The organism is Paracoccus onchidii (genome assembly GCF_028294535.1).
GTDB lineage: Bacteria > Pseudomonadota > Alphaproteobacteria > Rhodobacterales > Rhodobacteraceae > Paracoccus > Paracoccus onchidii.
Genome location: NZ_JAQBIE010000010.1, coordinates 114055 through 170395, shown reverse-complemented (window position 1 = coordinate 170395; position 56341 = coordinate 114055). Strand labels below are relative to the sequence as shown.

Annotated in this window: 54 protein-coding genes and 11 pseudogenes (2 of these 65 running past the window's edge); 18 read left to right on the top strand and 47 right to left on the bottom strand. The window is 61.8% G+C overall.

Annotation, left to right across the window (positions count from 1 at the left end; translation table 11 throughout):
• From PAF17_RS09725 to phhA, 6 genes are all read right to left on the bottom strand, one after another.
• On the bottom strand, positions 1–209 hold the 5' end (the start) of the coding sequence (locus PAF17_RS09725) for a saccharopine dehydrogenase family protein (RefSeq protein WP_271888899.1). 1018 nt of this gene lie to the left of the window's left edge; 209 of the gene's 1227 nt are visible here — the first part of the coding sequence; its start codon is at positions 207–209; its stop codon lies off the left edge, out of view.
• 33 nt (positions 210–242) lie between these two features.
• Complete coding sequence (gene nspC, locus PAF17_RS09720) at positions 243–1349, bottom strand: carboxynorspermidine decarboxylase (protein ID WP_271888898.1); 1107 nt, start codon at positions 1347–1349, stop codon at positions 243–245.
• 93 nt (positions 1350–1442) lie between these two features.
• Positions 1443–1814, bottom strand: a complete 372-nt coding sequence (locus PAF17_RS09715; protein WP_271888897.1) for a hypothetical protein — start codon at positions 1812–1814, stop codon at positions 1443–1445.
• Positions 1815–1823: 9 nt separating this feature from the next.
• Positions 1824–2609, bottom strand: coding sequence for a DUF6478 family protein (locus PAF17_RS09710; protein ID WP_271888896.1), 786 nt, complete (start codon positions 2607–2609; stop codon positions 1824–1826).
• Between the two features lie 122 nt (positions 2610–2731).
• Entirely contained in the window at positions 2732–3070 is a 339-nt protein-coding gene (locus tag PAF17_RS09705; protein ID WP_271888895.1) for a 4a-hydroxytetrahydrobiopterin dehydratase, read from the bottom strand.
• 10 nt (positions 3071–3080) lie between these two features.
• A complete protein-coding gene (gene phhA, locus PAF17_RS09700) occupies positions 3081–3872 on the bottom strand; it encodes a phenylalanine 4-monooxygenase (protein ID WP_271888894.1) in 792 nt (263 codons plus the stop codon).
• Positions 3873–3990: 118 nt separating this feature from the next.
• Between phhA and PAF17_RS09695 the strand changes: the two genes are divergently transcribed.
• Positions 3991–4452 (top strand): Lrp/AsnC family transcriptional regulator, encoded by a 462-nt coding sequence (locus PAF17_RS09695; protein WP_271888893.1) that lies wholly within the window; start codon positions 3991–3993, stop codon positions 4450–4452.
• On the opposite strand, the gene cls is transcribed toward PAF17_RS09695, so the two are convergent.
• A complete protein-coding gene (gene cls / locus PAF17_RS09690) occupies positions 4447–5874 on the bottom strand; it encodes a cardiolipin synthase (protein ID WP_334223664.1) in 1428 nt (475 codons plus the stop codon). The two genes, PAF17_RS09695 and cls, sit on opposite strands and share 6 nt — an antisense overlap.
• A gap of 87 nt (positions 5875–5961) precedes the next feature.
• Here cls and accD point away from each other — a divergent pair, with 87 nt between their 5' ends.
• The 3 genes from accD to PAF17_RS09675 all read left to right on the top strand — a co-directional run bounded on the left by accD (position 5962) and on the right by PAF17_RS09675 (position 9155).
• Positions 5962–6927 (top strand): acetyl-CoA carboxylase, carboxyltransferase subunit beta, encoded by a 966-nt coding sequence (accD, locus tag PAF17_RS09685; RefSeq protein ID WP_271888891.1) that lies wholly within the window; start codon positions 5962–5964, stop codon positions 6925–6927.
• A 42-nt stretch (positions 6928–6969) separates the two neighbouring features.
• Complete coding sequence (locus PAF17_RS09680; protein ID WP_271888890.1) at positions 6970–8241, top strand: bifunctional folylpolyglutamate synthase/dihydrofolate synthase; 1272 nt, start codon at positions 6970–6972, stop codon at positions 8239–8241.
• 266 nt (positions 8242–8507) lie between these two features.
• The gene (locus PAF17_RS09675) at positions 8508–9155 is read left to right on the top strand and encodes a Hint domain-containing protein (RefSeq protein WP_271888889.1); all 648 of its coding nucleotides are present in this window, start codon (positions 8508–8510) and stop codon (positions 9153–9155) included.
• 22 nt (positions 9156–9177) lie between these two features.
• Here PAF17_RS09675 and zapE read toward each other — a convergent pair whose 3' ends face one another.
• The gene (zapE, locus tag PAF17_RS09670; protein WP_408636397.1) at positions 9178–10320 is read right to left on the bottom strand and encodes a cell division protein ZapE; all 1143 of its coding nucleotides are present in this window, start codon (positions 10318–10320) and stop codon (positions 9178–9180) included.
• 85 nt (positions 10321–10405) lie between these two features.
• On the opposite strand from zapE, the gene PAF17_RS09665 reads away from it, so the two are divergent.
• Positions 10406–11014, top strand: a complete 609-nt coding sequence (locus tag PAF17_RS09665; protein ID WP_271888888.1) for a 5'-methylthioadenosine/S-adenosylhomocysteine nucleosidase — start codon at positions 10406–10408, stop codon at positions 11012–11014.
• Positions 11015–11103: 89 nt separating this feature from the next.
• Entirely contained in the window at positions 11104–12906 is a 1803-nt protein-coding gene (locus tag PAF17_RS09660) for an ABC transporter transmembrane domain-containing protein (RefSeq protein ID WP_271888887.1), read from the top strand.
• Here PAF17_RS09660 and PAF17_RS09655 read toward each other — a convergent pair.
• Positions 12903–13445, bottom strand: coding sequence for a CAP domain-containing protein (locus PAF17_RS09655; RefSeq protein WP_271888886.1), 543 nt, complete (start codon positions 13443–13445; stop codon positions 12903–12905). The two genes, PAF17_RS09660 and PAF17_RS09655, sit on opposite strands and share 4 nt — an antisense overlap.
• A gap of 176 nt (positions 13446–13621) precedes the next feature.
• Here PAF17_RS09655 and lysM point away from each other — a divergent pair, with 176 nt between their 5' ends.
• Positions 13622–14116 carry a peptidoglycan-binding protein LysM gene (lysM, locus tag PAF17_RS09650; RefSeq protein WP_271888885.1) on the top strand — a complete coding sequence of 165 codons (495 nt, stop codon included), beginning with the start codon at positions 13622–13624 and terminating at the stop codon, positions 14114–14116.
• Between the two features lie 123 nt (positions 14117–14239).
• Complete coding sequence (locus PAF17_RS09645; RefSeq protein WP_271888884.1) at positions 14240–16123, top strand: acyl-CoA synthetase; 1884 nt, start codon at positions 14240–14242, stop codon at positions 16121–16123.
• Positions 16124–16147: 24 nt separating this feature from the next.
• Here PAF17_RS09645 and PAF17_RS09640 read toward each other — a convergent pair whose 3' ends face one another.
• Positions 16148–16777: a DsbA family protein gene (locus PAF17_RS09640; protein WP_271888883.1), complete on the bottom strand. Its 630-nt coding sequence runs from the start codon at positions 16775–16777 to the stop codon at positions 16148–16150.
• Between the two features lie 429 nt (positions 16778–17206).
• Here PAF17_RS09640 and PAF17_RS09635 point away from each other — a divergent pair, with 429 nt between their 5' ends.
• The gene (locus PAF17_RS09635) at positions 17207–17800 is read left to right on the top strand and encodes an outer membrane protein (RefSeq protein ID WP_271888882.1); all 594 of its coding nucleotides are present in this window, start codon (positions 17207–17209) and stop codon (positions 17798–17800) included.
• A gap of 87 nt (positions 17801–17887) precedes the next feature.
• Here the strand turns inward: PAF17_RS09635 and PAF17_RS09630 are convergent, their stop codons facing one another.
• Positions 17888–18088, bottom strand: coding sequence for a hypothetical protein (locus PAF17_RS09630; RefSeq protein ID WP_271888881.1), 201 nt, complete (start codon positions 18086–18088; stop codon positions 17888–17890).
• 90 nt (positions 18089–18178) lie between these two features.
• On the opposite strand from PAF17_RS09630, the pseudogene PAF17_RS09625 reads away from it, so the two are divergent.
• The 3 pseudogenes from PAF17_RS09625 to PAF17_RS09610 all read left to right on the top strand — a co-directional run.
• Positions 18179–18789: pseudogene (locus tag PAF17_RS09625) on the top strand (hypothetical protein); the annotation flags it as partial.
• A 130-nt stretch (positions 18790–18919) separates the two neighbouring features.
• A pseudogene (locus PAF17_RS09615) lies at positions 18920–19837 on the top strand (IS3 family transposase); the annotation flags it as partial.
• Between the two features lie 1038 nt (positions 19838–20875).
• Positions 20876–22036 (top strand): annotated as a pseudogene (locus PAF17_RS09610) (IS3 family transposase).
• A 63-nt stretch (positions 22037–22099) separates the two neighbouring features.
• On the opposite strand, the pseudogene PAF17_RS09605 reads toward PAF17_RS09610, so the two are convergent.
• A pseudogene (locus PAF17_RS09605) lies at positions 22100–22243 on the bottom strand (IS6 family transposase); the annotation flags it as partial.
• Positions 22244–22261: 18 nt separating this feature from the next.
• Between PAF17_RS09605 and PAF17_RS09600 the strand changes: the two are divergent.
• A pseudogene (locus PAF17_RS09600) lies at positions 22262–22795 on the top strand (IS6 family transposase); the annotation flags it as partial.
• Positions 22796–22816: 21 nt separating this feature from the next.
• On the opposite strand, the gene PAF17_RS09595 reads toward PAF17_RS09600, so the two are convergent.
• From PAF17_RS09595 to PAF17_RS09565, 7 genes and pseudogenes are all read right to left on the bottom strand, one after another.
• Positions 22817–23869 carry a glycosyltransferase family 4 protein gene (locus PAF17_RS09595; protein WP_271888880.1) on the bottom strand — a complete coding sequence of 351 codons (1053 nt, stop codon included), beginning with the start codon at positions 23867–23869 and terminating at the stop codon, positions 22817–22819.
• Positions 23866–25419 carry an ABC transporter permease gene (locus PAF17_RS09590; RefSeq protein WP_334223663.1) on the bottom strand — a complete coding sequence of 518 codons (1554 nt, stop codon included), beginning with the start codon at positions 25417–25419 and terminating at the stop codon, positions 23866–23868. The genes PAF17_RS09595 and PAF17_RS09590 overlap by 4 nt, the downstream gene beginning before the upstream one ends.
• Positions 25419–26099, bottom strand: a pseudogene (locus tag PAF17_RS09585) (ABC transporter ATP-binding protein); the annotation flags it as partial. The gene PAF17_RS09590 and the pseudogene PAF17_RS09585, both read right to left, overlap by 1 nt.
• 97 nt (positions 26100–26196) lie before the next feature.
• A complete protein-coding gene (locus tag PAF17_RS09580; RefSeq protein ID WP_408636396.1) occupies positions 26197–27183 on the bottom strand; it encodes an ABC transporter substrate-binding protein in 987 nt (328 codons plus the stop codon).
• Positions 27183–28133, bottom strand: coding sequence for a lysylphosphatidylglycerol synthase transmembrane domain-containing protein (locus PAF17_RS09575; RefSeq protein WP_271888877.1), 951 nt, complete (start codon positions 28131–28133; stop codon positions 27183–27185). Before PAF17_RS09575 ends, PAF17_RS09580 begins: the two co-directional genes overlap by 1 nt.
• Entirely contained in the window at positions 28130–29671 is a 1542-nt protein-coding gene (locus PAF17_RS09570; protein WP_271888876.1) for a sulfatase-like hydrolase/transferase, read from the bottom strand. Before PAF17_RS09570 ends, PAF17_RS09575 begins: the two co-directional genes overlap by 4 nt.
• On the bottom strand, positions 29668–30408 hold the full coding sequence (locus PAF17_RS09565; protein WP_271888875.1) for a CDP-alcohol phosphatidyltransferase family protein: 741 nt from the start codon (positions 30406–30408) through the stop codon (positions 29668–29670). The genes PAF17_RS09570 and PAF17_RS09565 overlap by 4 nt, the downstream gene beginning before the upstream one ends.
• A gap of 102 nt (positions 30409–30510) precedes the next feature.
• Between PAF17_RS09565 and PAF17_RS09560 the strand changes: the two genes are divergently transcribed.
• Complete coding sequence (locus tag PAF17_RS09560) at positions 30511–31065, top strand: cytochrome b (RefSeq protein ID WP_271888874.1); 555 nt, start codon at positions 30511–30513, stop codon at positions 31063–31065.
• 191 nt (positions 31066–31256) lie between these two features.
• Here PAF17_RS09560 and PAF17_RS20235 read toward each other — a convergent pair.
• Both PAF17_RS20235 and PAF17_RS09550 read right to left on the bottom strand, forming a co-directional pair.
• Positions 31257–31493: pseudogene (locus tag PAF17_RS20235) on the bottom strand (DDE-type integrase/transposase/recombinase); the annotation flags it as partial.
• A pseudogene (locus PAF17_RS09550) lies at positions 31418–32120 on the bottom strand (IS5 family transposase); the annotation flags it as partial. The pseudogenes PAF17_RS09550 and PAF17_RS20235, both read right to left, overlap by 76 nt.
• Before the next feature lie 21 nt (positions 32121–32141).
• Here PAF17_RS09550 and PAF17_RS09545 point away from each other — a divergent pair.
• A pseudogene (locus tag PAF17_RS09545) lies at positions 32142–32360 on the top strand (ISKra4 family transposase); the annotation flags it as partial.
• Here the strand turns inward: PAF17_RS09545 and PAF17_RS09540 are convergent.
• The 25 genes and pseudogenes from PAF17_RS09540 to PAF17_RS09420 all read right to left on the bottom strand — a co-directional run bounded on the left by PAF17_RS09540 (position 32357) and on the right by PAF17_RS09420 (position 54073).
• The gene (locus tag PAF17_RS09540) at positions 32357–32998 is read right to left on the bottom strand and encodes a CDP-alcohol phosphatidyltransferase family protein (protein WP_271888873.1); all 642 of its coding nucleotides are present in this window, start codon (positions 32996–32998) and stop codon (positions 32357–32359) included. The pseudogene PAF17_RS09545 and the gene PAF17_RS09540 overlap by 4 nt on opposite strands.
• Entirely contained in the window at positions 32991–33368 is a 378-nt protein-coding gene (locus PAF17_RS09535) for a hypothetical protein (protein ID WP_271888872.1), read from the bottom strand. Before PAF17_RS09535 ends, PAF17_RS09540 begins: the two co-directional genes overlap by 8 nt.
• The gene (locus tag PAF17_RS09530) at positions 33368–34318 is read right to left on the bottom strand and encodes a phosphatidate cytidylyltransferase (RefSeq protein ID WP_271888871.1); all 951 of its coding nucleotides are present in this window, start codon (positions 34316–34318) and stop codon (positions 33368–33370) included. The genes PAF17_RS09535 and PAF17_RS09530 overlap by 1 nt, the downstream gene beginning before the upstream one ends.
• Positions 34319–34329: 11 nt before the next feature.
• Positions 34330–34947: a lysophospholipid acyltransferase family protein gene (locus PAF17_RS09525; protein ID WP_271888870.1), complete on the bottom strand. Its 618-nt coding sequence runs from the start codon at positions 34945–34947 to the stop codon at positions 34330–34332.
• 434 nt (positions 34948–35381) lie between these two features.
• The gene (locus tag PAF17_RS09520; RefSeq protein ID WP_271888869.1) at positions 35382–35885 is read right to left on the bottom strand and encodes an aspartate/glutamate racemase family protein; all 504 of its coding nucleotides are present in this window, start codon (positions 35883–35885) and stop codon (positions 35382–35384) included.
• Between the two features lie 16 nt (positions 35886–35901).
• The gene (locus PAF17_RS09515) at positions 35902–36261 is read right to left on the bottom strand and encodes an ATP-binding cassette domain-containing protein (protein WP_271888868.1); all 360 of its coding nucleotides are present in this window, start codon (positions 36259–36261) and stop codon (positions 35902–35904) included.
• 58 nt (positions 36262–36319) lie between these two features.
• Positions 36320–36478 (bottom strand): hypothetical protein, encoded by a 159-nt coding sequence (locus PAF17_RS09510; protein WP_271888867.1) that lies wholly within the window; start codon positions 36476–36478, stop codon positions 36320–36322.
• A 3-nt stretch (positions 36479–36481) separates the two neighbouring features.
• A pseudogene (locus PAF17_RS09505) lies at positions 36482–36649 on the bottom strand (hypothetical protein); the annotation flags it as partial.
• A 124-nt stretch (positions 36650–36773) separates the two neighbouring features.
• Positions 36774–37063: pseudogene (locus tag PAF17_RS09500) on the bottom strand (transposase); the annotation flags it as partial.
• Between the two features lie 82 nt (positions 37064–37145).
• A complete protein-coding gene (locus PAF17_RS09495; protein WP_271888866.1) occupies positions 37146–38255 on the bottom strand; it encodes a nucleoside hydrolase in 1110 nt (369 codons plus the stop codon).
• An 11-nt stretch (positions 38256–38266) separates the two neighbouring features.
• Positions 38267–39127, bottom strand: a complete 861-nt coding sequence (locus PAF17_RS09490; RefSeq protein ID WP_271888865.1) for an ABC transporter permease — start codon at positions 39125–39127, stop codon at positions 38267–38269.
• A gap of 1 nt (position 39128) precedes the next feature.
• Entirely contained in the window at positions 39129–40052 is a 924-nt protein-coding gene (locus PAF17_RS09485; protein WP_089345177.1) for an ABC transporter permease, read from the bottom strand.
• 79 nt (positions 40053–40131) lie between these two features.
• Entirely contained in the window at positions 40132–41466 is a 1335-nt protein-coding gene (locus PAF17_RS09480) for an ABC transporter substrate-binding protein (protein WP_271888864.1), read from the bottom strand.
• Between the two features lie 45 nt (positions 41467–41511).
• The gene (locus tag PAF17_RS09475; RefSeq protein ID WP_271888863.1) at positions 41512–42549 is read right to left on the bottom strand and encodes an ABC transporter ATP-binding protein; all 1038 of its coding nucleotides are present in this window, start codon (positions 42547–42549) and stop codon (positions 41512–41514) included.
• A 71-nt stretch (positions 42550–42620) separates the two neighbouring features.
• The gene (locus PAF17_RS09470; RefSeq protein WP_271888862.1) at positions 42621–44042 is read right to left on the bottom strand and encodes an L-fucose/L-arabinose isomerase family protein; all 1422 of its coding nucleotides are present in this window, start codon (positions 44040–44042) and stop codon (positions 42621–42623) included.
• A 16-nt stretch (positions 44043–44058) separates the two neighbouring features.
• Positions 44059–44796, bottom strand: coding sequence for a GntR family transcriptional regulator (locus PAF17_RS09465; RefSeq protein WP_271888861.1), 738 nt, complete (start codon positions 44794–44796; stop codon positions 44059–44061).
• Between the two features lie 51 nt (positions 44797–44847).
• Positions 44848–46317, bottom strand: a complete 1470-nt coding sequence (locus PAF17_RS09460) for an aldehyde dehydrogenase family protein (protein ID WP_271888860.1) — start codon at positions 46315–46317, stop codon at positions 44848–44850.
• Positions 46314–47234 carry a tagatose 1,6-diphosphate aldolase gene (locus tag PAF17_RS09455; RefSeq protein ID WP_271888859.1) on the bottom strand — a complete coding sequence of 307 codons (921 nt, stop codon included), beginning with the start codon at positions 47232–47234 and terminating at the stop codon, positions 46314–46316. The genes PAF17_RS09460 and PAF17_RS09455 overlap by 4 nt, the downstream gene beginning before the upstream one ends.
• Positions 47231–48262, bottom strand: a complete 1032-nt coding sequence (locus PAF17_RS09450; RefSeq protein WP_271888858.1) for a dihydroxyacetone kinase subunit DhaK — start codon at positions 48260–48262, stop codon at positions 47231–47233. The genes PAF17_RS09455 and PAF17_RS09450 overlap by 4 nt, the downstream gene beginning before the upstream one ends.
• Positions 48259–48804: a DAK2 domain-containing protein gene (locus tag PAF17_RS09445; protein WP_271888857.1), complete on the bottom strand. Its 546-nt coding sequence runs from the start codon at positions 48802–48804 to the stop codon at positions 48259–48261. Before PAF17_RS09445 ends, PAF17_RS09450 begins: the two co-directional genes overlap by 4 nt.
• Positions 48794–49639, bottom strand: a complete 846-nt coding sequence (locus tag PAF17_RS09440; protein ID WP_271888856.1) for a sugar phosphate isomerase/epimerase family protein — start codon at positions 49637–49639, stop codon at positions 48794–48796. Before PAF17_RS09440 ends, PAF17_RS09445 begins: the two co-directional genes overlap by 11 nt.
• 43 nt (positions 49640–49682) lie before the next feature.
• Complete coding sequence (locus tag PAF17_RS09435; RefSeq protein ID WP_271888855.1) at positions 49683–51359, bottom strand: acyl-CoA synthetase; 1677 nt, start codon at positions 51357–51359, stop codon at positions 49683–49685.
• Complete coding sequence (locus PAF17_RS09430) at positions 51349–51726, bottom strand: Zn-ribbon domain-containing OB-fold protein (protein WP_271888854.1); 378 nt, start codon at positions 51724–51726, stop codon at positions 51349–51351. Before PAF17_RS09430 ends, PAF17_RS09435 begins: the two co-directional genes overlap by 11 nt.
• Positions 51723–52883 carry a thiolase family protein gene (locus PAF17_RS09425; protein WP_271888853.1) on the bottom strand — a complete coding sequence of 387 codons (1161 nt, stop codon included), beginning with the start codon at positions 52881–52883 and terminating at the stop codon, positions 51723–51725. Before PAF17_RS09425 ends, PAF17_RS09430 begins: the two co-directional genes overlap by 4 nt.
• A complete protein-coding gene (locus tag PAF17_RS09420) occupies positions 52880–54073 on the bottom strand; it encodes an MFS transporter (protein WP_271888852.1) in 1194 nt (397 codons plus the stop codon). The genes PAF17_RS09425 and PAF17_RS09420 overlap by 4 nt, the downstream gene beginning before the upstream one ends.
• A 322-nt stretch (positions 54074–54395) precedes the next feature.
• Between PAF17_RS09420 and PAF17_RS09415 the strand changes: the two genes are divergently transcribed.
• The gene (locus tag PAF17_RS09415) at positions 54396–54722 is read left to right on the top strand and encodes a TrkH family potassium uptake protein (RefSeq protein WP_271888851.1); all 327 of its coding nucleotides are present in this window, start codon (positions 54396–54398) and stop codon (positions 54720–54722) included.
• A gap of 61 nt (positions 54723–54783) precedes the next feature.
• Positions 54784–55026: a potassium transporter TrkG gene (locus PAF17_RS09410; protein WP_271888850.1), complete on the top strand. Its 243-nt coding sequence runs from the start codon at positions 54784–54786 to the stop codon at positions 55024–55026.
• Here PAF17_RS09410 and PAF17_RS09405 read toward each other — a convergent pair.
• Entirely contained in the window at positions 54993–55724 is a 732-nt protein-coding gene (locus tag PAF17_RS09405) for a GntR family transcriptional regulator (RefSeq protein ID WP_271888849.1), read from the bottom strand. The genes PAF17_RS09410 and PAF17_RS09405 overlap by 34 nt on opposite strands.
• A 122-nt stretch (positions 55725–55846) precedes the next feature.
• Between PAF17_RS09405 and PAF17_RS09400 the strand changes: the two genes are divergently transcribed.
• Positions 55847–56341, top strand: partial view of a GMC family oxidoreductase gene (locus tag PAF17_RS09400; protein WP_271888848.1) — the 5' portion only. It continues 1110 nt past the right edge of the window; only the first 495 of its 1605 coding nucleotides appear in the window; its start codon is at positions 55847–55849; its stop codon lies off the right edge, out of view.

The following is a 56341-nucleotide window of genomic DNA, read 5'->3' as shown; positions in this document are numbered from 1 at the left end:
GCGTCAGCATCCATCGCGTCAAGCGCGTGGCTGGTAAAGGGCATCTCGTGGCCCTTGTCGCGCAGGCTGGCGACGATCGCGTCAGCCTTGGACTGGGTGCGGTTGGCGATATGCAAGTCGCCGAATTCCTTGGCCCATTGCGCAACCTTGTGCGCGGACACTTGCGCGACGCCACCCGCGCCGATGATGAGGACGTTTTGATTGGCCAATGATGTCTCCTTTCCCGGTGGCAGAGAACAGCCTTACGACAGGCTGGCTTTGTAGTCGTCATAGGGGAAGCTGCGGACCAGTTTCAGGGTTCCGTCCTCTTCCCGGATCGCGATCGACGGCATGGCGACGCCGTTGAACCAGTTCTTCTTGACCATGGTATAGCCTGCCGCGTCGTCGATGGTGATGCGGTCGCCGATCTGCAGTTCGCGATCAAAGCGCGCCTCACCGAAAATATCGCCAGCAAGGCAGGTCTTGCCCGCGATCTGATAGTCGTGATCGCCCTGCTGCGGCAGCTTGGCGGTTTCGCGATAGATCAGCAGGTCCAGCATATGCGCCTCGATGCTGCTGTCGACGATGGCGACCTTCTTGCCGTTGTCGATGATGTCCAGAACCGACACCTCCAGCGTGGTCGATCTGGTGATGCTGGCCTCGCCCGGTTCCAGATAGACCTGCACGCCGAACTTCTGGCTGAAGGCGGCCAGCCGATCGGCCAGACGGTCCAGCGGGTAATCGTCGCCGGTGAAATGGATGCCGCCGCCAAGGCTGACCCAGTCCAGACGCGCCAGAATGTCGCCGAACTCGGTCTCGATCCGGGTCAGCTGATGGTCGAACAGGTCGAAATCGCCATTCTCGCAATTATAGTGGATCATCACGCCGCTGATCCGGTCCATCGCGGCGTCCAGACGGGTGATGTCCCATTCGCCCAGACGGCTGAACGGGCGCGCGGGATCGGCCAGATCGAAGCCGCTGGTGGAAAAGCGCGGATTCAGGCGCAGGCCGATCTGGATGCCCTTGTCCTGCGCCTTGCCGGCAAAGCGGTCCAGCTGGCCAAGGCTGTTGAAGATGATCTTGTCGGCATGGGAAATCGCCTCGTCGATCTCGTGATCGGCCCAGGCGACGGAATAGGCATGGGTTTCCTTGCCGAATTCCTCGTGGCCCAGCCGCAGTTCAAACAGCGACGACGAGGTGGTGCCGTCCATGAAATCACGCATGAAATCAAAGGCCGACCAGGTGGCAAAGCATTTCAGCGCCAACAACGCCTTGGCGCCCGAACGGTCGCGCAGCCGCGCGATTTTTTCCATGTTCGACCGCAGGCGGGTCTTGTCGATCAGATAGTATGGTGTCTGAGGCTGGGTCATGGCAGTCCTGCGGCGCAAGGCAAAGGCTGGGTATAGGCGAACGGGCCGCTTTTCGCAAGAAAGCGTAACGGTGCGATGACGCCACAGTGACGTTTATTTTCCTGCGTGCTGGCGCCTGAACTCGCGCTTGAGCAACTCGATCTCTGATCGCAACATTGCGATTTCCACACCCAGATCCTGATCCAGAACTTCGCCCGCAATCAGGTTCAGCCGGCCCAGATGCTGGGTTGCCGCCCCTTCGGCCTGATCGCCCGCCACAAGGATCAGGCTGGTCACCCCGCTTGACAGCACCGAGGACGGCAGCCCGACCGTGACGTCCCACCCCTCGGATTCGTTTTCGGTCAGCACGGCTTCGGCCACCACCTCGCCCCGGCAGATCGCACAGACCCGCTCTGGGCGGTTGGCGCCGCGAACGCACCCGGACCAGACTCCACCGCGAATCCCGTGATCATCGAATTCAAGCATATGACATCCTTACATCTCGGCGCGGGTATGGCGCGACATCAGCGCATCGGACAGGGTTACGGCGTTCATGTAGGGGGCCTCGAATATCAGGTCCAGCCACACCTTGTCGACCGGCCGAAGGCTGAGATCGACATAGCCCAAGTCGAATTCGGCCACACGGCGGCAGGCACGCCCCGAAATCGGGTCGCCCAACTGCCGCAGCACGGTTTCCGTATTCGGCCCCTGAGCAATGTTCAGCCGTCCATAAACGGTGATGTCGCGTTCGGCATCCAACAACGCGTCCAGTCGCAGCACGTGATGCTTTGCCAACCCCTCGCCCGCTTCGGCCGGCAGGTCCAGCGACAAGGACAGGTAGCTGCCGGAAAACCCCATCACCTCAAGTGACAGACCATATGCCGCCAGGTCGGTCGCACGCCGATTGCGGTTTTGCCGCAGGATCAGCGCGCGATGATCGCAATCGTGATAGACGGCCAGCTCGTCCCCAAGCCGTCTGGCATTTTCGGGGCCGGCCACGGCTGCGGGGTTCAGGCGCCCTCGCAGGCAAAGCGGTCGCCAATGCCAATCCGTGCCGGGCGGCAGATCCAGCAAATCGGCCTCGGCCCCACCCCGCGGCATTCGCGAATCCGCCAGCTGCAGAAACCGTGCAAGCGTCTGGTGCAGCTCGGCCGCTTCATCGACCAGTTCCGGCACGGGTTTGCGCTGAGTCCGCCGCAGCTTTTCGGTGCGCCTGACCCATTGCATCGCTGCATGTTCGCGCAACATCCGCGACAACCGGCCTGTTCCCTGCATGGCCATCAGCGGCCCATGCCCCGAAACCCGGGCCGCAGGCAGCGGTGTTCAGGATCTGTCCCGGTCATCTCGTTCCCCGCAAGCGTTCGTTGCCACGGGATAAACCGCGCCACGCCCGAGAACAAGCATCAGGCGACCAATGCGTCCAACCGCGCGGCGCAGATAAAGTCATTCTCGGTCAAGCCACCGGCTTCATGCGTGGTGAATGTCACCTCGCAATACCCCCAACCAAAGGCAATATCGGGGTGATGCCCTTGTTTATTGCCCAGCCAGGCCGCCAGATTCGCCATCTCTACCGCCTTGAGAAAGCCCTTGAATTCAAAGCGGCGATGCAGGCTGGTCTTGTCCCCGGACAGAGCCCAGCCGTCCAGCTGCCCCATCATCGTCTTGATGTCAGCCGGAATCATCGGCGCGACACCGCCCTTGCAGGGTTCGCATTCCTTGCTGGCAAGATCACAGGTGGTCATCACATCCTCCTCAGGCGGCATCTTTTGGCGGGTATTTCGGCGCATGCAGGCCCAGTTTGCGCGCAGCGGCAACATCTGACAACAGGTCGCGATCCGCTGCCGCGAACAAGTCGTCCAGACGATCAATCACGAAATAGACCGGTTGATGAATGTCGATGCGATATGGTGTGCGCAGAATGTCGATAACATCAAAACTGCGATGTTCCGGTGCATCGGAAACCGACCACGGCAGTTCCGTGACCGAGCTTGCCAACCCCGACCCAAGGGCTTTCAGCTTTGCGTTCTCGCGCATCAGGCCAAATTCGATCGAAAACCAGTACAGCCGGATCAACCAGCTGTAATCCGCCTTGTCGCAGCGCGTTCCCGCCTTGCCGATCGCTTGCGAAAACGCGGCAAAGGCCGGATCTGTCAGCAACGGCGTGTGACCGAAAATCTCGTGGAAGATATCCGGCTCTTCGATGTAATCGAAATGCTTGCGCTTGCGAATAAAGCTGGCGGCCGGAAAGGTCTTGTTGGCCAGCATGTCGAAAAAGCGGCCAAATCCGATCAGTGCCGGAACCGGTTCGACCCGCCACCCCGTCAATTCACCCAGCTTCCGTGAAATATCGGGGCATTGCGGAACACGGTCCAGTGGCAGCCCCAGCAAGTCCAGCCCCCGCAAATAAGGCCGAGCCATGTTCTGGCGCACGGCCGGCATCTGCCGGGAAATCAGGTCATGCCAGACCGCATCTTCTTCGGCGTCATAATGGATATGACCGGCCGCATCGGCATGTTTCGCTTCGTATTCTGTTGATTTGGGCATATGGCCATCCTCCTTGAGCAAATTTTACCACATGAAGCGGAAATTTCTTGCCCAGTGACGAATGATTATCGTTGAATGCGAAAAATTATCTCTGACATGCGCAGATCAAGGAAATCTTATGCCCGACCTGGAAGATGCCGACATACGCTTGCTGCGATTACTGCAAGCAGACAGCACATTGTCGACTCAGGCTCTGGCCGAGCGGGCCGGTCTTTCGGCGTCTCCGGCCTGGCGCCGTGTTCGCCGCATGATTGACGAGGGCATCATTGAAAAGCAGGTCTCACTGGTATCGCCCACGCATGCGGGCCTGCACGCCATGGCCTATGTCCAGGTGTCCCTGCTGGATCACCGCGAGGAATCATTGGCGCGGTTCGACAGCTTTGTTCAAACCGAAGATCAGATCCTTGAATGCGCCACGATCACCGGAACCTCTGACTATCAGCTGAAGATTGTCGCCCGCGACCCCGAAGGGTTGGAACATTTCATCATGCGCCGCATGCTGGCCTTGGGCATCGTAAGGGCCACGGTGACCAATTTCGTCCTGCGCCAGACCAAGTTCACCACCGCCCTGCCGCTATAGCAGCGGAGACGCAAGGGCCAGAAGATTGTTGCGCAACCTGCGCCAAGCGCCCCAATTACGCACGTCCTGCAACGAGATCTGGTCCGAACGCGCCAGGTAACTGTCCTGACGTTCATCGATTTCCGCGACCAGGCGGTCATCGAACAACGCCATGTTCACCTCGTAGTTCAAATCAAAGCTGCGCCGGTCCAGATTGGCGCTACCAATCATGGCCATACGTCCGTCCACCGTCATGATCTTTGAATGAAGCAGGCCATCCCTGAACAGGTGCAGCCTCACCCCGGCGGCCAACAAGCCATAGTAAAACCCCTGACTGGCCGCGCTGACGACCAGCGAATCATTGCGGGCCGGCAGGATCATGGTCACATCGACGCCGCGGCGCGCAGCCGCCCGCACGGCGGCATCCAGCGACGCGTCAGGCACGTAATAAGGCGTCGTGATCACAACACGCTCGCGTGCGGCATACAACATCCCGGTCAGGCAATCCGCGACCGAGCCCGCCCGCAGATCCGGCCCGGTGGCCACCACCTGCGCGGCGCAACCCGGCGATTCGACGGCCCCGACAGGTTGCAGCATTCGGCCCAGATCTTCCCCGGTATAGCTCATCCAGTCCCCAAGAAAGACCGATTGCAGCTGCCGCACGACCGGCCCCTCGACCCGAAACAGGACATCGACCCAGGGCGCGAAGCGTGGCTTGGTCGCAAAGGCCATATCCGCGCAATTGCGGCTGCCGGTAAAGGCGACATTATTGTCGACGATCAAGATCTTGCGGTGATTGCGCAGATCCAGTCGCCGGAACAACATGCTGATCAAGGGAACCCCAAGCGGAAACGCCTTCACGCATTCCACCCCCGACCGTTTCATGCGCTGCCAATGGTCTGAACGCACCAACCCGCGCGAACCCAGCGCATCGACAATGACGCGACAGGACACCCCGCGCGCCGAGGCGCGAATCACGGCCTCTTCGATCTTGACCCCACTTTTGTCGGGCAGCCAGATATAGAACAGGATATGCACGTGATCACGGGCGGCATCGATGGCCTCGACCAGACGATCAATCGCTGCATCCGATTCCTCTAGCAAAGCGACACGATTTCCAGACAGAACCGGCATCGCCCCCACCGATTCATTGGCGGCAATGACCGGACGGGCAAAGTTGGGCGGGTCGGTCACGATGTCGGGACTGGGCAACCGCAACCCGGTCAGCCGGTCGCGCACATCGGCCATGCGCAACACCTCGGCCTGGTTCATCCGCACTTCGCCAAAAAGCAAATAGGCAAGAATACCCAGCACCGGGATCGCCTCGATCACCATGATCCAGGCAAATCGGGTCGACGGATCCAGCCGCGGACGCAGCAATATGCGCACGACAAGCGCCCAAGCTATGAATGTATGAAGAAAAATACTAAACGATGCCCACATGCGGGCATCTTCGTCTTTGGTTCGGGCAATTGCAATTCCTCTGCGTCCGGCCTATCTGGTGCCCTGAAACAGCCAAGGTCGCACGCGATGAACTGGATCACGAACTATGTCCGCCCGCGCATCAATTCACTGTTCTCGCGGCGCGAGATGCCCGAGAACCTGTGGACGAAATGCCCCCAATGCGGAACCATGCTGTTCCACAGGGAACTGGCCGATAACCTGAATGTCTGCACGAATTGCGACCATCACCTGGCGATCACACCGCGTGACCGTTTCGGTGCGTTGTTCGATGGCGGCGTGTTTGTCGAGGTCAAGGTGCCCGAACCGGTCGCCGACCCGCTGCAATTCCGCGATCAGAAAAAATATCCCGACCGGATGAAGGCGGCCCAGAAAGCCACCGGCGAACGCGATGCAATGCTGGTCGCCGAGGGTGAGATCGGTCGCACGCCGATTGTCGCCGCCGCGCAGGATTTCAGCTTCATGGGCGGTTCCATGGGGATGTATGTCGGCAACGCCATCATCGCCGCCGCCGAACGCGCCGTTAAACTGAAGCGCCCGCTGGTGCTGTTCTCGGCCGCCGGTGGTGCACGCATGCAGGAAGGGATCCTGTCCCTGATGCAAATGCCGCGCACGACCGTGGCGGTCGAAATGCTGCGCGAAGCCGGGCTGCCCTATATCGTCGTCCTGACCCACCCGACCACCGGGGGCGTGACGGCCAGCTATGCGATGCTGGGTGATGTGCAGATCGCCGAACCCAATGCGCTGATCTGCTTTGCCGGACCGCGCGTGATCGAACAGACCATCCGCGAGAAACTGCCCGAAGGGTTCCAGCGCGCCGAATACCTGCTGGAACACGGGATGCTTGATCGCGTGACCCATCGCAAGGAATTGCGTGACGAGCTGGTTTCGATCCTGCGCATGCTGGGCGGAATGCCGGCCCCCACCAAGGCCGATCTTCCCGCCCCTGCGCCCGCGCAAATCGATCCTCCGGCCCAGCCATCGGCTGAACCGGACGCCGATCAGACCCAGCCCGGCAACGCCACAGACAAGTGACACCGGCCTGACATCCACCGGGCAGCAAGGCGCATTCAGTTCATGACCAAATCCGACGCGATACTGGATCGCCTGATGGCGTTGCACCCGAAGGTGATCGACCTGTCGCTGGACCGGATGGAACGCATTCTGGCCGCCCTGGGGAATCCTCAGGACAGGATACCCCCGGTCATCCATATCGCGGGCACGAATGGCAAGGGCTCGACCCAGGCGATGATCCGCGCCGGGCTAGAGGCGGGCGGGGCCAGGGTCCATGCCTATACCTCGCCGCATCTCGCCCGGTTTCACGAACGCATCCGCGTCGCTGGCGACCTGATCGCCGAAAGCGAACTGGCCGCGATTCTGGAAGAATGCGAAGCCGCGAATGACGGCCAGCCAATCACCTTCTTCGAGATCACCACCGCCGCCGCGTTTCTGGCATTTTCCAGAACCCGCGCCGATTACACCTTGTTGGAGGTCGGGCTGGGCGGCCGGCTGGACGCCACGAATGTCATCGACGCACCGGCGCTGACGGTCATCACACCTGTCAGCATCGACCACACCCAATTCCTGGGCGACACGATCGAACAGATCGCCGGGGAAAAAGCCGGCATCATCAAGCCGCGCATCCCCTGTGTGGTCGGCCCCCAGCAAGACAAGGCGCTGCGCGTCATCGAGGCGCGGGCTTCGGGCCTGACGGCGCCTTTGTCGGTGCATGGCCAACATTGGCATGTCGCGCCCGAACGCGATGGCATCATCTATCAGGACGATCTGGGGGTCTGGGATCTGCCACGGCCCAATCTGGTCGGCGCGCACCAGATCCAGAATGCCGGCACGGCGCTGGCGGCGCTGCGTCATCTGGGTGCGACCCATGCACAGGCCCGCGCCGCAGTATCGCAAGCGCAATGGCCTGCACGGATGCAACGGCTGACGCATGGCCCGCTGGTCGAAGCAGCGGGATCGCAGGCGGAAATCTGGTTGGATGGCGGGCACAATCCGGCAGGGGCCGCGGCATTGGCCGCCACATTGGCCGAACTGCCGCAGCGCCCGACGCATCTGATATGCGGCATGCTGAACACCAAGGATGTTCTTGGCTATCTGGAGCTGCTGCGCCCCGCCTGTGAAAGCCTGACCGCGGTCAGCATCCCGGATGAGGTCAACACCTTGCCCGCACGGGAAACCGCGTCCCTGGCCGGCCGCGCAGGCATGCAAAGCCAGATTGCACAAGATGTTCTGACCGCAGTGCAGGATCTGGTTGCCAGGCAGCCACGCGCCCGAATCATGATCTGCGGCTCGCTATACCTTGCCGGGCGTATCCTGCGCGACAACGGGTAACATCAAGCATTTTCACCTGACCTTTCCAGACAGGGCACCCAGTCCTTGCCGTTAGGTCGGCCCTCATTTTCATTGCCTGAGTTCAAACACCTGACCCGTCCTGAACACTTTAATTGTGTTTTCAGGGTGGCGAGTTCGATGGCAGTCATCACAATCTAAATTTATCAAATCGCAGTCATCAATGGCATCGTCCAGTCAGATTCGCAGCCAATCACACCGACAACAGCATCGACCGTGACGAATGGAGTGCCGATACCGGCAGCACGGTGACAGAAACCTTGTATGCCGCCACCCCGTTCAGTGCCGGCGAAAATATCAACGACCATTCCGATGAACTGGGAATGCCAATACGATCCGCGACATCGACCGACGAGATCCCGGTCGAGACCCTGCGGGCGGGTGATCTGGACATGACCCGCGATCATGGCGCCATGCCGCTGGTCTGGGCCAGTTCCTCGACGGTCACGACAGACATGCTGGATGTCGCGCCCAACAAACGTCCGCTGCGGATTCAGGCGGGTTCTCTGGGGAACGACCTGCCACGACGCGATGTCGATGTGTCGCCGCAGCATCGCGTGCTGGTGCGAGATGGCGACGGGCAAGAATATCTGGTGTCAGCACGCCACATGATGATGGCCGGGCATCCCGGTGTCGGATTGCGCCCGCAGCGTGGCGTTTTCCGGCTGGTGCATATTGCCTTCGAAAACCATCAGATCGCGCTGGCGGAAGGTGCCGAAATGGAATCATTTTTCACCGGCCCGATGGCAGTGCGCGCCCTTGAGGCTGCGGAACGCATTGCCCTTGTCTGCGCGTTCCCAGATCTCGCGCAGGGCAAGAATCCGATGCAGCCGGCGCGGCCCTTCATCAAGCATCGCGATCTGTCGGAAATCTTGTCGCGGGCCGCGACCGCCTGACAATAACAGACGCGGTCAGGGGCTAGGCGTTGCCCCAGGTCGCGTCCTGCATTTCCCGCAAACGGCTGGCGGTGCGTTCGAATTCGAAGCTGCCTTCGCCTTCGTTATACAAATGCTCGGGTTCATCTGCCGCGCTGGCGATCAACCGCACACGCGCCTCGTATAACGCATCAATCAATGTCACAAAGCGCTTGGCCTCGTTATAGTTCGACATGGACAGGCGCGGGATACCGTCGATCAACAGGGCGTCCACCGCATTCGCCAGGGCCAGATAATCTGCCGGACCGAGGGGTCTGCCGCAAAGATCCCAGAATCCGGCACGGCCAACCCGGTTTGCAAAGGCCGGCAGCTCGACCTGTCGGCCCTTGACCTCCAGTTGCAGGGGCTGTGCCTGTTCACGTCCGACCAGTTCCGCCCACGCCGCATCCATCGCCCCGCCGGGATCGGGATCGGCCGGGGTAAACCAGACCTGCCCGCCGGCCTTGCGCCCCTGTCGGTGATCCACCTCGCTATCCAGACAGACCACCTGCATCCGGTCGCGGATCAGGTCGATGAATGGCAGGAACAATTGCCTGTTGAGACCATGCTTGTACAAATCTTCGGGCATGCGGTTCGAGGTGGTGACAATCACCACGCCCTGTTCGAACAAAACCTGGAACAGACGCCCCACGATCATCGCATCGGCAATATCGGTGATCTGCATTTCATCGAAACACAGCAACCGCGTCTTGCGGGCGACCTCTATCGCGACGGGGCGCACCGCGTCCTGATCCCCGCGTTTACGTGCCTGATCCAGCCCGGTCTGGATTTCCTGCATGAACTCGTGGAAATGCACCCGACGGCTGGCATGATCCGTCGCGGCATCCGCCATCAGATCCATCAGCATGGATTTTCCACGCCCGACACCGCCCCACAAATACAAGCCCTTGACCATTGCGGCGGCCGGAGCTGCGGGATTTCCGACCCCCAGCAGCGCGCGCCATGCCGATCGGGGTCTGGCGGGCACCGAAGCCGGTGCCGCATCCATGTCGGCCAGCACCCGGTCCAACTGAGGCAGAACGGATTGCTGCGCCGGATCCGGCGTTATCGTCCCGTCCAGGACGCGCTGGCGATACAGTTCACTGACCTTGCCCATGCCGAGCAAGTGCCACAGACACACAACCATCGGCAAGAGGCATTGGCGCATCGCTGCAAAACATAGTAGCTGCGATTACAGCCGGATATATCTTTGACAGGGCAGGACGAATTCAGTGCCACATATCGAAACGATCTCGGGGCGGACGGTGCTGTTCGTCATGGCCGCCAAACCTGAATACGGCCCTGCCCTTCAGGCCCGGATCAAGCCCGTGATGACCGGCATCGGCCCGGTCGAAGCCGCCGTCAAACTGACCGCCGCGCTGGCCGCCCTGCCAAAGACGCCCGATCTTGTGGTCTCGCTTGGTTCGGCAGGGTCAAACCGGCTGGAACATGCGCAGGTCTATCAGGTCAGCGCCGTGGCCTATCGCGACATGGATGCCTCGGCCCTTGGGTTCGAACGCGGCTGCACGCCCCTGTTAGACCTGCCCACGCAAGTCAAGCTGCCATACCACATCCCGGACATTCCTTCGGCCACCCTGTCCACCGGGGCCAATATCGTCAGCGGCGCGGCATATCAGGCCATCGCCCAGGACATGGTCGACATGGAAACCTTTGCCCATCTTCGTGTGTGCCAGCATTTCGGAACCGAACTGGTCGGCCTGCGCGGCATATCCGACGGCGCCAGCGAATTGCAGGGCATGTCGGATTGGACCGAATATCTGCATGTCATCGATGAACGCCTGGCCGCCGCGTTGGACCGGCTGGGCGAGGCATGGTCATAGCCCCGGCCGCAACCTCGGCGCGAATGCTTGTCCTTGAGCGATCAACAGCCTAAACCGGGCAGCGCGAAACGATACAAGTACAGGCGCTTATGGCACGCGGCACACCCACGCTCGAAGACCGACCCGGCAGCAACAAGGTCGGGGCATTACGGGCGCTGGCACCGTTCCTGCGCCCCTATCGTATCCAGGCCATTCTGGCGATCGTTGCGCTGATCCTGACCTCGGCGATCAGCCTTGTCCTGCCTCTGGCCGTGCGGCGGGTGATCGACAATTTCGATGATGGCGCCGGGCTGCTGAATGAATATTTCGGCGCTGCGCTGGTGATCGTGGCAGGTTTGGCGCTTGGCACCGCGATGCGTTATTTCTTTGTGACGCGGCTGGGCGAACGGGTGGTTGCCGATATCCGCAAGGCGGTGTTCGCGCGCGTCATCACGCTTAGCCCCGGTTTTTTCGAACGCATCATGACGGGGGAAATCCTGTCGCGCATCACCACCGACACGACATTGATCCAATCGGTAATCGGTTCTTCCCTGTCGATCGCGTTGCGCAACATGATCATCCTTGTCGGCGGGCTGGCAATGCTAGCATTTACCTCTGTCAAACTGACCGGGCTGGTGCTGCTGATCGTCCCGGCGATCCTTGTGCCGATCATCGGGCTGGGACGGCGGCTGCGCAAATTGTCGCGCCAGAACCAGGAATGGATCGCGGCATCATCAGGCAAGGCATCCGAGGATCTTCTGTCGGCCCAGACCGTTCAGGCCTATACGCATGAACATCGCAGCATCGCCCAGTTTGACACTGTCACCGAACAGGCATTCCAGGTGGCACGCACACGCATCGCGACCCGGGCGGTCATGACCGCAATCGTGATCTTTCTGATCTTTTCCGGTGTGATCGGCGTGCTGTGGATTGGCGCGCATGATGTGCGCGCGGGCAGCATGACCGCCGGCCAACTGGTCCAGTTCGTGATCTACGCGATTCTCGTTGCCGGCTCGACCGGCGCCCTTTCAGAGATCTGGGGCGAACTGCAACGCGCGGCGGGCGCGACCGAACGCCTTGCGGAACTGCTGAGCGCACGAGATGCGCTGCTCGACCCGGCCAGCCCGGTTGCCCTGCCCCGCCCTGCGCGCGGGCGGATCACGCTGGAAAATGTCACCTTCCACTATCCCAGCAGACCGGACAGCTCGGCGCTGGAGGGCGTCACCCTGACGATTGAACCGGGGGAAACCGTCGCCCTTGTGGGACCGTCGGGAGCGGGCAAGACCACCGTCATCCAGATGATCCAGCGCTTCTGGGATCCGTTGACCGGTCGGGTAACTCTGGATGGTATCGACCTGCGCGACATGCGCCGCGACGATTTTCGCCGTGACACCGCGCTTGTGCCGCAGGATCCGGTGATCTTTGCCGCCAATGCGCGCGACAATATCCGGCTTGGCCACCCCGATGCATCCGACGAACAGGTGCGCACTGCGGCGCGCGCGGCCCACGCGGATGAATTCATTCAGGCATTGCCCGACGGCTATGACACACAGCTTGGCGAACGCGGCGTCATGCTGTCCGGCGGACAGCGACAGCGCGTCGCCATCGCGCGGGCAATCCTGCGCGACGCACCGGTGCTGTTGCTGGACGAAGCCACCAGCGCGCTGGATGCCGAATCCGAGGCGTTGGTGCAGGCCGCCGTCAACAAACTGTCCGAAGGCCGCACCACCATTGTCGTCGCGCATCGATTGGCCACGGTGAAAAAGGCGGATCGCATTGTGGTCTTCGATCACGGCCGGATCGTCGCGCAGGGCACGCATGACGAACTGGTCGCCGAAGGCGGGTTGTATGCAAGACTGGCCCGCATGCAATTCACCGATGGCGTGCTGCCGGACGCGGTTCCGGCCATCTAGCCCGGCGATCTGGGCGCGGCATAGACAGCGGCCCAGAACCGGGTGCGACCATCCGATCCCACGGCCTGTCCGATACCAAAGTCACGCACCTGTGGGATTGCGATATTGTCCAGATGGCCGGACGAGTTGTTCCATTCCATCAAGACGCGCTGCAGATTGAAAGGCCCGGCCGCGATGTTTTCCGCCGTCAGGACCGGCGCATAACCCCGCGCCTTCACGCGCGGTCCCGGCCCGGTCGAGTTGCTGCCCCGATGGCTCATCAGGCCGCGCGTCGCCATGTCACATGCATGTTGCGCCGCGACATCCGCCAGCAGGGCATTGGCGCGCACCGGCGCCAATCCCATCTTCCGGCGCGCGGCATTGGTGGCAGAGGCACCCGTCTGGTTCTGCGCATTGCTGGTGGCCAGGCAGGTTGCCGACCCTGGCGGGGAGGCCTGCACATCATGGGGGTCGCGCGGCCCGTCTTGCTGCATTGGCGCACAGGCTGTCACCAGCAGGGTGACAACCATGGTTCCGACTGTTTGCGCCATTCGCATCATGCGCCACCCCTTGAAGTCATTGCGACAAGACGTGAAGCTAGGAACGCCCCTTGCGCGGGACAAGAAAACCTTGTTGCGCATTTTAGCAATCGGCGGTCGATTGCCGGAATCGCGCTTGACGCCGGCCCGCGCATTTGCCTCCCTTGGGGCATTGTTCATCCAAAGGGAAAACCGACATGGCTATCTGGGATTTTGCGAAGAACGCAGGAAAGTCAATCTTTGGCAAGGCCGAGGCCGCAACGCCAAGCCAGCCTGCCGCTACGCCCGAACAACCCGCTGCCGCCGATGACAGCGCCCGCAAGGTCGAGGCGCTCAAGAACGAATTGCGGGCGCTGGATCTGGATTCCAGCGATGTCCACCTGACCCTGCGCGGCGATACCGTCAAGGTCGAATCCCGCGGCGCCGATCGCGAGACCATGGAGAAACTGGTTCTGGCCGTCGGCAATATCGACGGCATCGCCAAGGTCGAAGCCGAAATGCCCGAAGACGCGGACAAGAAAGATCCCGTTTTCCATACCGTGCAAAAGGGTGAAACATTGTCGGCGATAGCGGCGAAATATCTCGGCAGTGCCAACAAGTACCCTGCCATTTTCGAAGCCAACCGCCCGATGCTGAGCGATCCGGACAAAATCTATCCCGGACAAACCCTGCGCATCCCTCAGGACGGATAAGCGCCTGAACTGACGCTGCGTTTCTGGGGCAGGCCGGCCTCTGGCCCCTTGCCCCGTTTCTTTGCTTTGCCCCATTGTAGCGGCTGGGAGAAGGCATAGCGAAGGCATGCCCGGGGAGGATGAATGGGAAATTTCCGCAACTATCAGGACCGTGACGACGTCGAAGCCCAAGGGCCGTATGAAGACCGCGACCTGCCAAAAACCATCTATGGCATGCTGTCACGCACGGCCGAGCGTTTCGGAGATCGCCCCGCGATCAGCTTTCAATTGCTGTCCGGCCCCACCGACCCTGCCACGACACTGACCTGGCGTGACCTGCACGAACGTGTCACCGAAACCGCCAATCTGCTGCGCAGCCTTGGCGTCGGGCCCACCGATACCGTGGCCTATCTTTTGCCCAACAGCATAGAAACGCCGGTCGTTCTGTTGGCGGGCGCCACCGCGGGAATCGTGAACCCGATCAACCCGCTGCTGGAACCGGAACATATCGCCGGGATCCTGCGTGAAACCAACGCCAAGGTTCTTGTCACGCTCAAGGCATTTCCCAAGGCCGATGTGGCGCAAAAGGCCGCCAAGGCGGTATCACTTGCGCCGAACGTGACCCATATCCTTGAAATCGACCTGAATCGGCATCTGCGCGGCTTGAAGAAACTTCTTGTGCCAATGCTGCGCCCCAAGGTGAAGACCCGCCACCACGCGAAGGTCATCGATTTCGAGGCCGCCACGAGCGGCCAGAAACACACGCGACTGGATTTCGAGGATATTCAGGAAGATCGCGTCGCCACCTATTTTCATACCGGCGGGACAACCGGCACACCCAAGGTCGCCCAGCACAAATATTCGGGCATGATCTACAACGGCTGGCTTGGCGGCACGCTGCTGTTTGACGAAACCGATGTGCTGATGTGCCCGCTGCCGATGTTCCACGTCTTTGCGGCCTATCCGATCCTGATGTCCTGCCTGGCCTCGGGGGCGCATGTCGTGATGCCGACGCCCGCCGGTTATCGCGGCGACGGGGTGTTCGACAATTTCTGGAAGCTGATCGAACGCTGGCAATGCACCTTCCTGATCACCGTGCCGACCGCGATTTCGGCCTTGATGCAGCGGCCCGTCGACGCCGACGTGTCATCTTTGCGGACAGCCATTTCGGGCTCGGCCCCCCTTCCGGTCGAACTGTACAACCGGTTCAAATCCGCGACAGGCGTCGAAATTGCAGAAGGATATGGCCTGACCGAAGCGACCTGCCTTGTCAGTTGCAACCCGGTAGACGGGGTCAAGAAGGTGGGATCGGTCGGCATTCCCCTGCCATACACGCATGTGCGGATCCTGCGGCATGACGATGCGGGCAACATTCACGCCTGCGGCACCGATGAGGTCGGCGAAATCTGCGTTGCCAATCCCGGGGTGTTCCCCGGTTCGACCTATACCGAGGCCGACAAGAATCACGATCTCTTTGCCGAAGACATCTATCTGCGCACCGGCGACCTTGGCCGCATCGACCCCGACGGCTATCTGTGGATCACGGGCCGCGCCAAGGATCTGATCATCCGTGGCGGACACAATATCGACCCGGCCGAAATCGAAGATGCGTTGCTCAGCCATCCATCGGTGGCCTTCGCGGGCGCGATCGGCCAACCCGACAGCTTCGCCGGCGAGCTGCCCTGCGTCTATGTCGAACTGGTCGCCGACAGCAATATCTCGGTCAAGGAACTGATGGACCACGCCCGCGCCCACATCCATGAACGCGCCGCGGTTCCCAAGCATCTGGAAATCCTGCCCGAACTGCCCAAGACCGCCGTCGGCAAGATATTCAAGCCCGATCTGCGCCGCCTTGCGATCACCCGTGTCTACAATGCCGCGCTTGACGGTATGGGCACCGAGGTCGTCGAGGTGATCGATGACAAGAAGCGCGGCCTCGTCGCGCGGCTGGCACGGGCCGAGAATGTTGACGAAGATGCCGTCCGTCAGAAACTGGGTGAATACACCCGTCCCTGGGAATGGGCCTGACACGGACCCATGCTGGTCCGCGCGTCAGCCAAGCGTCTGGCGCGCCCTAGCGATCAGTTCCTGGGTTTCTTTCAGGCTCATTTCGCCAAAAACGCCCTCGTCCCCGGCGATGAAGGTCGGCGTGCCCATCAGCCCCATGTGATCGGCCAGCGCGAATGAGGTCGAGATATGCTCTTCAATATGGGGGGCGTCCATATCCTTGCGAAGCCTGTCTTCGTCCAACCCGACATCGCGCGCTGTGCGCATGACCGTGGCTTCGACAGCGCGGCCACGCATCCCCAGCAGCGCGGCATGAAATTGCCAATAGCGCCCCTGTTCCAGCGACGCCAGCGACGCCCGGCTGGCGAATTCCGAACCTTCGCCAAAGACCGGCCATTCGCGATAGACCACCCGCAAATCCGGATCGGTTGTGATCAACCGCTGCATCGTGCCGATCATCTTGCGGCAAAACTCGCAATTATAGTCAAAGAACTCGGTCAGGGTCACATCACCATCGGGATTTCCCAGAACCGGCGCATTCGGGCTGCGCTCCAGCGCGTTGCGCAGCTCGGCCGGCATCGGATTGGGGCGATCAGCGGTTTGCGACAGGGCCGGAAACGCGGCCGAAGCGCCGAGCGCAGTGGCGCTTATCATAATATGGCGTCGAGTGGGCATGACAGCTCCTTCCGCTATGGGCTGGGCGCAGGATTTCACAGAACCCCTCCGCGAAACAGCCCCTTCCGTTCACGATCCGCCATTTGCCTGCGAACCCCGGTGCGCAATAGGTATCGCCCCGCACAAGTTCAAATCAGAATGTCGCGAAAAACACGAAAATTTCCCAATTTTTTCGGGCACCCGCAGGGTCAGGAAACCCGTGAGAGCAATCGTGAGCATCGCGTGATCCGATCCGCCACCGGCAACATCAGGCATGCTTGGCCCCGGATCAACCTGCATCAAGTCAAGGTAAATCAAGACATCACATTGCTTCACGGCGCTGTGGTTGCCCCGGTGACACAGCCATGCACGACGGCTGCGCGGCGACGCTTCAAGCCCGCCGATGACAGGCCTAGATGACCCGGACAACGACAAGACCAGGAGGTCATCATGAAACTTGTCATCGCAGCAGTAACCAGCAGCCTCATCGCAGGTTCGGCCTATGCAGGCGGCTATGCAGCCCCCACCGTCGAACCCTCGCCCGAACCGGTCACCGTGACGCCGATCGTGAACGATCCGTCCGATTGGACCGGCTTTTACGCGGGTCTGCAATACGGTCAGGGCAACGCCGAATTCAACAACGGCCTGGGCGAAAGCGACACCGATGCCTATGGTGTGTTCGGAGGTTACAACTATGATCTGGGCAACTGGGTCGTAGGTGGCGAACTGGACTACAACAAAATCGACGCGGACGATCTGGACGACAAGGGTGATCTGGTGCGCCTGCGCGCCCGCGCCGGGTACGATCTGGGCAAATTCATGCCCTACGTCACCCTGGGCGCCGCGCATCTGTCCCAGGACATCGCCGGCGGCGACATTTCGGAAACCGACGTGACCTATGGCATCGGCGCCGAATACAAGGTGACCGAGCGCTTCACGGTCGGCGCGGAATACACCAAGCAGGACTTCGGCGACGTTGCCGATGTCAACGGCCTGGATCTGGACACCGACATGGTCCAAATGCGCGCTGCGTTCCGCTTCTGATCCATTCTCAGCACAACGCAAGCAAAGCGGCCCCTCGGGGCCGCTTTTTTGTTCACCGAAACTCCGCAGCCTTGAGACGAATAAACGCTACGAATCAGTAAAGCTCAGGATGTTATCCAGACGCACCAGCGCGACCTCCGTCTTCAGGTTTTTGTTCCAAAAAACTTGCTGGCCTTCCTGATCCTTGTTGCCATCATATTCGACGACCTGCACGCGCTGCACGCCTGACGATGCAACAATCTCATTGAACTGGCCCCCCATTTTGACCGGACAGGTTGGCTTGACCAACGAGGACCGAACACGTTGCCGAAGAACGCCCGGATCGACGCAGGACGCGGAACATGATTGCCGGTTCCTGCAAGACGAGAAGGGAAGTGGATGCGGGGATCGGACGAGGCGCGTGGTTCGCTTTTCAGCTATGTTGATCTTGCACAGCGCATCCCCGCCCGGCATCCGCTGCGCAAGATCCAACAGGTGGTGAATGACGCTCGTCAGCCTCGATGGTGCATTCCACCGGCTTCATGCCATGGGCGGGCGCCCCTCAGGCCCACGAACCGTCCAATCCAGAGCTTGCCCGGGTGACCACGCCGAAGCCTGGAACCCGAAAGGCCGGAGCAAAATTCCGGGGCGAGAAACGCTCGGATGCGCCCCACGCATCGGTCACGGATCCAGGGGCGCGGCTCTGCCCCCCCCCCGGTGCCGGCGCCGCCCTTTGCTTGATGGGGCATAGGTTGATGGAGAACCGGCATGGCGTCGTGGTGCAGAAGGCGAAATTCTCCACGATCGACGGTCGAACTGCCCGTCACGCAGGTTACACAACCTCGCAGCGGTGCCGAGAAAAGATCGAGGAGCCGTTCGGATGGGCCAAGACGGGGGGCAAGACGGTGGGGGCAATGGCACAAACCATGCTGCGAGGCGTCAAACGGATTGCTGCCCGATCCACGCTGACCATGGCAGCCTGCAATCTTGCGCGCCCGCCCAGATTGCTCGCTTCACAAGGCGGGGCCCGCCATCGCGTTGGGCCAAATGTCGGGCGCAGTCGCCCTCATTGGCTATGGAAGAACAATCCTTCACCTGCCGCGCGTTTACAAGTGGCGTGGTAAGGATAGCCTTGAGCTTATGCTCATCTCTGAGATTGAAATCATCACCGACGGCGGCCGCCGTCGGCGCTGGTCTGCGCCGGATCCGACACCGGCGGTGAAACTCTGGCCCGCGCCATGACGCTGATCAAAACGGCCAAGATGAACGGGTTCGAAGCGCAGACCTATCTGGCGAACGTCCTTGACCGCATCCACGATCACAAGATCAACAGGTTCGATAAATTGCTTCCATGGAATGGAGTACCGAACGCTGTGACGCCGCTGCTGCTTGGCCAACGGTGCCAATCGGGCGGTTACTTTCTGCTGTTGCGCTTCGTAGTGGCGTGGCCATCAATCTTCTGTATCGTTGGCGCAAACTTATGCTCGAAGGGGGGCAGCATCGCCTTGGCACAAGACGACAGCGTGACCGGAAACCGAACCGTCCGCGAGATGGAAAGCCGCATCCGGGAACCTGAACGCCATCCCGGGCGCAAGACGATGGACGTAGCGGTCCTGCCGCGCATCCAGGCGCTTGTGGCGAAGCGCCCGACCTATGGCTACCGTTGCATTACCGCCATTTTGAACCGGGAGCTGCATATGCAGCGCTTACCGCCTGTTAACCCATAAGCGCGTCTACCGCATCATGGAGTGTATCGATCTGCTGCTTCAGCCATGCGGATTTGACCGGCGCGGACGGAACCATGACGGCAAGGTGGTGATGATGCGCTCGAACCTGCGTTGGTGCAGTGACGGCTTCGCGTTCACCTGCTGGAATGGTGACGTCATCCGGGCGGCTTTCCTGATCGACGCCCATGACCGCGAGATCATCTCCTGGCGGGCGGCGGCGGATGCCGGGATCAGCGGACCGGATATGCGTGACATGCTGCGGGAGGCGGTTGAGCACCGGTTCGACGCCTATCAACCGCTGGAGCAGGTTGAGCTGTTCCCTGACAATGGCAGCGTCTAGGTGTCCGGTGAAATGGGGGCTGGATCACCCGGATAGTTCGATGGATGGCAGCCCGGAAATGCGGGTCATGTATGACACAGTCACGTCCAGCAGTTCTGTCCGGAGACGAACGGGATGACCAGCATCGTTGATGCGTTTCGTCTAGGAGCGGAAACTCAACTCATGTTGCATGGTGGTGCATAGCGCCGCAGGTATCAGGCGGGGAAACCTCATGTCACCAACGCGGGACGAACTGCATTGGATATATCGCAACATGGTCACGAGCCGCGGGTTCGAAGAGGCCATCGCGAAAATCTATTTCGAAGGCAAGACGCAGGCTCTCAAAGTCTCCCGAACCGACAATTCCTGGTTGCGGTCCCGGATGATATTCGCGGCACGGCGCAACACCCGTCCAGGCTCTGCCGGGGACGTTGCAGCTCGGATGGCTTGTGCGTCGCGTGCGCAGGCGACAGCTGCGTCCTTAACAGCAATACAGTCGAGCGGAACAGTGAGACGTCGGCGGTCGCCGTTGGCGATCTGCCCCTTGCGGATCATATGTTCCACCTCGATGCCAGCCAAACTCGATCCCTGCCAGAGCCGGGTCGGCTGAACGGGATGCCCTCAACCCCATTTCCGACCTGATGAAAGATGGCCTTCATCAAGGATATTATCTAGATACTCTGTCTTGCGGTTGTTGATTTGCATGAACCGCGCCCTATCTGAAACACCGGCCCTGTGCGTGCCTCGAAAATCGCTCTGAAAACAGCCATCTATCGCTTCTCCGATCCCGCCAAAAATTGCGAGCATAGCCTGAAATGCGCAACCGTCGTGGCCATTTCCCAGCGAAACCTCATCGGCTTGACGTAACCCGGTTGGCAATATCGACCGTGGCCGCCATCAGAGAACCCGCCCCTGCATCGGCCCGTTGCGGCGTGATGTCTTCTGCCTCGTTGTGAGAAATGCCGTCGACACAGGGGCACATTGCAGAGGTTGGTCGCGGGATTTCGGAGCAGTTGCCAAGCTTTAGCGGCTGACGGCGGAATGCCCCGGATGACGAAGCGGAGACGTTATTCGGCAGAATGCAAAGGCCAGGGTTGCGCTTGAAGCCATTCGCGATGAGCTGACGACAGCCAGGTTGGCCAAGAAATACGGCGTCCATCCGACAATGATCAGCGGCTGGAATGAGGCATGAGCGCGCCACCGGTCCGAGTGCCATGCCGAACGCCGTGATCGAGAACATCGCATCGGCGCTTGGCGGTTCCGCCTCGGCCGAGCCGGCGATTTCCGAGAAGGATGTCGAGAAGCTGCACCCCAAAAATCGGCCAGTTGGTCATGGAACGCGTTTTTTGTCGCAAGCCTCCAGTCTCATCCCTTGCACTGGAGGCAGCAAGCCGTGAGGCGGGACAATCCGATCCCAGTGTCCGGCAACAGTGCAGCCCGCTGTCGCCGGCGCGATCCAGCCTCTCCTGCCACCCGCGCGGGGAACGCGCCGAGAACCTGGCCGTCAAGGAAATCATCGACCGGCAGTTTCTAAAAACGCCCTGATACGGCTCGCTGCACATGGCCCGCCACATGCAGCGAGAGGGGCGCCGATGCAGGCGGCATCGGGTGCGGCGGCTGATGAGGCTCGTGCGGCTGGGGCCGATTTACCAGGAGCTGAAAACCAGCAAGAAGTATCCGGCGCACAAGATATTCCCATATCTTTTGAAAGACTTGCTCATCAACCGACCCAATCAGATCTGGTGCAGGCGCATCAGCTACATCCCGATGCGCGGCGGATTTCTGTACCTTGTGGCGGTCATGGACTGGCACGGCCGAAAGGCACTGAGCTGGCGGTTGTCCGACGCGATGGACGCGGGATTTTGCGTCGAGGCACTGGCGAAGTCCGGCACGCCGGACATATTCAACTCCGACCAGGACTCGCAATTCACCAGCACCGATTTCACTGACGTGCTGCGCGACGCCAGGGTGAAGATCTCGATGGACGGCCGCGGTCGCTGGATCGACAACCGGATGATCGAGCGCTTCTGGCGATCCCTCAAATACGAATGCGTCGACCTGAACGCCTTCGAGACCGGCTCTGAGGCCCGGAACGGCATCGGCACCTGGATCAGCTACGACAACGAAAAACGCCCACACTCATCGCATGGGTTGCTGACGCCCGACGAGGCCTATGGTCGCCGGACCCCGAACCTGAAGATCGCCGCCTGACGTGAAACCAAAGCTATAGTTTAGCCCGGCGGAAAACTGGTTAAAAAACCCGGACCAGCTCTAATTAAGCCCTTTGTGGGAGCAGTGATCAAGATCCAAGGCGACATCCCGCTTCGCTGCGCCGTAGGAGCGAAGCTTGTCAGTGATGATCCGTCCGGGCCCGAAGCCCCAGCGGTTCATCAGCCTGACCAAAAGTCGGTTTGCGGCGTAATTGAGTTCAGGGGCATGCGCCATCCGAAGTCGGTGATCCTGAATGCGGTGTTATTATACCTCCGCGCCACGAATACCTATCGTGATTTCGAGGAAATCCTGACCGAACGCGGGGTCACGGTTGATCACGCCACGCTGAACCGCTGGGTGGTGAAGTTTGCGCCGCTGATCGCGGCCCGGGCGCAGGCAAGGAAGCGGCCGACCGCCACGTCCTGGCGGATGGACGAAACCTACATCAAGGTGAAGGGTCGCGGGACCTACCTCCATCGCGCTGTGGACCGGGATGGCCAGACGCTCGATGTCATGCTCTGCGAGCACCGGGATCTGGCGGCAGCTCGGCAGTTCTTCAAGCACGCGAACGGCGTGGCAGACCGAGCCGTCATCGACAAAAGCGGCGTCAACCTGGCCGGTCTGGAGACGGTCAACGTCATCCTGAGATTCACCGGTAGCGGTCGCTCCATCGAGATCCGGCAGGTCAAGTACCTCAACAACATCCTTGAACAGGACCACCGCTTCATCAAACGGATCACCTGCCCCATGATGGGCTTCATTTCAGGATGTGTCGCGCGCTTAGCACCCCTGACTGACAACTGCCTCAACGACTTGGCTGGCCGTCGCTGCGGTATCCTGCCATCCGGGCAGGGTCTGGCCAGCCCTCTTGGCCGCGTGGGTCAGACGTTCGCGTAGCGGCTTGTCGGACAGGATGCGATCCAGTGCCGCCGCGAATGCCGCCGGGTCGTCGGTCGGTGTCAGCAACCTCGTGCCCGGGGGCAGTGTTTCGGGGACGGCGCCGGTGTCGCAGCTGACGACAGGCAGACCGTTCAGCAATGCCTCGTCGAAAACGATGCCGTAGCCCTCGTATCTGGTTGCAAGGGCAAAGACCGACGCGCGGGCGTAAAGATGCTGCAACCGGCGTTCACTGACCCGACCGGCCAGATGGATCCGCGCCCCGACCGGGCTTGCCTGCACCATATCCTGCAGGGCCGACGCGTGGGCCCTGTCCCATGGATTACCAACGATGACCGCCTGCCAGTCCAGATGCGCGATCTGCCCCAGCGCCGCGATCAGCACGTCATGTCCCTTGCGCGGATGCAGGATGCCAACCGACAGGATCAGGGGCGGACTGACGGGCACACGCGGCTGGCGCGTCTTGTCAATGCCCGGCCGGGCCACGGTGATCTTCGAAGGTGGCACGTCATAACGGTCGATCAGGATCCGCCGCGTATGCGGGCTGGGCACCAGAACATGACGCGAAATGCGCAGATTTTCCCGCTCGGTCTGCAGCAGCTGCGCCCGGCGCTTGTCACACAGGCCGCTTTCTTCTGCCAAAGGGTGATGCACCATCGCGATGACCGGCGCAGGGACAGCAGCCAGCCCGCCGGGGTCGATGGACCCGGAAACCAGCCCGTCAAGGATCAGGGGCCGGTCCGGGTCGATGGCCTGCAACATGCGGATCGCATGCGCCATGTCGTCCGGGGCCGCATCCGGAAAGCTGGCGGGCAATTCCAGATGCTGCATGTCGTGACCCAGATCGCGCAGCCCGGCCAGCAGTCGCTTTTCATAAAGATAACCGCCGGTCAGGGTGTCGATATCCCCCGGAATTGCAAAGGCACAGGGGATCATGGGCGAACCTGTTCAGGGGCATAGACAGAGAGGATGCGCCGTTCGATGACGGCGACGCCGGCATAGCACAGGGCCGAGATCGTGGTGACCACGGCGACCGCCGCCCACAGCATATTGTAATCCGACACCGAGGCCGACAGCGCCATCAGGCTGCCAAGCCCGCGACCGGTAGTCAGCCATTCAACGACGGTCACGGCAAGGATCGCGGCGGGAACGCTCATCCTGGCGGCGGCGAAAAACGCGGGCAGCATGGCTGGAACACGGATATGCACCATCTGACGCAGCCGCCCTGCGGCATAGATATGGAACACGTCAAGGATCTGCCCCGGCGCCTGGCGCATCCCGTGCAGGCAGGCGACCAGCGTCGGAAAGAACACCATCGCCGCGACCAGCGAAATCGTCCCAAGCGCACCGCGTCCCAGAAACAGCACGATCAGCGGCGCCGTGGTGACGATCGGCACCGATCGCAAGGCAACGGCAATCGGCATGACCAGCGTCGACAGGTTCGGCACAAGCACCAGCGCGATGGCCAATCCCGCGCCAAGCATCAGTCCGGCGACATAACCGGGCAGAAGGAACACCGCCGTTTCAGTCAGGGCCGTCCACAACGTGTCACGGGTGGCGGCGGCCTGCGGTGCGGTCGTCAGCGCGGCCAGAACGTCTTGCGGAGATTTGGCGAAGAACGGGTTCATTCCCGGCAGCGCCATACCCGCCCACCACAAGACAAGCACCGCCGCGATCAGCAAGGCGGGCTGAGAAAGCCGGCTTAGGCCGGAGGCGGGCTTGCCGCGCGGCGGCGACAGGATCACGGGCGGCCGGTCATGCAGGACCATGCGCGCAACTGCGCCGATCGCGCCATAGACCACCATCGACACCGCCGCCGCCGCCACCGCAATCGCCCACAGTGCAGGCACGTCCAGCGCCCGCATGAAACGGATCGTCAGCACGCCCATGCCCTGCTCGGCCCCCGTGAATTCGCCCACCATCGCGCCAAGAAAGGCGGCGGGCGCGGCGATCTGCAGCCCCGCGAACAGATAGGGCAAGGCGGTACGGGCGCGCACATGGATCAGTTCCGACCAGCGGCCCCGCCCATAGCTGTGGACCAGATCCAGCCAGACGGCGGGCGTCGCGCGAAGCCCGGTCAACAGCGGGATCAGCGTCGTGTAATAGACGGCCAGCGCGGCAAGAACGATCTGCGGCCCATCGCCCGGCCCCATCAGAACGCGCAGGATCGGGCCGGTCGCGATCAGCGGCAGGCAGAACACCACCAGTGCCAGACCCGAAATCAGGTTCAGAAGGCGCGGCCAGATCATCGCCACCCCCGCCAATGCCATGGCGACAAGATTTCCCACCAGAAACCCCAGCGTGGCATTGGTCAGGGTCTTGCCCAGGGCACGCCCAAGCAGTCCGGGATTGGCGGTAATCCAGCCCGCGACCTCGGCAGGACCGGCAATCAGATGACCGCCCCTCAGGACCGCTGCCAATGCGCCCCAGCCGATAAGTAAAAGCACCCCGCCCAGAAGCGGCGGGCCGACGGATGCCACCCGCATCATTGTGCCGCCATCGGGGCATTGTCGGCATCGCCCTGCGCCAGCGCCTTTGATGTGCGGGTGACCAGGGCCCTGAAATCGGCACCATGCGCATCGCGCGGATGGGGCAACGGCACCGCGATATCCGCGACGATCCGGGCCGGGCGCGGGCTGAGAACAAGGATACTATCCGCCAGCGTCACGGCCTCGTGGATGGAATGCGTGACCAGCAGGGTCGTGGTCCCGCGAGACTGCCAAAGCGGCGGCAGGTCGCGGGCCAGCTGACGACGGGTCAGTTCGTCCACCGCGCCGAAGGGCTCATCCAGCAGCAGGATTCGCGGCTGCGTTGCCAGCGCCCGCGCTATCGCAGCGCGCTGACGCATGCCACCCGACAATGCAGCAGGTCGCGTTTTTTCGGACCCCGACAGGCCGACCAGCCCGATCAGTTCATCCACCAAGGTCGGGTCGGGCGACTGTCGCGCCAGTTTCCGCGCCAGCGCGACATTCGCGCGAACGGTCAGCCATGGCAAAAGCGACGGATCCTGAAACGCAACCGAGATCGCGCCAAGCGCAGTTTGTCGGGAGGGTGGCAGATCGTCGATCAGCACCTTTCCCTCGCTTGGATCTTCAAGCCCGGCAATCAGGCGCAACAGCGTCGATTTCCCGCAGCCGGAAGGCCCGACCAATGCCGTGGTGGCGCCCGGCTGGAATGTCACGTCAAGCGGCGCGACCGCACGCAGACCGCCGGGAAAGGATTTGCCCAGACCGGTGCACTCAATTCGGGCGCAGCCCTGAATCTCAGCCATGGACTTCTTCAAGGATCGAGCGATCCCACAGATCGGGCGTGACCTCGCGCCCCAGAAGCGCCAGCGTCTTGATATTCGCCTGAACGCTGTCATCGCTGAACCAGCCGAAACCCCGCTGTGCCGTCAGGTCGGAAAACATCAGCGGCACCTGACGTTCCGCCTGCAGTTTCTGGGTCGCCAGATCCAGACCGGCATCCGGGAACATCTTCACCGTCAGTTCGGCCGCGGCGTCGGTATCCGTCTGATAGGCCTGCCACCCCCGCAGCTCGCCCGACATCAGCGCGACCAGTTCGGCGCGGCGATCGCGCAGGCTGTCTTCGGTCGCGATATAGGTCTGGGAATGGACCGCATAGCCATGATCGGCCATCAGCATCGTCCGCGCCTCGATGCCGTTGATCGCCATTGCGACCGGCAGGTCCGTTTCCCAGCACAGCAGGCAATCGACCTCGCCCGATACCAGAGGTTGCGCGGAATATTGCGTCGGCACGATCTCGATCGCATCGAAATCGACATCATTCAGGATGCAAAGCGCCTGCAGAACCGGTGTATTGGCCAAGGCCATGCCGATTTTCCGCCCGACAAGATCGGCGGGGGTGGTGACCGGGTTGCCCGACAGCGATGCAATCGCGAACGGGTTCTTCTGCATCGCGACACCGATGATCTTGAACTTTGCCCCCTGTGCGACCGCCGCGGCGGTGTAATCGGCGGCGGAAATCCCTACAAGCGCCGAACCGGAAACGACCGGGGGTTCGACCGGGGCGTTGGGCCCGCCCTGCAACAGCGACACGTCCAGACCGGCATCCTGCCACCAGCCGTTCTTCTGCGCCAGATAGCTGCCGGCGAATTGCACGGAATGCAGCCATGACAGTTGCAGGCTGACCGGCGTCGCGGCATGGGCGGCCTGACGCGCAAAGGGCAGCATGGCGGCACCGGCCGCCGCCGTCAGCATCCCGCGCCGGGTGAGGATTGGGCAAGACATCACGAAATCTCCGTTTTTGGTTTGTCCGACGCAGGGCTTGTGGGGCAAACACGCCGATGCGCCCTTGCGTTCCCGCTGCGTCGCAAGATCGGCACGACAAGGCCCGGCAGGCTGCTGACAAGGAACAGGATACCAAAAGCCAGGCTGGCGGCCAGACCCGCACCTGCGCCAAGTCCTGCCAGCGGAAAGATTGCCGCTGCCGCCCCCTCTCGGACGCCCCAGCCCGCGATCGAGATCGGGATCATCATGGCAAACAGGATCGGGGGTATCAAAATCAGCGCGGTCAAGGGCGGCAGGGTCGTGCCGGTGGCGCGGGCGGCCAATGCAAAGGCGGCGATATTGGCCAGAACCGTGCCAAGGCTGAGCAGAATCTGACGCGACAGCATGCCGCGCGCCATCAGCCCCAGCGATAACGCCTGCCGAAGTGTCGCCGCCACACGGCCCGAAGCACGCGCGACGATCAGCGCCGCGAGGGCCACGGCTGACAGCAAGACGGTCAGGATCGCAGGCAGATGCGGAGGCAAGGGCTGATCCACGGGCAAAACCCACACCGCGACCACAGCCGTCAGCAGCACGACCACCAGCATCGCATTTCCCATGAACCGTTCCAGAATGACGGCCAGCGCGGCGGGCGTCCTGCCGTTCCGGCCCGCGCTGCGCAAGGCGCGCCCGACATCGCCGGTCATGCCGCCCGGCAGGATCTGATTCACCAACTGGCCGAGATAATATTCCCCAAGCGCGTGGGATGCGCTTATCCCGATCCCCAATTGCCGCGCTGTCAGCCGCCAGCGCCATGCCGACAGCCATGTCTGCACGTTCAGCGCGACAAAAGCCGCCAAGGCCCATCCGGGCGACATGTCGCCCAGACGCGTCAGGGCATCGGTGCCTCGCAGCGCAAGCCACACCAGCGCCAGCATCGACAGGGCAATCACGGCACGCAGGACATTCATGACGGCGCCGCGTCGCTGGTAAAACCGGTCAGGATCAGATCGCGCATCCTGTCCATTGGCATGGCCTCGCTTTCATCGGGCGGTATCAGCCCCAAGGTGAAGCCCCAACCGGCGGTCCGCGCAACCAGATCTTCCGGACCGATGACATGCAGGGCAACGTCGCGGCCATCATCCATCGCAATGCCGGGTGCGGCCTGATGGTCCCCCAGCAGAAAGATCAGCGGACCGTCCGGCCCCTGACGTTCGGCGTATTCCAAAGCAGTGCGAAGCGCGTAGTCGACGGAATCGCGATAGTGACGCCGCACTCGATCCCGGTCACGCCACACATCGCGCGGGCTCCCCCCCGATATCGCCATATCGTTGAACTCGGATCCATCGCCGATGGCGTCCCAGTCCAGCAGATGCGGCACCGGCGTCCATGGCGCATGCGACGAGACAAGCGCAATCTGCACGAACAGATGCGGGCGATCCGGATTCTGTCGCAACAGACGGTCGGTGGCGGTCAGCGTGAACTGATCGGGCATCGTGACCCAGTTGAAGGGCTTGCCGCGATAGCCCAGATCCTTGGCGGGCAGGATATGGTCAAATCCCATCCGCTGCGCCTCGGGCCAGGGCATGGTGATGGCGGGCATGACGGCAGCGGTCTCAAAGCCCGCCTTGCGCGCCAGATGAAAGATCGACTGACGCCCGCTGGCCAGCACCGCGCGATAACGGGTCTGGTCGCTGACCCACAACCCGTTCGCGAAACTGGCATGCGACAGCCAGCTTTGCCCGCCCTGCGTGGGCGCCGAAAGGAAGCCCGAACGAACCGACAGCCCCGCCCCTTCAAGTCGTGCCTGCGCGCGTTGCAGCGTATCCAGATGGCGTTCGGCAAAAAATTCCACATCGAAGCTGGCCCGGCCATAGCTTTCGACAAAGATCACCAGCACATCGCGATCGATCTGATCCAGAAGGCCTGCCTGCCCTGCATAGGGATCTTCTGCCGCCGCCCGGCGCAGGTTTCGCAGATCCGCGACCGTCTGGCGGGCAAGCTGGATCCTGGACAGTGCATAATGCCCGTTCTCTGCCGCGCCCTGCCCGGCCAGCGACAGGATCAGCGCGACCGCACAGACGGCCAGCATCGCAAGCCGGCTGTGCGACCGCCATTTTTGGGTGGCCCAGACCCCGGTCGCCCACCAGATGAGCCACAGAAGACAGCCACCCACAACTGTCGCGGCCAGCGCGGCCCCGACGGCTGCCAATTGTCCAAAGCTGCCCGCAATCAGGTTCATCGAGGCCGGGATCAGCGGCATGTCGGCCACCGTGTTGAAACTGCGCCCCAGCGCCTGATGCATCGCCAGATCGGCCAGCTTCTGAACCGACAGCAGCCACAACGCCAATGTCAGAACCACCCGCCCTGCCCCGCCGAACAGGCTCAGCAGCGCCAACAGCAGGGGCAGTTCGATCGCAGGAATACCGATCCCGCGCGTCGGCGGCAGGGCAAGCACGCCGCACAGAACCGCGACAGCCAGTGCCGGACGGAACGGGGCACGGGTCATGCATGCCTCATGAGCCAGCGGATATCGACGGCAAAAGACCACAGCAGCGCCGCGCCGGCCAGCCGCGCCAGCGGGATCGCCAGATCCCCCGGCAGTGCCGGCAATTGCAGAAGAACCAGCGTCGCAAGTTGCACGACGCAGATCAGCTTGCGCCGGAACCGTTGTGGCAAGGGCGCGGTCAGGACCGGCCAAAGGGCACCTGCGGCTACGAACATATAACGCGGCAACCCAAGCAGCAGGATCTCGGCCCCGACTGCCGTGCCCGAAAGGACATGCAGCGACAGGATCAGCGCCAATGCGGCATCGACCTCCATATCGAACCGTGCGCCGAATGCGGACGCAAGCCCGCTGCGCCGTGCCATCCACCCATCCACGCCATCCAATGCAAGGGCAACACCGCCGATGACGGCGACGGTCAATCCCGCCGCATCACCTGCCAGCAGGGGCGGGATAAGCGCCGCGAGCAGGGCGGCGCGGATCAACGTCACCGCGTTGCAACCACCGATCCGCGAAAAGGGATAGAAGCGGCGCATCAGCATCAGAACAACGCCTGATCCCGCCAGATACAGGGCCGACGCGATCCACCAGTCCGCTGCATCGCCCGCCGCGCCGCCAAGGCGACACAGCTGCATTACGGCAAGCCCTGCCATCGCGCAGGCCATCACCTGTAGCGGCAGCGGAAACAGCCGGGCGGCGGGCCGTGCGGGACAGGACATCAGGGGGCGGGTTGCACACATCGGCCAAACCTATGCGAAGCCCGTGCGGCGTCAAGCAGAGCCTGCGTCGCGCTAGGCAGAACGGTTCCCGCAGGCTAGACTGATCTCTGAAGAGGATGGATGATGACCCGGCATTCAGACAGCTATCGGACACCCGCACGGCTATTTCACTGGCTGATCGCGGTTGCGGTCCTACTGATGATCCCCGCCGGGCTGATCATGACCCAAAAGGGAATTGCTCGGCCGTTGCAGGATGCGCTGTTCCTGTTTCACAAGAATATGGGCGTCATCCTGATCCCGTTGATCCTGTTGCGGCTGATCTATCGTTTGCGCCACCCGGCGCCGCCCCTGCCCTCATCCATTCCCGATTGGCAGCGCAGCGCGGCGTCGGTGTCGCATCGGCTGCTGTATCTGCTGCTGATCGTGATGCCGATCAGCGGTTTTGTCAGGGTCCGCGCGGGTGGTTTCCCGATCGAGCTGCTGGATCGTTTGGGTGTGGGGCCCTGGCTTGCCAAATCCGACGCGCTTGCAGATGCCGCCAAGGGTCTGCATTACGCTGCCGGAATGGCCCTGATCGCGCTGCTTGCGCTACATATCGGCGCGGCGTTGCAGCACGGACTGATCCGCCGCGATGGCGTCTGGGCCCGCATCTGGCCGCCCGTTCGCCCCCGGTCCTAGAAGTTTGATGGCAGGTTGGGTCGCAAACGTCTCTTCTACCCTGAAAGCCAAATGCACAGTCGGACCCAATTCGGGCAACAAGGGGCCGGGCACAAGAGGCATTACCCGGCAAACGCAGGTTGCGGCATCAAGCTGTCTGCGCAAGAATTGCGCCCAAAGCCCGTCCCCAAAGACGATTTCGACACCACCTTGAACCGCCGAAAACTGGCCGTGACGATCCGTTTGGGCAGGCCAAAACGCTTGATCAGTGCTTTCAACAGACGCTTGGCGCGCTTGGATTGCAGGATTTCTTCCAGAACGATCCCCTCTTGGTCAACCGCGCGCCAGAGCCGGAATTTCCGCCCCAAGATCATCTCCACAACTTCGTCGAGATGCCAGACACCCCCCGGAGGCACCTGCCGCCGGCGCAAGTTTCGGGCGATCTGCGGGGCGGGCTGACGGCAATGGCGTCGTGGTATTCACGCGTTTCGTAGGCACCGTCGACGATGACGCTGCCGATCCGCTCGTCCGTCGGGATCTGCCCGAACAGGTCGGGTAGCACCGGAGCATCACCTATGTGGATTCCGGTGATCTCGACAGCGCGGACCTCCAGTGTTTCCTCATCAATCCCGAGATGGAACCAGCGCCAGACGCGCCGTTTGTGACCGCCATGCTTGCGGGCGCGCCACTCGCCTTCGCCCTCGATCTTGATGCCGATGCTGTTGATCAGCAGGTGCAACAGCCCCTTGGACCCGCAATACGGGAGATTGACGGCCAGCGTCTTTCGGCGGCGTGACAGCGTGCTGAAGTTGGGCGCCGTACAGTCAAGGCCAACCAGCCGCAGCAGACTTTCGACGAACCCGGTCGTCTGCCCAAGCGCCATGCCGAACAACACCTTCACCGAGAGCCACGTCCATATGGCGGTAACTCTGCTGGTGGCCACGCTTGCCTGTCGGCGCGGCCTCCCAGATCATTTCGGGATCGAACCAGTTCGTCACCGAGCCCCGGCGCCTGAGCGCTTCATTATAGCCTGGCCAGTTGCTGGTCTTGCAGTTTGGGGGTGTAGGGCTGCCCATGCACCCTAGCGACCAAACTGGATCCATGAGAAGAAAACCCACACGGAATTTTCGCAACAGAGCCGTTTGTCGCGCCCGTTTCGACGCACGTAACCTAAGGACATCGGGTTGTTGCTCGCAGATGCGAAGACGATCCTGGGGCAAATGCAGAATGTGATCCTGCTCGGCCATGTCGAAAAAATTTCCGTAGCCAACAGGATCTATCCTGCCCGCGCCGAGCTCCGAGCCATACATGATTACGCGTGGAGCGCCGCGACAAGCCGGTAGCCGCGCCGAAGCGCGGTCAGCCCCGCGCCCACGGCAACGCTCCACAAGGCGATGTACAGAACGCCCCCATCTCCACCCCATAGAGGCTCTAGGATCGCAAGCAGTGCTGCCCCGGTGATCAGCGCCATCCTGTGTGGCTTGGCCATCGGGCCGGAAAAGTCCGCAGGTTGGCCCAGATTGGACCCCAGCTCCCGCACATAGGCGGTCAGGAAGGCAAAGCTGACTGCTGCCCAACCCAGCGCGGCTGCGCCAAGCCCCAGACCGACGCCTGCAAGGATCAGCGCGTCAGACACGCGGTCGGGAAATTCGTTCCAGAACCCGCCATCGGGGGAACCGCGCCCAGCCTCGATCGCGACCATGCCATCCAGTAAATTGCAAAGCAGCCGGATCTGGCACATTCCGGCGGCAAGGATCAGCAGGAGCGCGCGTCCGAGGCCATCCGCGTTTCCGACCGCCCAGAAACACAGTCCCGAACCCAGCGCCGCGACCATCCCGGCGATTGAAATCTGATTGGGCGTGACCGAGGTCGCGGCCAGCCGGCTCGACAGGCGCCGGGCCCAGCCAGTGTCGCGACTGGCCAACGGTCGGCGATTGGGGCGGTTGTCAGGCATTGCGACGGCTCCATAGGGCGAAGGTGTAGGCGGCGGAATAGACGGTCGTGACCGACAGTGGCACGACGATGGTGGGCAGGATTTCCGGTGTGCCGGCAAGGCGATGAATGACACTCAGCAGCAAGGCCGAGGCCCCCAACGCCAGCAGCGGCGGCATGATCAGCGTCGCCAACCCCTGCAAACGCGCCGACAACGCCTCGAGCATACGTTTCAGCCCGAGGGTGATCAGTGCCGACAGACTGCCCTGCACGAAACCGGCCAGCAACATCTGGGGCAGAGGATGGCTGCGATTGGCAAAGGCAGCCCAGCCCCCCATCAGCAGGAAGGCCACCGCCATATGCAACGCAGAGCTTTGCAGGGACAAGCGCATCAGCCGACGTTCCAGAAATAGCGCGTCAGGTGGAAATAGATCGGCGCCGCAAAGACAACCGAATCCAGCCGGTCGATGAACCCGCCGTGGCCGGCAATGGTGTGGCCCCAGTCCTTGACGCCCTTGTCACGCTTGATCGCCGACATGACCAGCCCGCCAAGAAAGCCCATTATGGTGACCGCAAGCCCCATCACCCCAGCCTGCCACGGGTTGAACGGGGTCATGAAGGACAGCGCCACGCCGATCAGCGTTGCGGTCAGACAGCCACCAAGAAAGCCCTCGACCGTTTTCGATGGCGACAGCTTTGGCGAGATCTTGCGCCGTCCAACCAGCTTGCCCCAGACATATTGCAGCACATCGCTCAGCTGTACGACGATCACCAGCCAGGCGATCATCAGCACCATGCGACCTTCAAATCCGGGGATCTGCAGGTTCATCAATGCCGGAACATGGGACACGCAAAACACACAGATCATCAGCGCCCACTGCATTTCAGCGATGCGCACCAGATAATTCCGGGTCTCGCCCGACAGCGCCGAAACTATGGGCAGCAGCAAGAAGACCCAGACCGGGATAAAGATCGAGTACAGCCCGTACCATGAGATCCAGATCAGGTAATATTGAACCGGCAGCACGATGAAAAACACTGCCGCCAGTGTCCGGTGATCGGCGCGGGACGCACTGGTCAGCGTCATGAACTCGCGCAGCGCCGCGAAGGAGCAGATGGCAAACAGGATGATTGCTCCGGTCCGCCCGCCCAGCAAGGCCAGTGACATGACTGCCGCCATCACCCACCAGGCACGGATGCGATCGTTGAGGTTCTCGATCGCCGCATTTTCGCCACCGGGTGACAGACGGATCTGCAGGAGGAGCCCGATGACCGAGGCAACCGCCAGCACAAGGCCGATCCCGGCAATGACGGCTATCAGGTCAGAATGAACGTTCTGCATCGTCAGGCTTTCTATTTGGGGTTCAGTGCCAGCAGCGCATTGCGGGCGCGGGTCAGGAAGGCGTCCTTGCCCTCACCCTCGCTGATCCGCAGCGGTGCGCCGAAGATCACCTTGCACATCAGCGGCACTGGAATGATCGCACCCTTTGGCAGGACGCGGTTCAGGTTCTCGATCCAGACCGGGATCAGATCGACCTCCGGCCGTGCCCGCGCCAACCGGTAGATGCCAGAGCGGAATTCCAGCAATTCGGCATCGGTCAGGTTCCTGGTGCCTTCGGGAAAAATGATCAGCGAGTCCCCGGCATCCAGGGCGGCCGCCATCTGTGCAATGGGATCGTCCCCCGCCCGATCGCGATTGCGTTCGATGAGCAGGCTGTTGAACACATCGGTGCCAATGAATTCGCGCAGGCCACCCCTGCGCCAGTAATCAGCCCCCGCGACCGGGCGGGTGCGGCGGCGATCACGCTTCGGCAGAACCGACCAGATCAGCACGAAATCGCCGTGGCTGACATGATTGGCGAAATAAATGCGCTTGCGCCGCATGCCGGGGTCGATGCCCGCCCATTCCGGCTGCACCGCCGTCAGCAGCCGGGCAAAAGTAGTAATTGCCCATGAAACCAGCTCGGTCATAGCTGTCCGTATTGGCCCACGTCCGCTTCTCATGCTTAGCCTTGTTATCTTCCCTCGCAAACGTGGCGGAGACTGTCGCAACATCCCGACCGATGCAAGCTTCGCGTTGCATGGCGGATGATAGGGTTAGGTCAGGCGTCGAGCCCTGAACGTTACGATCCGCCAGCATGGTTTTAAGGTGGTCAGCTCCGCAGCATGGTCAGCCCAAAAGCATTGTCAGGTTGTTTTCTGCGGCACGCCTGAGCGGATCTGGGCGTCAGGTCGCTTCCGATCTGGGATCGAGTTTTCGACGCTCGGGGGAACTGGATCCGGGCGATTTCCGATGAAGAAGGTGCCCGGACGAGACGTCGATCTGCTGCTGCGCGAGAATGAACGGATGGCCTCAAGAGCAACCTTGCCTTGAACTCGGTCGGACAACGTTTTCGCTTCGTCACCTAGGGTGTTTCTTCGCCAATCGCTACCGCTTGGCATCTGGTCCAAAACCTCGTGACCATTTCTCGACTACTTTTTTTGTCAGGGTTTGCGACACAATCGGAACTTGAAGGACCGGCAAAGGTCTGCGCAACGAGCGCGACAGCCATGACGCCGTCGATCAGCGCCGCAGCAGTGCGCCTTGATAACCCTTGGCAAAACCCGGAAATCCCTGCGCAACCAAGAATGATCGCCCCTGCTCCAGCGGCTTCGAGACCGGCGATGATCATGGCCAGCCGGTCTTCCACATCCTGTTCGTCATCTTTCACCTTTAGCATTGGTACACCCGCGGCAACGATGCCTACGCAGGCTTGTTGATGACCACAGGCCGTTACGTTCGCCGCGATCAGCGGCACAGGGGGGTCAAGTGTCGTCACGATTCCGAAACGGTCGTTATGCAGGGCCGCGAGCGACATGGTCGCCTGTCCGATGCCAATTCCCGGACGATGCGATGCGGCCCGTAGCATGGGCAGACCGGTATCATCAAACAGCCGATGACAATCCTTGGCGCGTTCGCGAGCGCTGGATTTGTCGAGATCGGTATGCAGGCGAATGGTTTCGAACAGTTGGTCGCCGACCCCGGAACAGCGGGTTGAAAGAGGTCAGTCGTTCCTGAAAGATCGCTCCGATGCGACTGCCGCGCACCGTCTGCATCGCACGATCATCAAGTTTGTCTATGCGGTCGCCCGACAGGTGGGTGGTACCGGCGGCAATGCGTCCCGGCGGTTCGAGCAGCCCAAGTATCGACATGCCGGTCATGGATCTTACAGCGCCGGATTCACCTACCATTCCAAGGATTTCACCATGACGGATCTGCAACGAGATATCGTCGACAGCGGTCAACACGCCTTTGCGGTTCGGAATCCAGCGCGCGGGTTTTGCACGTCTATGGCAATATCGTTCATTGCCCCGCCCTCTCATAACTGCAGGAGAAGATTTCGGAAACGGGCGGGTGCCCTGCGGTGCTGTCTGGGTATTTGGCGATCAACCTGTCGAACTGTTTCTGGGCGCGGGCGGCCTCGACATCCGCGTCAATGCCCGAGATGATGTCATCAGCCATCACCTACCGCCCGTCGATCCAGACATCGCGCACATCGCGCCCCAAGGTGCTGGTCATCAAGGTCTGGATCGGATCGGGTGCCTGCAGGGTGCGGCCGAGGTCGATCACCGCGATATCGGCCTTGGTGCCCGGGGCTAGGCGGCCCAGATCAAGGCGGTTGTAATACCGCTGCGGATCAGCTGAGCGAAGGCATGGCGCTTTTGAAACGCCAGTTCCTCTGGAGTGTACATCTCGTAAGGGCCGCGGGTAACATCGCTATGCTGCCGGATCCGTGCGGCGGGACTGGTGCACTAGCCGAAGCAGTCAATTCGCAGGCCTCACAAGCCCTGCGGATCGAGACCGCCCAATCCGCGCAACGCGTCCGTTCCGGCCTCAGCGTTTTCGGCGGATGACATCCTGAAGCATTTCGCGCGCTGGCGTCAGCCGGCGCATCTCGTCGGGCAATGGCCCGCCATACTGCTTCCAGTTGAAACAGGCCGCCTGACTGATCCCAGCCTTTCGGCAGATCTCGACAACCGGCATTCTCTCTTCGCCTTGCCGCAAGATGAACGATTTCTGCGCATCCGTGAACTTCGATGCGTTCATGCGCGTCCGCTCCTGTCCCAGCCAGGAAAGGCTATCTGAAAATTCCAGCTCCATATGAGCCTGCTCTCAGGTAGAAAAGCATTTAGGCCGGGGCGCGAGCCAGCGCGCGGTACATGTCTTCGAAGATCGCATCACGATCCAGATCATAGGCCTCCAGCATCGGGTGGCGACCTTCGGGATGACGCCAGAAGAGCCCGTTATCCAGCAGCGGCGAGCGGGTCATATGCGTGGAGACATATTCCTCGTCAAACAGCCATGCGACATTGATCACGTCCCAGATCACCCAGGTCTTGGTTTCCGCGCCGGTGATGGCGAACATCTCATGCAGCGGATTGTTGGTATAAAGGTGATGCAGATAGGCACCGATCGCACCATTGTCTTTAACGAACCGCTCCATCTCGGGCAGCGACAGCTTCAGCTGCGCGCCGACATGATAGCCAGGCAGATAGACATGGGGCACGCCGCAATCAAACAGCAGTTGCGAGGCCAGACGGTCCTGCACAAGATTCAGCGAGGGCACATTGCTAAAAGGCGCATAGGACGGAAAGCCCGAGGTCCAGACCACGACGATATTTTCGATGATGTCAGGGGCCATCAGCAGCGCCGAGGCGATATTGGTCAGCGCCCCCATCGCCAGAATATAGAGCGGTCGGTCGTCATCGGCACGCGCCCGTTCAATGATGAAACGGGCAGCTGGCGTGTCGATGGGCGCATCCAGATCATGCAGGTAACCGGCGCTGCCCCGAAAGACCTTGCCCTCGGCGGGAACGCCACATTTGTCAAAAATGCGCAGGATCTCTTGATAGGACAGTTCGACACCCTCGTCGGGACCGACGAATTTCACCTCTTCGGCGCGACGATCCTGTTCGATCAGACGCTGTGCCCAGCCACCCAGACCGCCCATAAACTTGTCCTTGCTGCCCGCATCCGAGGCCGCGCGCAGGGCGGCAACCGACTCGATCAACTCTTCGCGGTGATGGGCAAAGCTGAAGGGCACGGCGGTGACGCCCTCCAGTTCCAGCCGCTCGGGCGACAGCAAGGCCCACGCCAACGCATATTGATCGTCGATCTCATTGGCGGTGTCAGTGTCGATGATCACCCGGGGCGACGGACCGGGGCGGCCAAGGCGGCCCTCGACGAAGGCATCGTCAAGCTTCGGAAACCGTTCGAGGATGGAAAGCGGGGTGGTCATGGTTCGTCTCCTTAATTTCCAAAGCCCTTGCCGAACGCCTCTTCCTTGATGAAGCGTTCCGAAATGATGAGAAGAATGATCCCCGGCAGGGTCACAATCAGAGTGATGCCTGCCGCCGAGGCATCCAGCGTGCCGCCCGCGATCTTCGAGAACAGCAGCGTCGGCAGGGTGACGATCTGGCCCTGCCCCAGAAAGAAGGTCAGCAGGAAGATATTGGTCGATACCAGAAAGGTGAACAGCGCACCCGCCACCACACCGGGAAGCAGCATGGGCAGTGTCACAAGGCGCAGCACCTGCCAGCGGTTGGCGCCAAGGATCATCGCCTGTTCCTCGAAATCGCGGCCTAGCCCCTGATAAACGGCGGTCAGCATCCGCACCATATAGGGGATCGTGGGGATAAGATGGGCAAGGATGATGCCGACATAGCTGCCCGCCAGCCCCAGCCGAATGAACATCATCAACAGGGCGATGCCGATGGCCGCCTCAGGCACGATCAGAGGCAGCGACAAAAAGAACTCGAAGGCACTTTTGCCCCGGAACTTTTCGCGCGCCAGAACGCGGGCGGCAGGCAGGCAGATCGCCAGACAGATCGCCGTGACGATCGTGCCGATGAACACGGTGTTGACCGTTGCCTCCCAGACGCGACTATAAGGCGACAGGACATAGTCCCAGGCCAGCGGCGCCATCGCCTTTTCGCGTTGCTCCAGCCACCATGTACCCGGCAACAGATCGGGCCAGGCCCAACGGAAGGCAAAACTCTGGATGACCAGCGGGATGAAGGGGCCAAGGATGAACCCTGCGATCACCAGCAGATAGAATTTCTGGAACGGCGACAGCCGGCTGGACAATGCGATATTGAATTTCTTTGCCATGTCAGTTCCGTCCCATGCGTCGTTCATAGCGGCGATAGGCCGCGAGATAGCCAAACAGGATCACCCCGGCGACCAGTCCGATGGATACCACCGTCGCCATGCCCTGAAGCTGCAAGGTGTAGTCGGCGTCATTGAAATAGCGCCATGCCACCACCGGCAGCGTATCGGGGAAACCGCCGCCCAGAATGAAGGGCGCTTCGAAGGCGCCGACATTGAAGGCAAAGCAGATCAGCGTCGAGGACACCACGCCCGGCAGGATCTGGGGCAGGGTCACCCGGAAAAAGATCGTGCGCCGGCTGGCCCCAAGGATTGCAGCCGCCTCTTCGGTTTCACGCCCGATGCCCAGCAGAACCGCATAAACGGCCAGCGTGATGAACGGGGTCTGTTTCCAGACATAGACCGCAATGATGCCCCAGCCGTAATGGGTTTTCAGGATCTGCGGAAATTGCGAGGGATCGTCGATCATCCCGAAAAAGGCCGCCAGACGCGACAGCATCCCGCCATTGGACAGCATCAGCACCGCCAGCGCGATGCCGACCGTATAGGGGATCATCAGCGGCAGCTTGTAGAGATACTTGTAGAAGGTCTTGCTGGGAAAGGTTTTCACCAGCGCCAAGGCCAGAAGAATACCAAGGATCAGCGCCAGCACGGTGGAAACCGTCGCATAATACAGCGTCAGCCCCAGCGAAGCCCAGAAGGTCGAAGACCCCCAAAGCGCCCCGAAATAGCTGAAATCGGGAAAGGTATTCACCCCGAACCAGGGTGCGAAACCCAGCGATTGCAGGATCGCCAGCACCAGCGCGCCGCCGAACAACAGCACCAGAATGGCCATGATCGGCATAAGCTGGACCATCTGCCAGAACCGGGTGCGGCGCTCACGCGCGGTCAGCCTTGCACTGGGGGCAGGCGGCGATGAAACAGACATCCGGGCCTCCGAAAGAATAGAGATAAGAGAAGGATGGCCGCCCTGTCGGACAAGGATGCAGGACGGCCCGAAAGGCGAATTACTTCGTCAGATTTTCATAGGCACGGGTCACGATCGTCTCGATCGGGTCCGAGCTGTCGCGTTCGATATATTCCAGCCAGGTCGCCTCGATCACATCGACCAGCGTGGCATTGGTATCGGGTGCGGCATTGGCATCAAGCGTTGCCTGATCGACACCGACCAGCCCCGGCGATGCCTCGGCAATCGCCTTGGCGCCCGCTTCGTCCAGCTTCCAGATGTCGATACCCGAGGGCATCCCGGTCTGTTGCAACTTGGAGGCCTGCGCTTCGACCGAGGTCATCCAGTTGGCCAGAACAAGCGATGCGGCCGGATGCGGAGCATTCACCGGAATCGCCAGATAGTTCTTGTTCTTGATCATATGGCCTTCAGGAAAGACGAATTGCTGCGCCGCCTCTGGATAGGACCCAGTGGCCAGCCCTGTCGCCACGGAATAAAGGCCAAAGGTGCAGCTGAAATCCACTTCGCCATTCAGGAACAGCCCGTCCAGCGCAGCATTGTCTTCGGGATAGCGCGGCGATCCGCCAGCGGCATCCAGCAATAGCGGCTCCAGATCGCGCAGATACTCCATGCCCGGCGTAATCAGCCGCGCCAGTTCCGCAGCCGGGATCTGATCAGAGGATTGCTGAAAAGGCTCCGCGCCGGTGCCATCGGGATTAAGCGCGTAGATCGCCTCTTGTACGAAGGTATTGCCGATGTAATGCGGTGGCTTGATATACGTGAACTTGCCGGGGTTTTCTTCCAGATAGCTGCGCAGCGCCTCGAAGGTCGAAGGCACATTCTCTGCCGCCACGCGGTCGGAATTATAGGCGCAGACATATTGCTCACCCGACCAGGGAACTTCGGCGCCCCCCGTCTCGACCCCGAAATCCCGCAGGTTCAGGACCGAGCGTTCATCCTCGGGATTCCATTCAAGATTGGCCGCATTCGGCAGCAGCGGCGCAAAGCTGCCAAACAGCGCGTCCTGTCGCTTGAGCGTGGCAAAGTTCTCGCCATTGAGCCAGATCATGTCGACGCTGCCTTCGCTGGCACCGGCATTCTGTTCGGCCAGAACCAGATCGACCGCATCCTTGGTGCTGGTGATACGCACCGGGTTCAGTTCGACGCCCTGGCCTTCCAGCGCCGGGGCCACGACCCGGTCCATCCAGACATTCAGCAGGTCGGAACCGCCCCAGTAATACAGATTGACGCTGCCTTCATCCTTGGCCCGCGCTTCGACGGCAGCCCAATCGACCTCCCCGGCCAGAAACGCTTCGCGAAACTGCGCCGTATCGGCATTCACGGCCCCGGCTGCGACAAGCGCAAGCAGGCTCGTGTAGATTGCAGTGATCTTCATGGTTCTCCTCCCAAAGATTTCTTGTTTTCGGCAAAGCCGTTCTCGTCAAAGAAGCCAAACCCTTTCGGGATCGATATTCAGCCGGACCGACGTGCCGACATCCACCAAACGCCGCGCCTGTTCGCTGACTGTGATCTGATGTGTGCCGCAATCAACGCTGTAATTGACGCTGGCCCCGAAGAAATCGCGGGCCACCACCCGGCCCGCGACACCACCCTGCGCGGGCGGATCGGTCAACAGGTCAACCGCTTCTCCGCGCAACATGACCTGCACATCTTTGCCGGTTTCGAACCCTGCGCGCGGTGCAACCCGAATTTCGCCAATGGCGGTTTCCACAAGATCGTCAGATTTCATGCGTCCGGGCACGATATTGCTGGCCCCCATGAAATCGGCGACGTCCAGACTGGCGGGCTGCTGATACAGCTTGGCGGGCGCGTCATATTGCGCCAGATGGCCGTTGAAGATTACCGCCACGCGATCGGCCAGCTCCATCGCCTCGACCTGATCATGGGTAACGAAGATGGTGGTGATGCCAAATCGCTGCTGAAGATCGCGTATGAAGCGGCGCATCTCGCCCCGCAGCTTGGTATCCAGATTGGCCAGTGGTTCATCCATCATCAACACCGAGGGCTTGGTGATCAATGTCCGCGCAATCGCAACCCGCTGCATCTGCCCGCCTGAAAGCTGCGCCGGAAAACGGTGCCGGAACTGCGTCAGTTGCACGACATCAAGGATTTCTTCCAACCGTGCACCGATTTCTTCCCGTGGAGTGCCCCGCACGCTCAGCCCGAATGTGACATTCTTTTCCACGGTCATATGCGGAAACAACGCGTAGCGCTGAAAGACCATGCCGACATTGCGGTCCTGGACCGGCTGTTCGGACACGTCCTTGCCGTCAAACAGGATCGCGCCGGCGCTGGGGCGTTCCAGTCCGGCGATCATGCGCAGCGTCGTCGTCTTGCCGCAGCCCGACGGACCAAGCAGCGCCACCAGTTCTCCGGATTCGATGTCCAGATCGATATTCTCGATCGCCACGAATGCACCGAACTGCTTGCGAACGGCATTGAGCTGAACCTTGGTCACATTGGCCTCCCTTTAGACAATTTGTATTGCCTAATTAGTATCTACAAATTTTACACGGTGCCGCCTGTCTGTCAACAGATACCGGTGGGCAAGCCGTCATGTTCGGCGATGATGTCCAGAGGGATCATGGCCATCCATGCGGCGAATTCCTGAAAGTCACGATGGAAGGATCCAGGCACCAGAACGAAGTGATGTTCCAACCCGTGTTCCATCACCGAGGTCACGATATCGCCTGCGCTGTGACGCCCCTTGGTGCTGTGAAAATCAGTGACCCAGCCCCGGCAGCCGGTAAAGCCCGACTCTTCTTCGGCCCGCAACATGCCTTCGAAACCGAAGGCCGCCGTGCCGCTGCGCGCCACGCGCAGCACAGTACAGGGACCGTCGGGAAAGACGAAATCGGCAATGGCCCCGAAACGCGGCCCTTCGGACGTGCCCCGGCCGATCATCGGGTGATTGACCCAAGCGGCCTCCGGGCCTCCCATATACAAGGGGCCGCCGCCGCCATGCCACATCAGGATGCGGTCACTGGCCAATTGTGGCGAAGTCATGTCCAACAAACTGCCGACCCGGCCGGTCAGCGCGCGCGTGACGATCTGTGTCACCGTGCCCAACACATCGCCTTCCGAGGCCAGTGGAAGATTGTCTACCTCTTCCAGCCAGCTGAATGCCGCGCCGGGATGCATTCCGGGGTCTTCCTGCAAGGCCGGCCAGTCCGAGACCGCCAAACCGGCAAAGCCCTCTTGCGCCACGATTTCGCGCAGAGCCAGCGCGGCTTGGGCCGTCAGTGCCATCTGCTCATCGGACACGCCGTGAATCTCGGCCCGCGCGGCCATGGCCGCCACTTCGCGCTGTACGCTGTCATAGGCGCAATTTTTCATCCGAGCGGTCAGCCGGCACATATCCACATGCACCGGCTCTGCCCCCGTCACGACTTTCAGCGTGTCGGCGGAAATATCCATATTGTAAAAGGTCGGGGCCAGTCCGCCGATCACCCCGATCCGTGCATCACGCAGTGCCACTTTGGCCGAAAGCGCGCGGAAACTGCGCCCCAACCGGGCCTGCAACGCAATGTCGTCCGGCGCGCCGAAATACCATTGCACCGGAGCCTTGCGCAGATCGCGCACACCACGGGCGATGGACATGCTCATGTTCAGCGAGACGAAATTGTTCAGCTGGATATCACCTTCATGGCCAGGCTCGGGTGTTGCCCAAACCCCCATCGGCAGGCCAGACAACGCGATCTGGCGCGCCACATCGCCCATCGTAAAACCGCCATGCAGCAACAGGATGAAATCCGCCCCCTGCCCCCGACAATGATCCAGCGCCCCTTGTGCCTCGGCACCGTTCATCGGCACGCCGGGTGCCTCGACAAGTCGCGCGCCCGTCATGGCCGCGATCTTTTCCACCGCCGCCAGCGCGTCATCAAAGACTCCGTGGCGCTGGGGAAAATAACTCGGCAGGGATGCTTTGATGAGGCCGACAACAAGGGTCATGGGTATTTCCTTCGGTTCAGGCAGGATCGGCTTGGCGCCGCGATCCGACGAGATTGTAGGTGATGGGGCTGACCCGATATACTTGGTCGAAAAACACCGGCTTCTGGTCATCATCAAAGGCGGTGCAAGCCTGAGACAGGATAGGCGTGTCGGGCTTGATCCCGAGCCACTGGGCGGCGTCCGCCGGTGCGGCACAGGAATCAACTGTCTCGCAGGCCCGGCCCCAGTCGATATGAAAACGCTCGGTCAGGATCCGCAGGATCGACTGATCCTGTCCTTCCTCGGGAAAATCGTCGGCACTGAGACCCGGCACCAGCCTGCTGGGCAGCCAGGTATTGACCAGCAGCTTCGGCGCGCCATCCACAGTCCGCAAACGCCGGATCAGCGCCACGGGTTCCTCAAACAGTTCGGTCACCTCGACAGGTGGTGTCGGGTCCTGTTCACGTATCTCGATCAGCCGCGCACCCGGCACCCGACCTTCGCGCAGCATCATATCGGTGAACGAGGTCAGGCAGGTGGTTTCCGGCGGCGAAAGCGTATTGACCAGATAGCCGCTGCCCTGACGCGAAATCAGATAGCCCGCATCGACCAGTATTTCCAAGGCCCGCCGGGCCGTGACCCGACTGACCCCAAAGGACTGCGCCAGCGCCTCTTCCGAGGGCAAACGCGTGCCGACGGAATACATTCCCGCCTTCAGGCGACGCAGCAATTCGTCATGGACAATCTGATATTTCGCAGCTGGGCGCATATTCATCGCTTAACCTTTTTTGATACGTCGAATTGATTGCATCAAATCACGCATTGCTCAGCCCTGCCAGACGCTCTTGGTCTGAGAATAAAGCGCCAGTGCCTCGCGCCCCATTTCGCGCCCGTAACCGCTTTGCCCCATGCCGCCAAAAGGCGAGGCCGCATCGGTGTCACCCCAGCAATTGGTCCAGATCGTGCCGGCGCGCAGGCCGGCGGCCATGCGATTGGCGCGGCCAAGGTTTTCCGTCCAACAGCCTGCTGCCAACCCGTAGATCGTGTCATTGGCGCGGGCCAGAACCTCGTCTTCTTCGTCAAAGGGCAGCACGCAAAGCACCGGACCAAAGATTTCTTCGCGGGCCACCCGCATCTGATCCTGCACAGCACCCAACACCGTAGGCTGCACGAAATAACCCGCCTCGCCCTGCCGCGCGCCACCGGCGCAGATTTCTGCCCCTTCCTCTCGCGCGCTCGCGATATAGCCCAGCACCTTTTCCATCTGCGGCGACGAGATCACCGGCCCAAGGTCATGCCCGCTGGCCGCCATGCCCGGCCCGACGCTAAGGCCACGCGCCATGTCGGCCAGCGCCTCGGTCACGCGCTCCAGCAACGGGCGTTGAACATACAGCCGTGCACCTGCGGTGCAAGACTGGCCGTTATTGCCAAACAGCGCCCAGAAGGCTCCGGGGATGGCGCGCGCCAGATCGGCATCGTCAAAGATGATATTGGCGGCCTTGCCACCCAGTTCCAGCGAGACTTTCTTGAGATTACCTGCCGAGGCCTGCACGATCCGGCGGCCGGTTTCGGTCGAGCCGGTAAAGCCGATCTTGTCTACGCCCGGATGCGCGGCAAGCGCGGCACCGGCTTCTTGTCCATAACCGGGAATGACATTCACCACACCCGGCGGAAAGCCCAGTTCCAGCGCCAGATCGGCCAGATAGAGCGCGCTGAGCGGCGTCTGTTCCGCCGGCTTCAGCACCACCGTGTTGCCCGCCGCCAACGCAGGTGCCAGCTTCCAGGCCATCATCAACGTCGGATAGTTCCAGGGCGTGATCAATCCGCAGACACCGACCGGCTCGATCCTTGTGTAGTTGAACCGCCCCGGCGTCGAGACCGGAATGGTCGCGCCCTCGATCTTGTCGGGCCAGCCCGCGAAATAACGGAAATGGCGCGCCGACCAGACGGCATCGACATCCCGCGCCACGGCAAAGGGCTTGCCATTGTCCAGCGCGTCCAATTGCCCGAACACCGCCTTGCGATCTTCGATGGCATCGGCCAGCCGCACGATCAGCTGTCCGCGATCATGGGGCATCATTCGCCCCCATGGCCCCGACAACGCCGTGCGGGCAGCAGCGACCGCGCTGTCCACATCGGCGGCAGATGCACCGGCCACGCAGGCCAGCCGCGCGCCGGTCGAGGGGTTTTCGACCGGAATCGTGATTTCGCTGTCGACCCGCGCATCCGCGATGCGCAAACCTTGCACCCTGTCCAGAAAGGCGGCAACTTCGGGTAAAAGCGGGATCATCGTCATGCCAGTGCCTCGCCCAGAAGGCGCAATCGGCGCAGGCCCTCATCGGCCATCCAGCGCTCGGCAGCTTCCGGCCCTTCGGCACCAAAGACCGCGATGGCATCCGACCAGATCGCCCGACCGCACATGAAACCGGCCATATTCACACCTGCCGCGCGCGCCAATTTCAGCCCCGCCTCGAACTGTTCAAATGTGACCCCCGCGCTGAGATAGAGCAGCGGCACATCACCGGCAGCTTCAGCGGCATTGCGGAAGGCGGCCTCGGCGTCATTCCGGCTCATCCGGGCCGTGCCGATCCCTTCGACAAAATCGAGATTGACCGGCAATTCGACCTTGAGGATGGCGATATTGAATTCAGGCTGGGCAAAAATGCGCGTGGCGCGAGCGACCAGGTCCGGTTTCCGATCCGCGAATTCGGCCGATGCACTGTCAGGGATGGCCCGGTCATAGACGATTGGCTCGAACAGGAAGCTGATGCCATGTTCGCGGCATTGCTCGCCGATCTGCTGCACCAGCTTATGTTTGCGATCATTGATCCGGGGATCGTCATTGGGGCCGTAATACAGAAAGAATTTCAGCACATCGACGCCCAAGGCAGGATAATCCGCCACTTGCAGATTATCGGGCAGAACGGTGATGCGGTCGTCATTGACGATCTTGTAGACATCGGCTTCGAAGGCCAGCATCGGCAGGCAGGACGTTGCGATCTCGGGCAGCAAGGCCCGCCCGTATTGGGCATCCACCAACAGGGTCGTGGCCTCGGTGCTCATGGTGCGGGCCACAAGCTGCTTGAAGAGGAACAGATCATCATCACGCGCCGCAGCACCACGAGCCTCACGCAGGGCGGCAGCCAGACCGCTGCCCTGATCGACCGCGACGCCATGGATCGGACGGCGCTTGCTCAAGGGAATGTCGGTCATTTCTGGTCATCCTCGGGGATCATGTGAATTTCGGGAAAGGCAGGACTGTCCTGAGGCGCACACCACAGGCGCAGCATCTCATCCTCTGGCTCAAGCAGTGAAATCGAGAAGCCGCCCATTTCCTGTGTGGTGACATAGCTGCCCACCATCGGCGCCAGCGGCGTGATGCCGCGACGGCGCAGCTCGGCGGCGGTTTCGCGCCAGACGGTCAACAGCTCCATCTGTGTGGTACCGCCCATGCCATTGATTATTACCGCAGCGCGGCCGCCCTCGGCAATCGGGCGATCCTCCAAAAGGCGGGCGATCATCTCGACCACCAGTCCGCGCACTGGACCGGTCTTGACCCGCCCGACACCCGGTTCGCCATGCACGCCCATACCCAGATAGATCTCGTCATCCGGCAGCGAGAACATCGGCAGGCCGGTCAACGGCGAAATGCCGGGAGAGAGTGCCGCAGCCAGCGTCACCGTACGGTCGCGCACCTCTTCGCCAAGGCGCATCAGCGTAGCCTGATCCGTGCCTTCCTCGGCAGCCGCGCCAAGGATCTTGTAGATGAACATCGTGCCGGGCGCGCCGCGCCGGTCCTGCCGACGCTCGGGTGGAGCGGCGGAAATATCGTCATACATCAGCAGTGGCAGCACAGTCAGCCCGTCTTCCTCGGCCAACATCGTGGCTGCGCGACCATTGATGACATCGCCGGAATGCTGCGAGATCAGCAGGATGGACCCGGCCTTGCCGGTAACCTCGCGCACGCCATCAAGAATCAGATCGGCCGAGGGCGCGGCAAAGACATCGCCCACCACATTGGCATCCAGCAATCCCTGCCCGACAAAGCCCATGGCAATCGGCTCATGCCCCGCGCCATTGCCGATCAGCAGTGTGACCTTTTCATCAGGGTTCTTGGCGTCACGACGACGCACCACCACACGCGGATCAATCGCGCCGCGCCGCACCTGAGGATAGGCCTCGACAAAACCGTCGATCATGTCATCAACCATGGTTTCCGGACTGTTGAACAATTTCTTCATGCGGCAGCCTCGGTTTCGGCCAGCAGGGCCAACATCATCGTCAGGGACACGGCGCCGGGGTCCATGTGACCCTGCCCGCCGCCTTCGACATATTGCGCCCGTCCGCGCCGGGCGATCATCTCGACAGTGGCATCCCGCCCCGCCCCGGCCGCAGCAACCGCCGCCCTCAGATCGCCGTCCCGCAGGGCCCGAGCTGCTGGTGACAGCGCGTCGATCATGCTCTTGTCGCCGGGCTTGACCTGCCCCAAATCGCGGATCCGGGCCTCGGCACGTGCCAGTCCGTCACCCAGATCGGCCCCGGTCTCCAGATGTTGCTCGATCTCATGCAGCACCAAACCGAACAGCGTTCCCGATGCCCCGCCCGATGCCCGCATGAAAGCCTTGGCACGCCTGCCATCCGCAGCCTGGGCCGCGCTGGTCAGCCCGCGCAGCAGCGTGGTGCCGTGATCGCCATCGCCAAGTGCGGCGTCCAGCGCGTTCAGCTGGGCCATCTCGCCCGCGACCTTATTGCGCAAGGCGTTGAAATATCGCTCAGCCGACATCTGCAAATACCTCCTTCATATGAGCCAACGCCGCAGCCGCAGCCCTGTCTGCATCCGACTCGATATCGCGCCAGATATGCAGATCGGCGCTGGTCGGCTGACCGGCGCGCACGAACATTTCCGCGACGACCCAGCCCAGGTAACCAATCTCAGCCAGCGCTCGCGCATCAGCGGCAAAATCATAACGACCGCTGCCCGGCACGCCCCGATCATTGTCGGACACGTGGTAATGCACCAAGGTTTCCCCGGCAGCACGCAGAGCGGCAGGCGGGTCCTTTTCCTCGATATTCATGTGGAAGCTGTCCAGCAGCACACCTACATTGGCGGCACCGCTGGCGCGGGCAATGGCGCAGGCTTCGGCGGCAGTGCTGGTGAGGTCGGATTCAAACCGGTTCAGCGCTTCGATCCCCAGGGTGACACCATGCTGCGCCAGATGATCCTGCATCTGTCCCAGCGTCTCGGCGGACCGTTTGGCGCGGTCAGGTTTGTTGGCCGGATCGAACAGTCCCCAGGGTGCGGCAACCACGCCCGCGAGACGAGAGGAACCCAGCGCAGCGGCGGTCTCGATCGCGCGGGCCAGCGTCTCGCGGGCCTGGTGTCGCACAGCCGGGTCAGACGAGGCCGGATCGGCCTCGGGCCCAAGCCCGGTCGAGCAACTTAGCGCCACACCGGCAGCATCGGCAGCCCCGCGCAAGGCGGCGGCCTTGTCGGGTCCGATGCCCAATAGCGAAAGCTCGACCGCGTCAAAACCGATGCGCGCGGCGCGATCAAACAATGGCGCAGGATCCTGCGTCCATCTGTCCATCCACAAACCGGCGTGAATTCCGAATATCATCGCACCCTCCCTCTCGCGTTCCATATTAGTAGGAACAAATTTGTTATGTCAAATCCATATTGGCAGATTCCCGGGCGCGAAGCGATTTTCTGTTGATCTTGCCCGAAGAGGTCATCTGAAACCCGTCAACAAAGTCGATTTCACGCGGCGCCTTGTAAGGGGCCAACCGGGTGCGGACATGTTCTTGCAACGCCTTGGCCAGTTCGGGACCAGGCCGGGCGGATCTGGCGGCACGGACAAATGCCTTGACGATCTGACCGCGCTCGGGATCGGGTTTGCCGATCACCGCAGCTTCGGCCACGGCGGGATGAGACAGCAGGCATTCCTCGATCTCTGCCGGGCCGATCCGGAAACCGGAAGACTTGATCAGATCGTCCGAGCGGCCCTTGTACCAGTAATAGCCGTCGCTATCGCGCACCGCCAGATCATGGGTCCGCATCCAGTCGCCCAGACGCAGCTCGGCCTCTTTTTCGGCATTGTTCAGATAACCCAGATAGCGTGTCGGGGCCGTCGCCGGGGTCACGATCTCGCCCGGCTCGCCATCCGGCACCTCGCGCCCCTCGGCATCGACCAGACAAACCTTGTGGCCGGGATAGGCCACCCCCATCGAACCGGGCTTGCGCGGATACAGCCGGGCGCAATTCCCGATCAGATGGTTGACTTCGGTCATGCCATAGAATTCGTTGCAGACCACGTCCAGACGGTCCTCGGCCCAAGCCAACGTATCGGCAGCCAGCGCCTCGCCGCCAGTGCAGATCACCCGGAGCGCCAGATCGTGATCCTGCCGCGGGTTGGGGGTTTGCGCCAGCCGCTTGATCGCGGTGGGGGCCAGAAATGTATGCGTGACCTTGTGGCGCGCCATGAAGGCATAGGCCCAGTCGGCCTTGAACCGCGCTTCGGATGTCACCACGGGCCGGCCTGCCAGCCATGCCGGGAACAGCATGTCCAGCAACCCGCCGACCCAGGCCCAGTCCGAAGGCGACCAGAACACCGCATCGTCGTCATGCATCGACAGGTCGAAAAACAGGCTGATCGAAGGCACGTAAGAGGCCAGCACCCGATGCCCGTGGCGGATGCCTTTCGGCATGCCGGTCGAGCCAGAGGTATACATCAACAACGCCACATCATCGGCGCCGGTAAATTCGGGGACAAAACCTTCGGATGCCCGTTCGGTCAAAACATCGCGCAGATCGGGCTCGGGTCCGGTGCTTTCCGAGACCAGCACATGTTCCAAGGCCGGAAACAATGTCGCTGCCTCGGGTCGCAACCCCTCCCAGCCGGGTTCCGTGGTTAGCAAGCAACGCGCGCCGCAATGATTCAGCGCATGGGCCAGCGCATCCGGCCCGTAAAGCTGTGACAACGTGACTGCCACGCCACCCAGCTTGCACACGGCCATATGAGCGATGGCGGTTTCCGGGCGCATCCCGGTATGCAGCCCAATGGGATCTCCGCGTCCATAACCAAGTCTGCGCAAATGCGCGGCCAGCGCGGTGGCGGCGGCGTCGATCTGGCCAAAGCTCCAATGCTCCAGCTGATTTTCCCCGCGTTCAAAGATCATCGCCGGGGCCTTTGCGCGACCCTCGGCCAGCTGGCGCCCCACGGTCATGGCATAGATATTGGCATTCTCGGGGATATCGATCTCGATCCCCACGTCGCTGCGCCGCAGGCCGATTCCGGCCAGTTTGTCATCACTCCAGTCAGCGAACAGATCAGTCGTCATTGCGGGGCTCCTCCAGTTCCAGCCACAGGCCGGATTCGTTTTCAGGCGGCAGCAGCGCGCCGCGTTGCGTTGTGATTTCGGGATTTTTCAGGCGGACCAAGGCCGCGTTATCGGCACCGTCGAAGCGCACGAGGGCATAGGCCGCACCCTGCATGTCACTGCGCTGTATCAGTGTGGCCCGCCCGCTCAGCGCGATCCATGCACCGTCGCGCGCACCGCAAGAACCGCAGGTCAACGAGGGCGGAAAGGCAACATGGCCACAGCCCGCACATAGCCAGGCCATCGCATTCCCCCTGGCCAAGGCCCCGAAATGTGAGGCAAGACGGCCCGTGGGCTGGGCGTAATCCAGATGCAGGATGCGCTTCATACGCTGCCCTCCAGAATCGACAGCGCGCAAAGGGTAGCGATGCCGCCATGCGTATCGACCAGCGCAAATCGGGGCGGTTGGGCGGGGCGGCAACCGTGATAGCGCCCCTCGATCTGTTGCGCAGCGGCCAAAATCTGCGCCACGCCGGTCGCCCCGACCGGCGCGCCCTGCCCCAGCAATCCGCCCGACAGATTGACCGGCAGTGCCCCATCGGCCGCAAAGCAACCGTCGCGTTCGGCGGTCAGGACGTTATCGGTCAGACCCAGAGCATCCAGCGCCTGCAATTGCGCTCCGGAAAAGCTGTCATACAGCTCGATCAGCCCGATGGCATCGGAGGCGCATCCGGCCTGCGCCAGGGCCGCGCGCATGGCCACGGTCTTGGCAACAAAGCGACCCGGTGCCGCGCGATCACCCAGCCGCACCCGGTCATTGGCCACAGCCATGCCTGCCAGCCGCGCCCTCCCAGACCTTTGCGGCAGATCTGCACCGCTCCCCAGAATGACGCAGGCCGCGCCATCGCTGAGCGGTGAACAATCCAGCCGTCGGTAAGGCGCAGACACCAGCGGCGAAGCCAGCACTTCCGCCTCGCTGACATCAAGTGGCAGATGGGCCAGGTGGTTCTGTCGCGCATTCTGCCGGTTGCGGGCCGCTACGCGCGCGAAATCCTGTGCCGTCGCGCCGGTCTCCTGCATGAAGGCCAGCGCTGACAACGCATAGATCGAGGCCGAGCCAATGCCGAGCGCACCTTCCGACCAAGCGTCATAAGACAAGCTGTACAACGCCCCGACACTGGCCCCGTCCAGATGCGCGGCCGAAGCCTCGAATCCCAACACCGCCACGCGCCGCGCCTGGCCCGAGGCCACCAGCGCCGCGCCCGCCTGCACTGCCAGATGTCCGGTCGCGCCACCGCCTTCGGCGCGCAACAGCCGGATGCCCTGCAGACCAAGCTCATCGGCGATCAGCGCGGCGGGGTTCAGTTGCAGCGAAAAGAAGTCGCTTTCGCTGGCCACCACCAGCGCATCAATATCGCACGACACCAGACCCGCGTCATCCAGCGCACTATGAAATGCCTCTAGACACCAGTCGCGCCATGAACTGCCATCTTTGCGGCGGTTGAAGGCAGTCATCGCGCCGCCTCCGATCAACACATCGCTCATGTCCATTCCTCTTGCCGCGACCGGCGCATGAATCCGGCCAGCAGCGCCAGCCCGGCCCCATCCGCCACCAGCACCAGCACCAGCAAACCCAGCAAACCAAAGCCCGACGTGACCCATGCCGCCACGGTCGGCGCGACGCCCATCATCAACAGGCCGATCATCGCGACCACGCCCAGCCGGTGCGCAAATCCCGGGCCGGGCAGCCAGCGCGCGCCCAACAAGGGCCGCAGGATCGTCAGAACCCCATAACAGCCGCCCTGAATCACCAGCGCCAGCAGCACTATTCCCATGCCGCCGTCTATGAACAGCAGCAGGGGTGGCAACAACATCGCCGTGAACAGCACCAACGCCGCCGGTTCCGAGTGCAGCCGGCCCTGCACCCGCTCCCACAGCAACCGTCCGGCAACTTGCGCCGGGCCAAGCACCATCGGCAGCACCAGCGCCCCCGACAGGCCGCGCACCTCGACCAGTTGCGCGGGCAGCTGGAACAACAGCGCGGCATGAGCCAACATCATCAGCGCAAAAGCCATGCCGAAGGCTATAGTGCGCGTGCGCTGCTGCGTTCCGGGCCGGGTGCGGGCAGTCGCCTGCTGGTTTTCCTCGCCTTGTGGATCAGAAGGCAGGATCACCGTTGCAAACAGGGCGATGACGGCAAAAATCACGACGATCCAGCGCCAACCAAGCCCCGCCGCCGCCAAAGCGCTGACCAGTGGAAAGATCAACAGTGTCGCGAAGCCGGCAATCAGGGTGATCAGGGTGATCGGGCGGCGGGCTTCGGGACCGAAACGGCGGATCATCAGACTGAAACAGGGATCATACAGTGTCATCGCCATCGGTCCGCCCAGCAGCACAAGCGCCACCGCAAGGAACCAGAAGGTCTGCGACCAGGCCGCAAGCAACAACAGCAAGGCACCGCAGAGCCCGGCGAACCGCATGGCGCGCCCCGCGCCGCCCCGGTCCACAACGCCACCTGCAAAGGGGCACAGAACCGCCCAGACCAGTACGCCCGAACTCATCGCCCCCGAAACGGCAACATCAGACCAACCAGTTTGAGCCAGCAAATGCGGCAAGAGTGCAGGCATCAGATAATAGAAGGATGACCAGAACAGCAGTTGCGCCACCGCGTGACGCAGGACGAAGACGCGATCCGCGCGCAGATCCCGACCGGTGCCTTTACCAGTTGCAACCACGCCTCGCTCCCCGCATTATTTGTTACTACTAATTAGTTCGTATCAAAACTTGCGGCTCTTGGCTAGGCATTCTTACAGTTGCTCGCCATCGAAAATCTCACGTCGTCGCCTTGATTGCCCGGATGGTCGACACGGCGTGGTTTGAGACCGCCAGATGAGCGATGATTCGAAGCGTTCCGGCCAAGCAAGGCAATTCTGCCGACGCCCGCCATGACCTGCTGTTGTTGTTGGGTCAGCGCAAAGACCTGCACGGTTTCGCAGCCAGCCTCTGAAGATGCCCGCGCTGTTCCGCAACCGCCAAAGGCGGAAGACATCCCTCGGGATGCAACCACCTGCGCTGCTGTCCCTGTTTCACATGGGGTTCATCATTCTGGGCGCGATCCTGCTCTGGTTGCCGATCTCGCATCACGGCGATATCGGGCTGGGCGAGGCGCTGTTCGCTTCGACCTCGGCCGTGACCGTCACAGGGCTTGTCCTTGCCGATACCGGCACCGCCTTCACCGGCTTCGGGCAAGCGGTCATAGCAGTGCTTATTCAATTGGGCGGACCTGGCCTGATGACCTTTGCGGTACTTCTGCTCGGGGCGCGTGGCATTCCGGTGGGCATGCCGCAGCGACTGATCCTGCGCGAGGATACTTGCCACGGTTGAGTTCTTTCGGCGTCAAACCACCTTGCACGTCTTCGGTCGGTGCCTCGGACTGGACGAGGCGATGAAAGCTCTTGACCTCACGACGGTTTCCATACTGCTGGTCTTGACAGCGATCTTCGTTATGCTGATCGACCATGATGGGCAGTTCATCGACTTGGTGTTCGAAGTGACCTCTGCCTTCGGAACAGTGGGCTTGTCACGCGGCACTACGGGCGAGCTAGACGATATCGGACGTGCAGGTGATGCGGACGACCTTGAACGCGATGTCAGTCATGCCAGCAGGTCCATGTCGAGATGCACGTAGTCGCCGCGATAGATCACATCGGCCATGTAGATGATGCTGCCAGAGCCGTCGCAAAGGATGCGCCGCACGTCAGCGACGGGATCGCCGATCTTGAGGTCCAACAAGTTCGCGATCTCGATCCCGGCGCGGCCGATCTGGAGGGTTTGCCGCGCCTTGGCGATATCGATGTCCGGTTCGTCGAACAGCACCGGCAGCGCAAGTTCTGCGCGTAGCCGGGTTTCATGTTTCAGGAAAATCGGCAGGGCAAGGTAGATCGAGATGATGCAGTAAATCTGTCCGTCACGTGCATGCATCCGGCGGATCATGTGATAGCCTTCGTCGAAGGGCGTGCCGAAGTGCAGGTCGCCGGGCAGCGAGCGTTCGCCATCCTCCAGCGGGACTAGTTCCGGCTTGTCGTCACGGTAGCTGTCGACAAGATCCGCCAGCCGCGTCACCACATTCAACGGCCGCGCCTTCTCCGGAGGCGTCAGCACCGTGGTGCCATGCCCGCGACGGGGTGCGACCAGACCTTCCTCCTGCAGCAGTTTCACGGCCTGGCGCACGGTGATTCTGGCGACTTGGTATTCCTCGGCCAGCGCAGCCACTGTCGGCAGAAACTCGCCTGGCTTCCAGATCCCGCGCGCGATCTTTTCGCGCAGGATGCCGGATATCTGCAGGTAAAGCGGGGCCCGGCTGTCCCGTAACGGATCGCCTTTCATCTGCGTCTTTTCCTTTCCTAGATCCTAAAAACCTATATTTAGAATTTTAGGCTTGCGCGCAACTCCGACTCACGATTAGTCCTAAAGTTAGATCTTTAGGTTTAATAGCTATGTGGGGAAGCATGCAGGGGTTCGACTATATCATCGTCGGCGCGGGAACGGCCGGCTGCACGCTGGCCAACCGGCTGAGCGCGGACCCCAAGCGAAGCGTGCTTTTGCTGGAGGCCGGAGGCGCCGACCGCGGGTTCTGGCTGAAGCTGCCGGTGGGGTACTTCAAGTCGATCTACAACGGCGCGGTGAGCCACCTCTACCGGTCTGAACCCGACGAGGGCATCGCCGGTCGCCGGATGGACTGCCCGCGCGGTCGGGTGCTGGGCGGGTCGTCCTCGATCAACGGGTTGATCTACATCCGTGGGCAGCATCAGGATTTCGACGACTGGGAGCGGCTGGGCGCGACGGGGTGGAGCCATGCAGACGTGCTCAAGCATTTTCGCAGCGTCGAAACCTATGACGGGCCAGAGTCGCAGTACCGTGGGGCGCATGGCCCGCTGCATGTGTCGGACCTGCGCAACGACAATCCCGCCTGCGATGACTGGCTGGCGGCGGCGCGCAATTGG

Excerpts from the sequence above, each read along its gene's own strand:
- nspC (WP_271888898.1), bottom strand. The coding sequence starts at position 1,349 with ATGACCCAGCCTCAGACACCATACTATCTGATCGACAAGACCCGCCTG.
- PAF17_RS09715 (WP_271888897.1), bottom strand. The coding sequence starts at position 1,814 with ATGCTTGAATTCGATGATCACGGGATTCGCGGTGGAGTCTGGTCCGGG.
- PAF17_RS09710 (WP_271888896.1), bottom strand. The coding sequence starts at position 2,609 with ATGGCCATGCAGGGAACAGGCCGGTTGTCGCGGATGTTGCGCGAACAT.
- PAF17_RS09705 (WP_271888895.1), bottom strand. The coding sequence starts at position 3,070 with ATGACCACCTGTGATCTTGCCAGCAAGGAATGCGAACCCTGCAAGGGC.
- phhA (WP_271888894.1), bottom strand. The coding sequence starts at position 3,872 with ATGCCCAAATCAACAGAATACGAAGCGAAACATGCCGATGCGGCCGGT.
- PAF17_RS09695 (WP_271888893.1), top strand. The coding sequence starts at position 3,991 with ATGCCCGACCTGGAAGATGCCGACATACGCTTGCTGCGATTACTGCAA.
- cls (WP_334223664.1), bottom strand. The coding sequence starts at position 5,874 with ATGTGGGCATCGTTTAGTATTTTTCTTCATACATTCATAGCTTGGGCG.
- accD (WP_271888891.1), top strand. The coding sequence starts at position 5,962 with ATGAACTGGATCACGAACTATGTCCGCCCGCGCATCAATTCACTGTTC.
- PAF17_RS09680 (WP_271888890.1), top strand. The coding sequence starts at position 6,970 with ATGACCAAATCCGACGCGATACTGGATCGCCTGATGGCGTTGCACCCG.
- zapE (WP_408636397.1), bottom strand. The coding sequence starts at position 10,320 with ATGGTTGTGTGTCTGTGGCACTTGCTCGGCATGGGCAAGGTCAGTGAA.
- PAF17_RS09660 (WP_271888887.1), top strand. The coding sequence starts at position 11,104 with ATGGCACGCGGCACACCCACGCTCGAAGACCGACCCGGCAGCAACAAG.
- PAF17_RS09655 (WP_271888886.1), bottom strand. The coding sequence starts at position 13,445 with ATGATGCGAATGGCGCAAACAGTCGGAACCATGGTTGTCACCCTGCTG.
- lysM (WP_271888885.1), top strand. The coding sequence starts at position 13,622 with ATGGCTATCTGGGATTTTGCGAAGAACGCAGGAAAGTCAATCTTTGGC.
- PAF17_RS09645 (WP_271888884.1), top strand. The coding sequence starts at position 14,240 with ATGGGAAATTTCCGCAACTATCAGGACCGTGACGACGTCGAAGCCCAA.
- PAF17_RS09640 (WP_271888883.1), bottom strand. The coding sequence starts at position 16,777 with ATGCCCACTCGACGCCATATTATGATAAGCGCCACTGCGCTCGGCGCT.
- PAF17_RS09635 (WP_271888882.1), top strand. The coding sequence starts at position 17,207 with ATGAAACTTGTCATCGCAGCAGTAACCAGCAGCCTCATCGCAGGTTCG.
- PAF17_RS09595 (WP_271888880.1), bottom strand. The coding sequence starts at position 23,869 with ATGATCCCCTGTGCCTTTGCAATTCCGGGGGATATCGACACCCTGACC.
- PAF17_RS09590 (WP_334223663.1), bottom strand. The coding sequence starts at position 25,419 with ATGCGGGTGGCATCCGTCGGCCCGCCGCTTCTGGGCGGGGTGCTTTTA.
- PAF17_RS09580 (WP_408636396.1), bottom strand. The coding sequence starts at position 27,183 with ATGTCTTGCCCAATCCTCACCCGGCGCGGGATGCTGACGGCGGCGGCC.
- PAF17_RS09575 (WP_271888877.1), bottom strand. The coding sequence starts at position 28,133 with ATGAATGTCCTGCGTGCCGTGATTGCCCTGTCGATGCTGGCGCTGGTG.
- PAF17_RS09570 (WP_271888876.1), bottom strand. The coding sequence starts at position 29,671 with ATGACCCGTGCCCCGTTCCGTCCGGCACTGGCTGTCGCGGTTCTGTGC.
- PAF17_RS09565 (WP_271888875.1), bottom strand. The coding sequence starts at position 30,408 with ATGTGTGCAACCCGCCCCCTGATGTCCTGTCCCGCACGGCCCGCCGCC.
- PAF17_RS09560 (WP_271888874.1), top strand. The coding sequence starts at position 30,511 with ATGACCCGGCATTCAGACAGCTATCGGACACCCGCACGGCTATTTCAC.
- PAF17_RS09540 (WP_271888873.1), bottom strand. The coding sequence starts at position 32,998 with ATGCCTGACAACCGCCCCAATCGCCGACCGTTGGCCAGTCGCGACACT.
- PAF17_RS09535 (WP_271888872.1), bottom strand. The coding sequence starts at position 33,368 with ATGCGCTTGTCCCTGCAAAGCTCTGCGTTGCATATGGCGGTGGCCTTC.
- PAF17_RS09530 (WP_271888871.1), bottom strand. The coding sequence starts at position 34,318 with ATGCAGAACGTTCATTCTGACCTGATAGCCGTCATTGCCGGGATCGGC.
- PAF17_RS09525 (WP_271888870.1), bottom strand. The coding sequence starts at position 34,947 with ATGACCGAGCTGGTTTCATGGGCAATTACTACTTTTGCCCGGCTGCTG.
- PAF17_RS09520 (WP_271888869.1), bottom strand. The coding sequence starts at position 35,885 with ATGCTACGGGCCGCATCGCATCGTCCGGGAATTGGCATCGGACAGGCG.
- PAF17_RS09510 (WP_271888867.1), bottom strand. The coding sequence starts at position 36,478 with ATGGCTGATGACATCATCTCGGGCATTGACGCGGATGTCGAGGCCGCC.
- PAF17_RS09495 (WP_271888866.1), bottom strand. The coding sequence starts at position 38,255 with ATGACCACCCCGCTTTCCATCCTCGAACGGTTTCCGAAGCTTGACGAT.
- PAF17_RS09490 (WP_271888865.1), bottom strand. The coding sequence starts at position 39,127 with ATGGCAAAGAAATTCAATATCGCATTGTCCAGCCGGCTGTCGCCGTTC.
- PAF17_RS09485 (WP_089345177.1), bottom strand. The coding sequence starts at position 40,052 with ATGTCTGTTTCATCGCCGCCTGCCCCCAGTGCAAGGCTGACCGCGCGT.
- PAF17_RS09480 (WP_271888864.1), bottom strand. The coding sequence starts at position 41,466 with ATGAAGATCACTGCAATCTACACGAGCCTGCTTGCGCTTGTCGCAGCC.
- PAF17_RS09470 (WP_271888862.1), bottom strand. The coding sequence starts at position 44,042 with ATGACCCTTGTTGTCGGCCTCATCAAAGCATCCCTGCCGAGTTATTTT.
- PAF17_RS09465 (WP_271888861.1), bottom strand. The coding sequence starts at position 44,796 with ATGAATATGCGCCCAGCTGCGAAATATCAGATTGTCCATGACGAATTG.
- PAF17_RS09460 (WP_271888860.1), bottom strand. The coding sequence starts at position 46,317 with ATGACGATGATCCCGCTTTTACCCGAAGTTGCCGCCTTTCTGGACAGG.
- PAF17_RS09455 (WP_271888859.1), bottom strand. The coding sequence starts at position 47,234 with ATGACCGACATTCCCTTGAGCAAGCGCCGTCCGATCCATGGCGTCGCG.
- PAF17_RS09450 (WP_271888858.1), bottom strand. The coding sequence starts at position 48,262 with ATGAAGAAATTGTTCAACAGTCCGGAAACCATGGTTGATGACATGATC.
- PAF17_RS09445 (WP_271888857.1), bottom strand. The coding sequence starts at position 48,804 with ATGTCGGCTGAGCGATATTTCAACGCCTTGCGCAATAAGGTCGCGGGC.
- PAF17_RS09440 (WP_271888856.1), bottom strand. The coding sequence starts at position 49,639 with ATGATATTCGGAATTCACGCCGGTTTGTGGATGGACAGATGGACGCAG.
- PAF17_RS09435 (WP_271888855.1), bottom strand. The coding sequence starts at position 51,359 with ATGACGACTGATCTGTTCGCTGACTGGAGTGATGACAAACTGGCCGGA.
- PAF17_RS09430 (WP_271888854.1), bottom strand. The coding sequence starts at position 51,726 with ATGAAGCGCATCCTGCATCTGGATTACGCCCAGCCCACGGGCCGTCTT.
- PAF17_RS09425 (WP_271888853.1), bottom strand. The coding sequence starts at position 52,883 with ATGAGCGATGTGTTGATCGGAGGCGGCGCGATGACTGCCTTCAACCGC.
- PAF17_RS09415 (WP_271888851.1), top strand. The coding sequence starts at position 54,396 with ATGCAACCACCTGCGCTGCTGTCCCTGTTTCACATGGGGTTCATCATT.
- PAF17_RS09410 (WP_271888850.1), top strand. The coding sequence starts at position 54,784 with ATGAAAGCTCTTGACCTCACGACGGTTTCCATACTGCTGGTCTTGACA.
- PAF17_RS09405 (WP_271888849.1), bottom strand. The coding sequence starts at position 55,724 with ATGAAAGGCGATCCGTTACGGGACAGCCGGGCCCCGCTTTACCTGCAG.